This is a genomic window from Methylobacterium sp. GC_Met_3 (assembly GCF_026540775.1).
Lineage (GTDB): Bacteria > Pseudomonadota > Alphaproteobacteria > Rhizobiales > Beijerinckiaceae > Methylobacterium.
Window position 1 is genome coordinate 112,148 of the sequence record NZ_JALNUL010000007.1, and the last position, 55,925, is coordinate 168,072.

Consider the following 55,925-nt stretch of genomic DNA (forward strand, 5'->3'; position numbering starts at 1 on the left):
CCTCGGTCACCTCGGACTTGGCCTTGCGCCAGAGGGCGGTGCCCTGGTTGGCCGATTCGTCCTTGCCGTCGCGCACGATCGCGATCGGCACGGTGATGAAGTCGGCCCATTTCCGCACGAGGTGGTCGAGCCGGTAGGGCTCCAGATACTCGTCGGCATCCGCCTTGAGGTGCAGGACGATATCGGTGCCGGGCTCAGAGCGCGTGGCCGGCTCCAGCGTGTAATTGCCCTGCCCTTCCGAGGCCCAGGTCCAGGCCTCGTCGCTGCCGGCGCGGCGCGACGTGACCGTGACCCGGTCGGCCACCATGAAGGCCGAGTAGAAGCCGACGCCGAACTGGCCGATCAGGCTCGGCCGGTCCTCGGCCTTGGCTGCTTCGAGCGTCTGCGAGAAGGCTCGCGTGCCGGAGCGCGCGATGGTGCCGAGGTTGGCGGCGAGATCCTCCTTGGTCATGCCGATGCCGGCATCCGAGACCGTCAAGGTCCGCGCCTCCTTGTCGGGCGCGATCCGGACCTTTGCGTCCGGCGGCAGGGCGCTTGCCGCCGAGGTCAGGGCCTCGAACCGCCGCCGGTCCATGGCGTCGGCGGCGTTGGCCACGAGTTCGCGCAGGAAGATCTCGCGGTCGGAGTAGAGCGCGTGCACGACGAGGTCGAGGAGGCGTCCCACCTCCGCCCCGAATTCATGCCGCTCGATCGTCTCGCTCACGGGTGATGCCTCCGCTGTAGGGAAAATGCGCGGTGGCGATATGCTTGCGAACGCGGCCGTTTTCAATGTGAAAGACGGTCGGCTTCGGCCTTCGACGCGCCGCGTCCGATCAGATCTCGATCTCGGTCCCCACCTCCACGATCTGCCGGGTCGGCAATCCGAAATGGGCACCGGTGCGCTCGGCGTTGCGCTTCATGAACGCGAACAGGCCCTCCCGCCACGGCGCCATGCCGGGATGAGTCGGCGACGGGATCACCACCTCGTGGCCGACGAAGTAGGTCATGTCCTCCAGATATTCCGGCGGCAGCAAGCCACTCGCCACGGCGCAGTGCAGCCCCTCCGGGATCGAGGCGGTCTGCATGAAGCCGTAGCGCAGAACCACGCGCTCCATGCCGGGCGTGTATTTCGAGATCGCCTTGCGGATCCCCTGCGCCACCAGGGTCACCTGCGCCCGCTCGCTCGCGGGAATGACCGGCTCCTCCTCGTAGATCACGGTGATCAGCAGGATCCGCTCGTGCAGGCACCGGCTGCGCTCGATCAGCCGGCCGAGCGCCATCGGGATGCCCTCGGTGGCGGCGGTGAGGAAGGCGGCGGTCCCGGGCAGCGTCACCGGCGGGTGCGAGCCGAGGCGGGACAGGAACGTCGCCTCCGACATGCGCATGGTCTGCCGGACATCTTCGAGGACGTGGTTGCCCTTCATCCACGTCAGCATCAGGAAAGCGACCGCCCCGGCGAGCAGCAACGGAAACCAGCCACCCTCGAACAGCTTCACGCTGTTGGCCGCGAAGAAGACGAGGTCGATGGCGAGGAAGAAGCCGTTCACCGCGAAGACCAGAATGGGATTATAGCCCCAGCGCAGCGCGATCAAGGCCGCGAGCAGCGTGGTGATGCCCATCAGCGCCGAGACCGCGATGCCGTAGGCCCCGGCCAGCGCGTCCGATGAGCCGAACACCACGACCGCGGTGAGCGTCGCGATGGCGAGCAGCCAGTTCACCGCCGGCACGTAGATCTGGCCACGCTCGTCCTGATCGGTGTGGACCACCCGCATCATCGGCATGAAGCCGAGCTGGATCGATTGCTGGGTCAGCGAATAGACGCCCGAGATCACGGCCTGCGAGGCGATCACCGTCGCCATGGTGGCCAGCGCCACCAGCGGATAATGCGCCCAATCCGGCGCCAACAAGTAGAATGGGTTCTCGATCGCACCCGGGTCCGCGATGAGCAGGGCGCCCTGCCCGCAATAGTGGATCAGCAGGGCGGGTAGGACGAGCGCGAACCACGCGATGCGGATCGCCGGGGCGCCGAAATGGCCGAGATCGGCATACATCGCCTCGCCGCCCGTCACCGCGAGGAACGCCGCGCCGAGCATCAGGAAGCTGACGTGCCAGCCCGCGTGGATCAGGAAGTCGACGGCCCGCCAGGGATTGGCCGCCGCGAGGATCTGGGGTGCGTGCAGGATGCTCGGAATCGCGAGCAGCACCAGCACCACGAACCAGACCAGCATGACCGGCCCGAACACCCGGCCGATGGCGGCCACGCCCTTGTGCTGGACCATGAACAGCCCAACCAGTATCACGAGCGTGATCGGCACCACGTAGGGCCCGAGCGAGGGCGCATCGACCTTCAAGCCCTCGACGGCCGAGAGCACCGAGATCGCCGGCGTGATCGCCCCGTCACCGTAGAGCAGCGCCGCCCCGACCAGCCCGACCACGAGGAGCAACGCCTTCCACGAGCCCGGCCGCGCTTGGCGTGCGCCGAGCAGCGCCAGCATGGCGACGATGCCACCCTCGCCCCGGTTGTCGGCCCGCAGGATCAGCACCGCGTATTTCAGCGAGACGATCAGGATCAGCGACCACAGGATCAGCGACACCGCGCCGGTGGCCGCCGCCGGCACCGAGGCGCCGCCGCTTGTGGCGGCCTTCACGGCCTCCTTGAACGCGTAGAGCGGGCTCGTGCCGATATCGCCGTAGACGACGCCGAGGGCGCCGAGCATCAGCGCCGTGCCGGGGCCGTGCCGGACCGCGCCGGGCTTGCGCGGCACGCGCGCGGCCGGCAGATCGACCGCTGGGGCTGCCGCAGGGTTCAAGGCTTGGCTCACGGGCGGGTCCCGGCGATGGCGTCGCTATTGGCGAAACCATAGCGCGTCGGCTCTGCGGCGATAGACTCCGATCAACTGAGAGGCGATCGGAGCCAAAACTTGTCACCCGAACGTGATGACAGTGGCGTGTCCGCCCGACGAGGCCCAGGAGAACAGCGGCTCAGGCCGCGTCCAGGCCCAGATCGATGATCGCCGCCGAGTGGGTGATCCAGCCGCAGGAGATCAAGTCGACACCGGAGGCCGCCACCGCTCCAACGGTGTCGCGCGTGATCCGGCCCGAGGCCTCGGAGAGCGCCCGCCCGTCGATCATCGCCACCGCGCGGGCGAGCTGATCGGGGCTCATGTTGTCGAGGAGCACCGCGTCGATACCGACCGAGAGCGCTTCCGCCAGCTGCTCCAGGCTGTCGACCTCGCACTCGATCTTCACGAGGTGGCCGGCCCGGGAGCGGGCGCGCTGGATCGCCGGGACGATACCGCCCGCCACCGCCACGTGGTTGTCCTTAATGAGCACCGCGTCGTCGAGGCCGAATCGGTGGTTGGAGCCGCCGCCGGCGCGCACCGCGTGCTTCTCCAGGGCGCGCAGGCCCGGCGTGGTCTTGCGCGTGCAGACGATAGAGGCCTTGCCGTGCGGGCGCGCCGCCTCAACGAGACCGTGGGTGGCCGTGGCCACACCCGACATCCGACAGAGCAGGTTGAGGGCGACGCGTTCGGCCGTCAGGATCGCCCGGGCCGGACCTTCGAGGCGCAGCACCACGTCGCCGGGCACCACGCGAGCGCCATCGCCGCGCTCGACCGTGACGATCACGGCCGGATCCACCAGCGCGAACGCGATGGCGGCGGCGTCGGTGCCCGAAATGACGCCGTCCTGCCGGGACGCGATCACCCCGCGCATCCGCTCGCCCGGGGGCACGATGGCATCGGTGGTGATGTCGCCCGCGCGGCCCAGATCCTCGAGGAGGGCGGCGCGAACCACCGGCTCCACGAGGAGGCGCGGCAGGGGCAAGATCTCATCGGAGAGGACCGACTGAATCATGACGTCAGTGCCTCCTCGGCGGACGGGATCGTGCGGGGCGCGGCGGTCAACTCGGCCAGCGTGGTCTCGGTGTGGGCAGCCGGGGCGAGGTGGGGGAAATCGCCGCGCCAATGGGCGCCGCGGCTCTCCTGGCGCGCCAGCGCGCCGCGGGCGATGAGCAGCGCCACCAGGGCGGCGTCGCAGCCTTCCGCCGTCGGCTCGAGGATGGCGACGGCCTCGGCGAGCCCGGCGGCATCGCGCACGACCCCGACCTTGCTCTCCATCAGCCCCCGCAGTGCCGGCAGGTCGCTGACAGTCCGCAGGGTCACGGCCTCGGGCACGATGGCAGCGGGGGGTGGCGCGTCGAGCCCATCGGCGATGAAGCGTGCGTAGGCCAAGCCCTCCAGCAGGGAATTGCTGGCGAGCCGGTTGGCGCCGTGCAGCCCCGTCGAGGACACCTCGCCACAGGCATAGAGGCCCGGAACCGAGGTGGCACCATAGGCATCCACCTTCACGCCGCCCATGTGGTAGTGCGCGGCCGGGCGGACCGGAATGGGCTGCACCGCCGGGTCGATGCCGGCGGCGGCGCTGAGGCCTGCCACGGTCGGGAAGCGTGTCGGCATCGAAGCGCCGAGCGCCCCACGGGCATCGAGATAGACCGTGCGGCCCCGTTGCAGCGCCTGGAAGATGCCGCGCGCGACCACGTCACGAGGCGCGAGATCGCCACCCGCGATACCGGCCATCACGGGAGCGCCCGTCTCGTCGATCAACCGGGCGCCCTCCCCGCGCAGGGCCTCGGTGGCGAGCGGCATCGGATCGGCGCCGGCCGCGATGGCGGTGGGGTGGAACTGCACGAACTCCATGTCGCGCATCACCGCGCCGGCGCGGGCGGCGAGCGCCAGACCGCGGCCGACGGCCCCCGTCGGATTCGTCGTCGCCGCGTAGAGCGCGCCGACTCCACCGGTGGCAAGCACCACCGCGCGGGCCGGGATGCGGAACAGAGCGCCGTCGCGCTCGGCGACGATACCGGCCACGGCCCCGTTCGTATCCCGCAACAGGTCGCAGGCACGCGCCTCGATGACCTCCACGGACGGCGCGGACAGCACGGCCCGCACCAACCCTTCGAGCACGCGGGCCCCGGTGGCGTCGCCGCCGGAGCGGACGATGCGACGACGGCCATGCGCCGCCTCCAGCCCGAGGGCGAGCGCGGCATCCCCGGTCCGGTCGAACGGAACGCCGAGGCGTACCAGCCACTCGATCAGCGCCGGCCCTTCCTGCGCGACCCGGAGCGCGACCTCGGGCTCGGTGAGCCCGGCGCCTGCAGCTTCCGTGTCGGCGGCGTGGAGCGCCGCCGCGTCGTCGGCGCCGACTGCGGCGGCGATGCCGCCCTGGGCCCAGCCGGTGGCCGTGCCGAAGCCGAGCGCCAAGGCGGTGATCAGCGTCACCGGGCGGGGCGCGAGGCGTAGCGCGACGCTGAGGCCCGCGACGCCGCCGCCGACCACGATCACGCGGTCGGCATTGTTGGGGGAGATGGCGTTCATCGCGTGCGCACCTCGAGCATGCGCTCGACTGCGGCGCGGGCACGGTCGGCCAAAGCCGGATCGACCGTGACCTCGTGGGTCATCGTCTCGAGCGCGCGGCGGATGTTCGACAGGCTCATCCGCTTCATGTGCGGGCACATGTTGCAGGGCTTGATGAACTCGATATCGGGGTTCGCCGCCGCGATGTTGTCGGCCATCGAGCACTCGGTCACAAGAACCACCTGGCTCGGTCGCTTCTGCAACACGAAGTCCATCATCATCGCGGTCGAGCCGGAGAAATCGGACTCGGCCACCACATCAGGCGGGCATTCGGGGTGGGCGATGACGGTGACGCCGGGATAGCTGTCGCGAACGTCGCGGATATCGGCCGGGGTGAAGCGCTCGTGCACCTCGCAGTGACCGGCCCAGGTCAGGATCTCGACCTCCGGCACCTCGGCCTGGACGTTCTGCGCCAGGAACTCGTCCGGGATCATCAGAACCCGGGGAGCGTTCAGCGACCGCACAACTGCGACAGCGTTGCCGGAGGTGCAGCACAGGTCCGATTCGGCCTTCACGGCCGCCGACGTGTTCACGTAGGTCACGATCGGAACGCCCGGGTACTTGGCGCGCAGGCCACGCACGTCGGCGGCGGTGATCGAATCGGCCAGCGAGCAGCCCGCGCCCATGTCGGGGATCAGAACGGTCTTGCTCGGGTTCAGGAGCTTGGCGGTCTCGGCCATGAAGTGGACGCCCGCCAGGACGATCACGTCGGCATCGACGGTCACGGCCTCGCGGGCGAGCGCGAGGCTGTCGCCCACGATGTCGGCCACCGTGTGGAAGATCTCCGGCGCTTGGTAGTTGTGCGCCAGAATCACGGCGTTGCGCTCCCGCTTCAGGCGCAGGATCGCCTCGATGTCCGGGGCGAGCGCCGGCCACTCGATCGCCGGGACGTGCCGGCTGACGCGCGCGTAGAGGTCGGGCAGCGGCAGGCCCTGGATGGGCGTGCGCGAGACGGGTGCAACGGTCGCCGCCATGGCGTCCTCCATTATGCTCAGTTTGAGCATTGTGCCGCCTAACTTATGGGGGCGGAGGACGCCTGTCTAGATATGCTAGCTCTGAGCATAAATCTTTTGCGGCGCGGTGTCATGGTGCGCCGCGGAAGGCGATCGACTCAGCAGAAGGTCGCCGGATCGGGCCCGATGCGGCCGTCGGGCCGGTCGCGGGCGGCGATCTGATCCATCTCCTGGGTGGAGAGTTCGAAGTCGAACAGCGCGATGTTCTCGATGATGCGCTCGGGCCGCGCCGTCTTCGGGATCGCGACGCAGCCGATCTGCACCTGCCAGCGCAGGACCACCTGGGCGGCGGTCTTTGAGTGCGCCTTCGCGATCGCGAGAATGATCGGGTCGTTCAGCTCCTTGCCCTGGCCGAGCGGACTCCAGGATTCAGTCACGATCCCGTGACGGGCGTCCTCAGTTCGCGGCGCCTTGCGCTGGAAATGCGGGTGCAGCTCGATTTGATTCACCGCCGGGGTGACGCCAGTCTCAGCGACGAGCGTGGCGAGGTGCTCGGGCGTGAAGTTCGAGACGCCGATCGACTTCGCGCGGCCCTCCTTCTGAAGCTCGATCAGGGTCTTCCAGGTCTCGACGAACAGGCGCCGCTGCGGGCACGGCCAGTGGATCAGGTAAAGATCGACATAGGGCAGACCGAGGCGTTTCAGGCTCTCGTCGAAAGCCCGCCGCGCTTCGTCGCGGCCCTGGCGATCGTTCCAGAGCTTGGTGGTGAGGACGATCTCGTCGCGCGGAACCTGTGTGTCGCGGACAGCGCGGCCGACGCCGGCCTCGTTGCCGTAGGCCGCCGCGGTATCGATCAGGCGGTAGCCGGCCTTGAGCGCCTTGCCGACAAGGTCGGGCGCCTGCGCATCGGAGAGCTGCCAGCAGCCGTAGCCGATCTGCGGGATGCGGCGCCCGTCATTGAGGACAAGGGTCGGGACGGTCTCGGCCATGCTGGGATCTCGCGGATGAGTCTCGATCTGGCCAAATGATGGTGGCGTGAGACGTTCCGAAGCAACCTCGTCCCGGCGCGCAGTGAAGCGATGGGGGACGGCGGATCCGTGCCATCCGATCGGGTTCTGAGAAGCCGCCTGCCCGCGTTGAACGGGCGCAGTCTGGACCGGATCTAATCCGTCGAGCGCGGCGTTGGCACGCTGGATACCAGGCTGCGCCGCGCTGTGACGCGCTGCGCCCGGGCGGGATAGCAGCATGACCGACGAGACCCCGAAGGCGCCGTTCACACTGACGCGGCGCGCCCTTGTGGAGGGCTGCGCCGCGGCCGGGGCGCTCGGCGCCCTGGGCTTCCGTCCGGCAACCGCCCTCGCCGCGCCGGGCGACCCTGTGCCCCAGACCATGCCGGTGCGGCTGACCGTCAACGGCCAGCCGCACGACCTCGTCCTCGATACGCGCACCACCCTGCTCGACGCGCTGCGCGAGCATCTGGCGCTCACCGGCACGAAGAAAGGCTGCGACCACGGCCAGTGCGGCGCCTGCACGGTGCTGGTCGACGGACGACGCATCAATTCCTGCCTGACGCTCGCGGCGATGCACGAGGGCGATCAGGTCACCACGATCGAGGGGTTGGCGACAGGCGATCAGCTGCACCCGATGCAGGCCGCGTTCTTGGAGCATGACGGTTTCCAGTGTGGCTACTGCACGCCGGGCCAGATCTGCTCCTCGGTCGGCATGCTCAGCGAGGCCAAGGCCGGCTGGCCGAGCCACGTCACCGAGGACATCGCCGCGACCCCGACGCTCAGCGACGCCGAGATCCGCGAGCGGATGAGCGGCAATCTCTGCCGCTGCAGCGCCTACCCGAACATCGTCGCGGCGATCCGCGACACCGCCGCCAGCAACCTCTGAGGGGCCGGACATGAAGGCCTTCACGTACGAGCGTCCCACGACTGTGCAGGACGCCGCCAAGCTCGCGGCCGAGCGGCCGAACGCCAAGTTCATTGCGGGCGGTACCAACCTCCTCGACCTGATGAAGCTCCAGATCGAGACCCCGGCGACCCTGATCGACGTCAACCGGCTGCCTCTCGGCACGGTAGAGGCCACACAGGATGGCGGGTTGCGCATCGGCGCCCTGGTGCGCAACTCCGACCTCGCGGCCGACCCGCGGGTCCGGAAGGACTACGCGGTTCTCGCCAAGGCGCTTCTGGCCGGCGCCTCGGGGCAGCTGCGCAACAAGGCGACCACCGCCGGCAACCTGCTCCAGCGGACCCGCTGCTACTACTTCTACGACACGGCGATGCCCTGCAATAAGCGCGAGCCCGGCTCCGGGTGCTCGGCGATCGGCGGGTTCAACCGGATCATGGCGATCGTCGGCGCAAGTGAGGCCTGCATCGCCACCAACCCGTCCGACATGGCGGTCGCCATGCGGGCGCTGGACGCCACCGTCGAGACGATGAACCCTGACGGTGCGGCGCGCAGCATCCCGATCGCCGACTTCCACAAGCTCCCGGGCGACACCCCGCAGATCGAGACCGAGCTGCGCAAGGGCGAGATCATCACCGCCGTGACGCTGCCGAAGCCGGTGGCTGGCCTGCACATCTACCGGAAGGTCCGCGATCGGGCGTCCTACGCCTTCGCCACCGTCTCGGTAGCCGCCGTGATCTCAGGGGCCGAAGGCGGCAAGCCGCAGGCCGCGCGCCTCGCCTTCGGCGGGCTGGCGCACAAGCCCTGGCGGGTGGCCGAGGCCGAGACGGCTCTGGTGCAGACCGGTTCGGCGGACGCCGCCGCCGACGCGGTGCTCAAAGGCGCCCGCGGCTACGGCAGCAACGACTTCAAGATCCCGCTGACCCGTCGGACCCTGCGCGCCGTCGTGGCGCAGGCGACCCGCGCTTAAATCCCGGCAAGGACCGTTCCCATGGAGATGAATCAGCCGATCGGCCAGACGCCGCTCGACGACCGTCCCGACGGCCTCGTCGGCAAGCCGCTCAGCCGGGTCGAAGGCAAGCTCAAGGTCATGGGCCACGTGCCCTACGCGTACGAAACCCGGGCGCTTAAGAACCCCGCCTATGGCTACATCGTGCCGGCGACGATCGCGTCCGGCACGATCCGGTCGATCGACGCCGACGCCGCGCGCAAGGCGCCGGGCACGATCCTGGTCCTGACCCATGAGAACGTGCCCGAGCAGGGCGAGAAGAAAGAGCAGGTCTGGCCGCAGCTCCAGGGCACGGCGGTGAAGTTCTACGGGCAGCCGGTCGCCTTCGTGGTGGCAGAGACCTTCGAGCAGGCCCGCGCCGCGGCGATGATGGTCAAGGTGCGGTACGACGTGGCCAAACCCAAGGGGCTGCTGAAGGACAGCTTAGCTTCGGCCTACGAGCCGAAGCCGGGCAACTCGCCGCCCGATTCCAAGCTCGGCGATTTCGACGCGGCCTTCGCGGCCGCGCCCGTGAAGCTCGATGTGGAATACGTCACGCCGAACCAGATCCACGCGCAGATGGAGCCCCATGCCACCGTCGCGTCGTGGGAGGGCGATGGCGTGGTGCTCTACACCGCCAACCAGATGCCGAATCGCGGCCAAAAGGCACTGGGCTCGGTGCTGAAGCTGCCGCCCGAGAAGGTGCGGATCGTCAGCCCCTATATCGGCGGCGGATTCGGCGCGAAGCTGCAGGTCCAGCCGGAGGCGACGCTGGCGATCCTGGCCTCGAAGGTCGTGCAGCGCCCTGTGAAGGTTGCACTGACCCGCCAGCAGGAATTTCACGTCGCCACCCACCGAACCGACACGATCCAACGCATTCGGCTGGGTGCCGATAAGGATGGGCGCCTCTCGGCGATCGGCCACGAATCGTGGTCCGACACCGCTGAAGGCGACGGCTTCTTCGAGACCTCGGCCAACGTCACCCGGTCGCTCTACGCGGCGCAGAACCGGGTCACGCGCCACCGGCTTGTGAACCTCAACATGCCGATCGCCTCCTCGATGCGCGCGCCTGGCGAGGCCGTCGGCCAGCTTGCCTTCGAATGCGCCATGGATGAGCTGGCCGAGCAGCTGAAGATCGATCCGGTCGAGCTGCGGGTGCGCAACGAGCCGGCCGAGGATCCCGAGAAGAAGGTGCCGTTCTCGACCCGGCAGCTCGTGCCCTGCATGCGCGAGGGTGCCCGCCTGTTCGGTTGGGACAAGCGGCAAGCGACAGGCAGCCGGCGCGAGGGCAACTGGCTCGTCGGCATGGGCATGTCGGCCGCCGCCCGTCTCAACCCGCTGATGCCGTCCGCCGCCAAGGTCCGGCTCGGGTCGGACGGCGTGCTGGTCGTGCAGATGGCGATGACCGATCCCGGCACCGGCACCTACACGATCCTCACCCAGATCGCCGGCGAAATGCTGGGCCTGCCGCCCGAGCGCGTGCGAGTCGAGATCGGCGACACGAATTTCCCGATGGCTTCTGGGTCAGGCGGTTCGTTCGGCGCAGCCTCGGCGGGCTCCGCGCTCTACGTCGCCTGCGACAACCTCCGCCAGGCTCTGCTCAAGGCCGGCGACCTCAATGCCGACGGGGCGACGTTCCGGGACGGGGCCGTCACGTCGGGCAACCGCACCGAGGCGCTGACCGACCTCGCCGGATCGGGGCTCGAAGCGTCCGGCGAGATCAAGCCGGGCGAGATGAAGGAGAAATTCTCGCAGTATTCCTACGGCGCGCATTTCGCCGAGGTGGGTGTCGACGTCGATACCGGTGAGATCCGGCTGCGACGGATGCTCGGCGTGTTCACCGGCGGACGCATCCTCAACGCCAAGACGGCCCGCAGCCAGGCGATCGGCGGCATGACCTTCGGGGTCGGCGCAGCCTTGATGGAAGATGCGGTGGTCGATCCACGCTACAGCTACTTCGTCAACCACGACCTCGCCGAGTACCATGTGCCGGTCCACGCCGACATTCCGGAGATCGACGCGGTGTTCCTGCCGGAGCTCGACGACAAGACCAACCCGCTGAAGAGCAAAGGTCTCGGCGAGCTCGGCATCTGCGGTGCCGGGGCCTCGCTCGCGAATGCGATCTACAATGCGACCGGGATCCGCGTGCGCGAGTACCCGCTGACGCTCGACAAGATGCTCAAGGGCTTCGAGGAGCAGGAGGGCCAGGCCCAGCGGCGGACGTGAGGCGCTTTACTGCGGGACCACAGGGTAGTGGTCCCGTGGGCTGTATAGCGGTGGACAATGGGGATGATCGTCTCCGAGACTTGACATGTTCCAGTTTTGTTCCAGCATGGACGCCCGCCACTCATGCGAGTCGGCGGGCGTCCGCTTTTCCGTGCCTCGGCCCGGGAGAAGCGGCCGTCGGCTAAGCTTCGGTAACCATACCGTGGCCAAGGTCGTGCGGTGTGATCCTGGTGCGCCCGCCGCGGCGCTTGATACGGAGTCGTCCACCGATGGCCCTGCCCAATGCGCTCACGGCCAAGCTCGAAACGGTCCAGGCCGAGTACCGCGTCGCCCCGCACAACATCGATGCGGAGCAGGCGCTGCTGGGCGCGATCCTGGTGAACAACGACGCCTATTATCGGGTGTCGGACTTCCTGCTGCCTGAGCATTTCATGGAGGATGCCCACCAGCAGATCTACACGGTGGCGGCCTCGCTGATTCGGGCCGGCAAGCTCGCCACGCCCATCACCATGAAGACCTACCTGGGCGATGCCGATTTCGGCGGCCAGACGGTGATGCAATACCTCGCCCGGCTCGCCGCCGACGCCACCACGGTGATCAACGCGGGCGATTACGGCCGCGCGATCTACGATCTCGCGATCCGCCGGCGCCTGATCACGATCGGCGAGGATCTGGTCAACGGCGCCTACGAGGCCCCGGTCGAGCAGGCGCCGCGGGAGCAGATCGAGGAGACCGAGCGGCGGCTCTACGAACTCGCTGAGGCCGGACGCTACGATGGCGGCTTCCAGAAATTCTCGGACGCGCTGACCGCCGCGGTCGACATGGCCGCCAAAGCCTATCAGCGCGACGGCAAGCTCTCGGGCATCGCCACGGGCCTGTCCGACCTCGACGCCAAGATGGGCGGCCTGCAGCCGTCCGATCTGATCATCCTCGCGGGCCGTCCGGCGATGGGCAAGACCTCGCTGGTGACCAACATCGCCTTCAACATCGCCAAGGCCTATCGCGGCGAGAAGCAGCCGGACGGCACGACCAAGACCGTGAACGGCGGCATCGTGGGCTTCTTCTCGCTCGAAATGTCGGCTGAGCAGCTGGCGACCCGTATCATCGCCGAGCAATCGGGCGTGCCTTCCTACAAGATCCGCCGCGGCGACATCCGGCCCGAGGACTTCTACAAGATCACCGATGCCGCCCGGGACATGCAGACGATCCCGTTCTACATCGACCAGAGCGGCGGCATCTCGATCGCCCAGCTTTCCGCGCGCGCCCGGCGCCTGAAGCGGCAGAAGGGCCTCGACTTGCTGATCGTGGATTATCTGCAGCTGCTCTCGGGCTCCGGCAAGCGCAGCGACAACCGCGTGCAGGAGATGACCGAGATCACCACCGGCATGAAGGCGCTGGCCAAGGAGCTGGCGGTGCCGGTGATCGGCCTGTCGCAGCTCTCCCGTCAGGTCGAGAACCGCGACGACAAGCGTCCCCAGCTCTCGGACCTGCGTGAATCGGGCTCGATCGAGCAGGACGCCGACGTGGTGATGTTCGTGTTCCGCGAGGAATATTACGTCGGCAACAAGAAGCCCCGCGAAGGCACGGAGGAGTTCTTCGCCTGGGAAGCAGAGATGCAGCGCGTCCACGGCAAGGCCGAGGTGATCCTCGGCAAGCAGCGTCACGGCCCGACCGGTACGGTGGAATTGCAGTTCGACGCCAACATTACCCGGTTCTCGAACCTTGCGCAGACGGATCGGATCCCCGAACAGATGTAAGCGCCCCCAAGGCGGCACCGAACGCCCCAACGCGAACCATCGCCGAATCCGCTCGTTGAGCGAGGACGATTGTCCCGCCGCGGCAGGAGCGACGATGAGCGAGCCGACCCCTCCGAAGATGCCCTACTGGCACGTCTACACCGACGCGGAAGGGGTGAGCCGCCAGGAGCTGTTCCACCTCGAACGGTTCAAGTTCGAGGGCATCAACCCCGAAACCGCGCCGCAGTGGAACGACAAGATGGATCCGGCCCCCTCGGTCGTGACCTTCACGGTCCTGCCGGTGGGCTGGGTCGGTGAATGGCATGAGAACCCGCGCCCGCAATGGATCGCGATCCTCTCCGGCCGCTGGTTCGTGGAGACCATGGATGGCCACCGGGTCGAGATGGGCCCGGGCGAGCTGATGATGGGCGAGGATCAGAACACGAAGGCGCGCGATGGCCGGAAGGGTCACCTGTCCGGCACGGTCGGCGACGAACCCTGCACGATGATCGTAACCGGCCTTCAGGTCGAGCCGACGGTAAATCAACCGGGTCGCTTCAAGTAGGGCCGCGCCATGGATGGGTTCGAGTTCACGCAGCCACGCTTCAAAGCCTACGTTCTGCCCAATGCGCCCCTGGAGAAACTCGCCGACGGTTTTCGCTGGACCGAGGGGCCGGTCTTCTTCGGCGACCGGGACGAATTGCTCTTCTCCGATCTGCCCAACAACCGGGTGATGCGTTGGGCCGACTCGGCGGGCCTCAGCGTCTACCGCGAGGCCGGCGACTTCGAGAACGGCCATGCCCGCGACCGGCAGGGCCGACTGTTGTCCTGCTCGCATCGCGGCCGGCGCATCCATCGGACCGAGCTCGACGGCAGCGTCACCGGCCTTGTCGAGCGCTACCAGGGGCGGCGCCTGAACTCGCCCAACGACATCGTCTGCAAGTCGGACGGGACGATCTGGTTCTCCGATCCGCCCTACGGCATCCAGACCGACTACGAGGGCGGCAAGCAGGAATCCGAGCTGCCTGCCGCACTCTATCGGTTCGACCCGCGGGACGGCTCGCTGCGGGTGGCGGCGGATGATTTCCAGGGGCCGAACGGTCTGTGTTTCTCCCCCGACGAGCGCCGGCTCTACATCGTGGAGACGGGGCTGCAATTCGCGCCCGACCCGGTGCAGCACGTGCGCGCCTTCGACGTGGATGACGATGGCGGCTTGTCCGGGGGCGACGAGCTCTTCAAGATCGCGCCGGGCAATGCCGACGGGATCCGCTGCGACGAGCACGGCAATATTTGGTCGAGCGCCGGTGACGGGGTCCATTGCATCGATCCCGGCGGCGCGCTGGTCGGCAAGATCCTGGTTCCCTCGACGGTGGCCAATCTCGCCTTCGGCGGCCGCAACAACAGCCGGCTGTTCCTATGCGCCTCGCAAGCGCTCTACGCGATCTACGTCAATGTCCGCGGAGCATCGCTTCTGTGACCGGCGTGGGCGCGATCGTCGGATTCGGCCGTACCGTCGCGGACCTTGCGGCCACGGAGGCGTTCTATCGGGACGCGCTCGGATTCGCGCGGGTCGCCCCGCCGGAGCCTGTGCCGGTCGCCCAGGCGGAAGCGATGGGTCTCACAGATCACGGGCCGACGCAGCTGCGCATGCGGCTCGGGGCGCAGAGCGTGACCTTCCTCACGGTCGATCCGCCCGGCGCGCCCTACCCGGCCGATGCCGCGGCGACCGACCCGTTCTTCCAGCACTTCGCGATCCCCGTCCGCAACATGGATGCCGCGATGGCACAGCTCGCCCAGGTCGGCCCAACGCCGATCAGCCGCGACGGCGCTCAGCGCCTGCCGGCCTCCTCGGGGGACGTGGCCGCCTACAAGTTCCGAGACCCGGACGGGCATCCGCTGGAGCTGATTGAGTTCCCGGACGGGCCGCCGGCCGCGCGCTGGCGGGACGCGCCTGGCCTGTTCCTGGGCATCGACCATTCGGCGATTACCATCACCGACCTCGACGCCGCCCTCGCCTTTCTGACCGGGCCGCTGGGCCTCACGGTAGCGCAGCGCGGGCTGAACCAGGGCCCGGAGCAGGCGCGCCTCGACGGCGTGGACGATCCGAAGGTCGACGTGATTGCGCTGGAGCCGCCGGAACCGGCGCCGCACGTGGAGCTGCTGCATTACCGCGCGCCAGCCACGCAGCGGCAGAACTTGTACGGCCCCGCCGACCGCGCCGCGACCCATACCGTTTTCTCGACGGCCGACCAGAAAGGCCTCGTGCGACGCCTGGGCGAGGCCGGACTGTCGCCACGGGCTTCCGCGGACGGCGCAGCAATCTATTGCGCCGGACCGGACGGACACGGCTTCCTGTTCTTGCCGGCCTGATGCCTCGCCTCCGGCAAAGCTTCATGTGGGCTTGACGCGCCGCCCCTCCGGCGTCCAATCCGGCCGCCCCGGAGGTGAGACCGATGCCGTTCCTCGCCCTGCCCTTTCCGGCCATCGATCCGGTGGCGCTCGCGATCGGGCCGATCACAATCAAATGGTACGCCCTCGCCTACATCGCCGGCTTGATCGGCGGCTGGTATTACGCGCGCCGCCTCGTCATGGGGGACAGCCTCTGGGGCGTGGTGAAACGCCCGCAGGTGGTCGATATCGACGATCTCGTCGTCTGGGTGGCGCTCGGCGTCGTGCTGGGCGGGCGGATCGGCTACGTGCTGTTCTACAACCTGCCGATGTACATCGCCGATCCGTGGGAGATCCTGGCGATCCGCAACGGCGGCATGTCGTTCCACGGCGGGTTCATCGGGGCAATCCTTGCCTTCCTGCTGTTCGCCCGATCCAAGGGTCTGAACGGCTACACGCTGCTGGATATCGGCGCCGTGGTCGTCCCGATCGGCCTGTTCTTCGGCCGGATCGCCAATTTCGTGAACGGCGAGCTCTGGGGCCGCGTCGCGCCCGACTTCCCCTACGCAATCGTGTTTCCAAGCGGCGGGCCGCTCCCGCGCCATCCGAGCCAGCTCTACGAGGCGGCCACCGAGGGCCTGCTGCTGTTCATCGTGATGGCGATCAGCGTCCGCCGGTTCGGCTTTCGCAAGCCCGGGCTGCTCGGCGGCATCTTCGTCCTGGGCTACGCCCTGGCCCGGACGATCTGCGAATTCTTCCGCGAGCCGGACCGGCAGCTCGGCTTCCTGTTCGGTGACCATCTCGGGCCCATGGGGGGCGGCGTGACCATGGGCATGCTGCTCTGCGTGCCGATGATGATCGTCGGCCTCACCTACATCGTGCTGGCGGCAACCGGCCGGACGCGCCCGCGTCACCCGGTCGAGGCGCCGGTCGCCGAGGAGGCGCGCAAGGCGCCCGTCGGGGCGTGACGCCGCTGGCGGCGGAGATCGCAGCGCTGATCCGCCAGAACGGTCCGATCGGCATCGACCGCTACATGGCGCTCTGCCTGGGCCACCCGGTCCATGGCTATTACCGCACCCGCGATCCCCTGGGCGCGCGGGGCGACTTCACGACGGCGCCCGAGATCAGCCAGATGTTCGGCGAGTTGATCGGGGCCTGGACCGCCTACGTCCACGGATTGATGGGTCGGCCGGATCCCCTGGCTCTGATCGAACTCGGCCCCGGCCGCGGCACGCTGATGGCGGATGCCCTACGCACGCTCCGGGCCGCCGCGCCGGGCTTGCGCGTCGCGTCCCACCTCGTCGAGACCAGCCCGGTGCTGCGGGCGGTGCAGGAACGAACCCTCGCCAGCACGGGCGCGCATTGGCACGACGGCCTCGAGTCCCTCCCTGCAGGACCCGCGATCATCCTGGCCAACGAGTTCTTCGACTGCCTGCCGGTCCTCCAGTTCGTGCGGGGGCCAGCGGGGTGGCACGCGCGTCAGGTCGGCCTCGACGCGCAGGGCGGCTTCACCTTCGGGCTCGCGCCGGAGCCAACTCCGGGCCTCGACGCCGATGGGCCGGAGGGCGCGCTGCTCAGCGTGCCGAGCGCGGGCCTCGCCGTCATCCGCGCGCTGGCGCAGCGGTTTCGCACGGCGGGCGGCGCGTTGCTGATGCTCGATTACGGCCATGTCCGCCCCGGCTTCGGCGACACGCTCCAGGCGATGACCCGACACGGCTTTACCGATCCGTTGGCGGCGCCCGGCGAGGCCGATCTGACGCACCATGTCGATTTCGCCGCCCTGTCCAAAGCGGCCGTAAGTGCCGGCGCCCGGGCCCATGGACCGGTCGATCAGGGCGAGTTCCTGCTGAGCCTCGGCCTGCGTCAACGCGCGGAGCGGCTCAAGGCCCGCGCCACGGCAAGCCAGGCCGCGCAGATCGACGCGGCGGTCGCGCGGCTGACGGATCCCGGACGGACCGGGATGGGCAGCCTGTTCAAGGTTCTGGCGGTGAGCGGCCCGGATCTGGGGCCGCTCCCGGGTTTTCCGGATCCGTGACGTCGGAGGCGTTCAACCGAACGAACCGAAACCGGAATCGGTCTGGTTTGCCGGCCGCGGGCTCGGCGGAGCCGGCGGGTTCGGATCGTTCGGGTCGAAAGCGGCAGGCTCGCGCGTGACGGAATGCGCGGGCGGGTTCGGGCTGCGGGGCGCTTCGGCCACCGGCTTGGACGTGTCCTTCAGGGCTTCGGACTCGATCCCGTGCGTCATTGCGATCCTTCTCAGCATGAGGCCGGTGCCGGCCTCATATTGCATTGCAGCAAGAATCTGACGTCTGAGCGACATCGTCAAGGGGCCGCCCGTGCGCTATCGGAGCGCCACCCCGGAGCCGGTCCGGACGCTCGTCCGGACTCATGGAGGATCGACCGTGACCGCAGGCCTGTTGATCGAAGCGCCGGAACTCTCCGCGTGCGCAGGCATCCGCCATGCCTTCTTCACCCGCCGCGGCGGCGTATCGGAGGGCAACTATACCTCCTTGAACGGAGGTCTCGGCTCTCAGGACGCGCCGGAGCACGTGATCGAGAACCGGGCGCGGATGTGCGCGCAGCTCGGGCTGCCGGCCGACCGGCTCGTGAGTCTGTACCAAGTTCACTCGGCCGAGGCCGTCACCGTCGAGGCGCCCTTCGCGCCGACCGAACGGCCCCGGGCGGACGCCATGGTGACGCGTATGGAGGGGCTGGCGCTCGGCATCGCCACCGCCGATTGTGGCCCGATCCTGTTCGCTGATCCCGCAGAGGGGGTGGTCGGAGCTGCCCATGCCGGCTGGAAGGGCGCGCTGACCGGGGTGATCGAAGCGACGGTGACCGCCATGGAGGCCCTGGGCGCCCGGCGGCATCGGATCGTCGCGGTGCTCGGACCGACGATCAGCCAGCGCTCCTATGAGGTTGGCCCGGATTTCATCGCACGCTTCCGGAACGAGGCCCCGGGAATGGACCGCTTCCTCGGCACCGGCGCCCGCGCGGATCATGCCCAGTTCGACCTGCCGGGCTTCATCCTGGCCCGGCTCGCCGAGGCCGAGGTGGCCGAGGCCGCAGCCCTGAACCTCTGCACCTACGCGGACGCCGAACGCTTCTACAGCTATCGCCGGGCGACGCATCGGGGCGAGCCGGATTACGGACGCCTGATCTCCGCCATCACGCTCGCACCCTAAAATACGCCGGTTCGGGAGCTTGGCCGGAACCGGAAAGGGGGTGCGACAATTTGTCGATCGACCGGCTCAAGAAAAAGCGTAGCCGTAACTGAACCTTGGCAATTCAAGTGCGTTGTGGGGTCAAGGTGCCGGGGAAAAACGGCGGGTTGCCATAAGGGGCCGCGTGAGCGGTCGGCGACACCGCAGAGCGCAAAGCAACCCTGGAACCGCTGGAACGCAACCCGATCCATGTCTTGCGTCCGTCCGCTCTCGGCCGGTGCGGGACGACCAGTGAGGACCAGATGATCAAGAAGCTTCTTCTCGCGAGCGCCGCCACGGCTCTCCTGACCGGCGCCGCCTCGGCCGCCGACTTGCCGCGCCGCGCCGCGCCGCCGCCCGTGTTCACCCCCGTGCCGGTGTTCACCTGGACCGGCGCTTACTTCGGTATCAACGCCGGCTACGCCTTCGACGCCTCCAGCCGCTCCACCGGCAACAGCTTCGGCGTGCCCTTCCCCTACGCCACCCCCGGCACCGTTGCGACCTTCCGCAACAACAGCCAGGACGGCTTCTCCGGCGGCGCCCAGGTCGGCTACAACTACCAGTTCACCCCGGGCAACGGCGTGGTCGTCGGCATCGAGGCCGACGCCCAGTACCTCGACTTCGGCCGCAGCCGGAACAGCTCGTTCATCTCCGGCGGCGCCCTGGCCCCCGGCTACTACGTCACCGACCCGCGCGGCCTGTCGAGCCTCGACTACTTCGGCACCGTGCGCGGCCGCCTCGGCTACGCCTTCGACCGCACCCTCGTGTATGGCACCGGCGGCTTCGCCTACGGCTCGGGCAGCGCTGACCGTTCGTTCGGCGGCTACGCCGGCAACGACAGCTTCCGCACCGGCTACGCGGTCGGCGGCGGCATCGAGTACGCGCTCCCCACCGACTCGTTCCTGAACTTCTTCCGCTCCTCGGCCGTGACGCTCAAGGTCGAAGGCCTGTACGTCAACCTCGACCGCAACACCCGCAACCAGGGCGCGTTCGTCATCAACGCCGCCAACAACTTCCCGGTCGTTACAAGCGGCGTCGGCCGCCGCTCCGACGAGTTCGCCGTCGTCCGCGCCGGCCTGAACTACAAGTTCGGCTCGTACTAAGACCGAGCATCGGCGCGGTCTCGACCGCGCCGGTCCTTCGGGGCACTCGTGATCTGATACGTCGAAGAAGCCCGGCCACGAGCCGGGCTTCTCGCGTTTCGGCGGGATCATCGGCAAGATCAGATGAAGTTTTCGCAAGGACCCCTGACAAAGCGTCGCCGCACTCCCATGTCGTGTCAGCCATGCGGCGCGTTCGGGCCCGCGGGTTACGATTCGAGGAGGACGACTCCATGAACAGCGAAGAACGCGACGTCATCTCGGGAATCTTCCAGCGCCTGGAGAAGGCGCAGTCGCAGTCCCGCGACGCGGAGGCCGAGCGCTTCATCGCCGACAAGATCCGCGCTCAGCCCTACGCGCCATACGCGATGGCGCAGCTGGTCTATGTGCAGGAAGAGGCGATCAAGAGCCTGAACCAGCAGCTTGAGCAGGCGCGCAGCCAGGGCGCGCAGGCGCAGTCCTCCGGCGGCGGCGGCTTCCTGTCGAGCATCTTCGGTGGCGGCGGCAGCCAGCGCCAGGAGCCGCAGCCGGGCTACGCGCAGCAGCGGCCGTCCGGCCAGCCCTGGGGCAACGCGGCCCCGCCTCAGCAAGGTTACCCCCAGCAGGGATACCCGCAGCAGGGTTATCCGCAGCAGCAGGGCGGTCCGTGGGGCGGCCAGCCGCAGGCTCCGGCGCGCGGCGGCGGCTTCCTCGCCTCGGCGCTCCCGATGGCAGCCGGCGCGGCCGGCGGCATGCTGCTCGGTAGCGCCCTCTCGAACGCTTTCGCGGGTGGCCATTCCAGCCTTGGCAGCGCCGCGGCGGCCGGCCTCGGCGGGGGCGGCGAGACGGTCGTCAACAATTACTACGGTGACGGCGGCAACCAGGATCTCGGCTCGGCCCTCGACAACAGCGGCGGGGGCGGCGACTTCCAGGATGCAAGCTTCAGCGATCCGAGCAGTGATTTCGGCGGCGACATGGGCGGTGGCGACGACAGCGACTGGACCTGATCGTCGACAAACGAAACGTCCAAAGGCCCGGTCGTGCTCAGGCACGGCCGGGCCTCTTCTTTTGCGCGCAGCATCGATGCGCGTCAGGCCTCAGAGAACCTCGACGCGCGTTCCGACGGGGACGCGCTCGTACAGATCGATGACGTCGTCGTTCATCATCCGGATGCAGCCCGACGAGACCGACTGCCCGATCGTGGTCGGCTCGTTGGTCCCGTGGATCCGGTAGAGCGACGAGCCGAGATAGAGCGCCCGGGCGCCGAGCGGATTCGCCGGCCCGCCCGCCATGTGGCGCGGCAGGTCCGGGCGGCGGGCCAACATCTCGGACGGGGGTGTCCAATCCGGCCATTCGGCCTTGCGGCTGACGGTCTTCAGACCGCTCCAGGCGAAGCCCGGCCGGCCGACTCCGATGCCGTAGCGCAGGGCGCGCTGCCCGGACTGCACGAGGTAGAGGTGCTTTCCGGTTGTGTCGATCACGATCGTCCCGGGCCTCTGCCGACCGGTGAACGCCACCTCCTGGCGCTGATACTCCGCCGACACCGCGCGAGCGATCCGGCTGGGATCAGCCTGGGATGCGCCGTAGGCGGCCGCTTGCGCTGCCCCGTAAGCCTGGGCCGGCGTCGCATAAGCCTGGACCGGCGCCGCGTAGGCCTGTGCCGCTTCGGGCTCCGCGGGCAGCAGCTCGCCGGTATAGGGCTCGACCCGCTGCGCACCCATGACCCGTCGCGGTTGCGCGGCACGCTGCGGCCAAGCTCGGCCGGCGTTGCCTGCACCGCCGCCGGTGACGAGATACTCGATCAGGCCGCCACCGTAGCCACCTTCGCTGTAGCGCGCCTGCTGCGCCTGAACGGGTGCGCTCCAGAGCGAGACGGCCGTCGCCGCCCAGAGACACAGTCGGACACCGCGCATCGTACCCTGCTCCCGAAACCCGGCTCTCAATCCCGGCACCTAGACGATTGGACTCGCTTTCCCCGAATCAGGTGAACGAACGTGGTGAATCCAGACGCGACACCGGTCCATCCCGTCCCGGCGCTAAGCAGCGTGAATCCGTGGTAAAGTGGCCGCGCTGCCGCTCCCGCACGAAACCTGACGGCAAAGAGGTCCGCGTTGCGGCTTGAGGCAAGCTTGGCAGTCACAGTCCGTCAACCGATATGTTAGACACTGGCGAACAGGCACCCTGAACGTCGACGTCCCGGATGATGACCCAGAAGCGCTACCGCATCGAAGACAGCCTCGGGCTTGCCGCAGCGCCGCCGCCATCGGCTCCTCCCGCGTCGAACGAGCGCCTGGAGGAAATCTTCTCCGCCATCCAAGATCTGCGCCGCATCACGCAGATGAGTGCCAGCGAGACCATCGAAGCCTGCCGGCGCGACCTGCATGAGGCGCTGGCGATGCGCTCCGAGCTGGACGTGATGAAGGAGGCCATCACCCGCACCAAGTCGGAGTTGGCCACGCTCCATCGGACCGAGTACAGCGGCAAGGGCATGCGCCGGGCGGCCGACGAGCTCGACGCGGTGGTCGATTCGACCGAGCGCGCCACGACGCAGCTCCTCGGTGCGATCGAGGAAATCGAGAGCCATGCCGGCATGCTCAACGCGGCGACGCTGCCGCCGGGCATGAAGCAGCACGTCGACGTGATCCTAGAGCGGGTAATCTCGGCCTACGAGGCCTGCAACTTCCAGGATCTGACCGGGCAGCGGATCAACAAGATCGTCGGCGTGATGAAGTTCATCGAGGAGCACCTCGATCGGCTCATCGACACGTGGTCGGAGCTGGACAGCTTCAAGGAACTCATTGCCGTGATGCCGGTCTCGACCGCCCTGGACGATGAGAGCAGCCTGCTCAACGGGCCGAAGCTCGATCACGATATCGGCCACGTCGACCAGAGCGACATCGACTCGCTGTTCGACTGAATCGGCGTCCGCCGGGCGGCACGCCAAATTTATTCGCCGCCCCCGTCCCGCTCGGGGGCGGGAAGGCTTAAATCGGAGGGATGAGCCGCAGAGCCCTCTCAGACCTGCCCCCCGACACGTTCGACGACGGCCGCGACGCCGAGCGGGACGAAACCGCCGACGCGCCCGAGGCCGGGACGCCGGACGACACGGCGGCGGAGATCGATTTCGATTTCGAGCCGGGTGCCGTCGAAGCGGGCACCGAGGTGATCCGCCGCTTTTGGTCGACGCTACCGGGCTCGCCGGGCGTCTACCGGATGTTCGATCATCGCGGCGACGTCCTCTACGTCGGCAAGGCCAAGAACCTGAAGGCCCGCGTCGGCTCCTACGCCCGCGGTCAGGCGCATTCGAACCGCATCGCCCGGATGATCTCGCAGACGGCGGCGATGGAGTTCGTCACCACCGCGACCGAGACCGAGGCGCTGCTGCTGGAAGCCAACCTGATCAAGCAATTGAAGCCCCGCTTCAACGTGCTGATGCGGGACGACAAGTCGTTCCCCTACATCCTGGTCACCGATGACGGCCCGGCCCCGCAGATCGTGAAGCATCGCGGCGCCCGGCGGCGGAAGGGCAATTATTACGGGCCCTTCGCCAGCGTCTGGGCGGTGAACCGGACGGTGAACGCCCTGCAGCGCGCCTTCCTGCTGCGCACCTGCACCGACAGCTACTACGAGAACCGCAGCCGGCCCTGCCTGCTCTACCAGATCAAGCGCTGCTCCGGCCCCTGCACGGGCGAGATCGCGACGGAGGATTACGCCGCCATGGCGGATTCGGCGCGCGCCTTCCTGGCCGGCAAGTCGAACGCGGTGAAGGATCGGATGCGTACCGAGATGCAGACGGCTTCCGAGGCCATGGAGTTCGAGCGGGCCGCCCGCTTTCGTGACCGGATCGCCGCACTCTCGGCGATCCAGGGGGTGCAGGGCGTCAACACCCAGGGTGTGGAGGAGGCGGACGTGTTCGCCCTCGACGATCAGGCCGGGCAGTTCTGCATCGAGGTGTTCTTCTTCCGGAACTTCCAGAACTGGGGCAACCGGGCCTATTTCCCGAAGGCCGACCGGACCATGACGGCCGACGAGGTGCTGGGCTCGTTCATCAGCCAGTTCTACGACGACAAGCCGGCGCCGCGCACGGTCCTGACCAGCCACGCGATCGAGGATGCCGAGCTCGTGGCCGCCGCCCTGTCGAGTCGCGTGGAGTATCGGGTCGAGCTTCACCGGCCGCTCCGCGGCGAGCGCAAGAACCTCGTGGACTACGCCCAGCGCAACGCCAAGGAGGCACTGGCCCGCCGCCTCGCCGACACCGCCTCGCAGGGCAAGCTGCTCACGGCGTTGGGCCAGGCCTTCGGGATGGACAAGGCGCCGCGCCGGATCGAGGTCTACGACAACTCGCACATCATGGGCACGAACGCGGTCGGCGGCATGATCGTCGCCGGCCCCACGGGCTTCATGAAGACGCATTACCGCACGTTCAACATCAAGTCCGAGGAGCTCACTCCGGGGGACGATTACGGCATGATGCGCGAGGTGCTGCAGCGCCGCTTCAAGCGGCTGGTCAAGGAGGCGCCGCGCACCGCCCAGGAGGCGGAGGTCGCCGCCGCCGAGGGCGGCGCGCCGGAGCCCGTCCCGGCCCCGGCCGAGGAGAGCGAAGCCTTCCCGGCCTGGCCGGACCTCGTGCTCATCGACGGCGGCAAGGGCCAGCTCGACGCCGCACGGGCGGCCCTCGACGCGGTCGGCGTGACGGACGTGCCGCTGATCGGCGTCGCCAAGGGTCGCGACCGGGATGCCGGACGGGAGACGTTTTTCGTCCCCGGCCGGCCGCCGTTCAAGCTTCCGCCGCGCGATCCGACGCTCTACTTCGTGCAGCGACTCCGCGACGAGGCCCACCGCTTCGCCATCGGAACCCACCGGGCCAAGCGCAAACGTGAGATGGTGAGGAATCCCTTGGACGAGATTGCCGGCATCGGCCCGAGCCGCAAGCGTGCGCTGCTGCACCATTTCGGAACCGTGAAGGCGATCGAGCGCGCCGCCTTCGAGGATCTGGCCAAGACCCCCGGCGTGAACGCCGCTACGGCGCGGGCCGTCTACGACTTCTTCCATGCCGGCACCTGAGAACCCCGGCGCCATGGCCGAGCCGAACACAGAAGCGTTGACGCCCGGGCCGGGCTCTGATTTCACCCCGACCATGAACGCCGTCCTTCCCCGACGACGGTCGCCGGCCTGGACGCTCGCGAACTGCCTGACCTACGGGCGCCTCGTCGCGGTACCGGTGATGGTCGCGCTGCTGTTCTGGCCCGAATCCCACACCGCCCGGTGGACGGCGCTGGGGGTGTTCGTGGTGGCCGCGATCACGGACTACCTGGACGGGTATGTCGCGCGGACCTACCACCAGAGTTCGGCGCTTGGCCGGATGCTCGATCCGATCGCCGACAAGCTGCTGGTCTCGGCATGCCTGCTGATGCTGGCGGCCGATCACACGATCATCGGCTCCAGCGTCTGGGCGGCGATCGTGATCCTGTGCCGCGAGGTGCTGGTCTCCGGCCTGCGGGAATATCTGGCTGAGCTGAAGGTCGGCGTGCCGGTGAGCAAGATCGCCAAGTGGAAGACGACCGTGCAGCTCGTGGCGCTCGGCTTCCTCGTCGCCGGCCCAGCCGGCGAGACGGTGCTGCCGGGGACGGAGCAGATCGGCATCGCGCTCTTGTGGCTCGCCGCGGTGCTCACGATCTGGACCGGCTGGGACTATATGCGGGCCGGGATCAAGCACGTCATCGACGATCCGCGCTGACGGGCCGGACTGCGCTTCCCGTCCCCTGACGCGTTACGGTGTGATCCGATGAAGCTCGTCTATTTCGCCTGGGTCCGTGAGCGGATCGGCCGGCCCGAGGAAGAGCTGACGCCCCCGCCGGCGGTCGGCACCGTGGCCGATCTCGTCACATGGCTTCGGGGGCGCGGCGAGGAATACGCCTATGCGTTCGAGGATCCGGGCGTGGTGCGTGCCGCGATCGACCGGGTCCACGCCAAGCCGGATGCGGTGATCACGGGCGCGCGCGAGATCGCCTTCTTCCCGCCGATGACGGGCGGCTGACGGCCAGCTACGGTCTCGGCGCCGGTAGTCTTCGCGGATTTGCGCCGGCCCGGGCCCCGGCCTCTATGGAGCCGTCGCTCCGGCTGTCCCCCATGCCGAACGGCGCGCGGACCGAGCCAAGTTGTTTACGGGTTCGGTCCGTTTCACGGGTCTCTCGATCGGCGGAACGCTTAAGCTGCGATTGCCGTTATTCGGTGCCGAATTCCGGTACTGGAGCCCCCGAATGCGCACTGCACTGCTCGCCACCGCCGCTCTGTTGAGTGTCTGCGCCTCCGCGCAGGCTCAGACCACCGTGATCGAACGCGACAGCCCCGCCGTCGTCGTCGAGCGCCCGGCCACCGAGTCGAAGTCCGTCACCGTCCACGACCACGGCGACGGCTGCGTCAGCAAGACGGTGCGCAAGGAGAACGACATGGGTGATTCCAAGACGGTGAAGAAGGAGTCGTGCGACTGAGGCACGGTTCGGCGCCGGTGCGGTTTCTTCCGCCCGGCGCCCCAGATTGAGCTCATCGCAAAGGACCGCCACGCCACGACGGGCGGTCGACGGCAATTTCTTCGATCACGTTCGAGCGCAAGAAACGCGTTGCGGCGCCGATCAGCCAAGCCTCAAGCTTACTCCGAATTGATCGGAGATTCGCCATGTGGGCCACCGGCACGCATAGGATGACGGCGACCGAATGGGCGTTGCTCGTCGGCCTCTCGATCCTCTGGGGCGGCTCGTTCTTCTTCACCCTTGTGGCGCTCGCCGCTCTCCCGCGGTTCACATTGGTCGCCCTGCGGGTCGGACTCGCTGCCCTCGCGCTCAACCCCGTCCTCGCACTGAGTGGAACGTCCCTCCCGCGCGAACGGGCGATCTGGGTGGCCTTCCTGGGTATAGGCCTCCTCAACAACGCCGTGCCGTTCAGCCTCATCGTCTGGGGACAGACGCAGATCGCCTCCGGGCTCGCCGCGATTCTCAACGCCACGACACCGCTCTTCACTGTCGCGATGGCGCATTGGACGACGGCTGACGAGCGGATGACCGGCCATCGGCTTGCGGGCGTCGTCATCGGTTTCATCGGCGTGGCCGTGATGGTCGGGCCCGATGCGCTGGCCGGCCTCGGCAGCACGGTCCTGGCGCAACTGGCGGTGCTCGGCGCCGCCCTGTCGTACGGGGCCGCGAGCATATTCGGCCGGCGCTTCAGGCGGATGGCGGTTACACCGCTGACCGTGGCGACCGGACAGGTCACCGCATCGACGCTGTTGATTCTGCCCATCGCGCTGGTGATCGATCGACCCTGGACCCTGACGATGCCCGGCCCGACCGTCTGGTGTGCAGTGCTCGGCGCGGCGCTGCTGTCCACGGCCCTGGCCTACATCGTGTTCTTCCGGGTCCTGGCGACGGCCGGAGCGACCAACATTTCCCTCGTCACCTTCCTGATCCCGGTTTCCGCGATCCTGCTCGACGCCCTGGTCCTGGGTGAGCGCCTCGACCCCCGGCATGGCGTCGGCATGGCTCTGATCGCCGCGGGGCTCGCGGCGATCGACGGGCGTATTCTCGATCGCCGGATCTGGTTCACCGGTCCGCGCGCGGCGACCGGGCACGGACCCGATCGGGATCGTAACGGTGCCTAGGCGGCACGCGATCAGCGCCAGCCGGCATCCACGAAATAGCCGTGCCCCGTGCACATCCGCGCGTCGTCCGAGGCCAGGAACAGGACCAGAGCGGCGACGTCGGCGGGCTGGATCCGTCCATCGAGGCATTGCGCCGCGACGATCTCGGCCTCACCCTCCGGCGTGTACCACTTCTCCTGGCGTGGGGTCTGGACGTTGCCGGGCACGATGGTCGCCACCCGGATGCCGTCGCGGCCGAGATCGCGCGCGAGCGCCCGCGTCATCCCCTCGATCGCCGCCTTGGCGGTCTGATAGACCGGCATGTTCCTCGAGCCCAGGTGCCAGCTGATCGAGCCGAAGTTCAGGATCACCCCGCCGCCGGCTCGTTGCATGCCCGGCACGGCCGCCTGAGCGGCGAAGAACAGGTGGCGCAGGTTCACGGCCATCCGGTCGTCCCAATAGGCCGGCGTCACCTCATCGAGACTGTGACGGTCGTCGTTGCCGGCGTTGTTCACCAGAACATCCAGGCCGCCCAGAGCCGCTTCGGCCTCGGCCACGAGGCGGCGGACCGCCTCGACGTCGGTCAAATCGCAACGCCGATAGAGCGGTGCGTGCGCCGGCGCCGGGGCGAGACGCGCGACCAGCGCGGCGGCGGCATCGTCCGCGATGTCGCAGAAAACCACGCGGGCGCCCTGCCCTACGAAAGCCTCCACGAGCCCGGCCCCGATCCCGGACGCGCCACCGGTCACCAGCACGCGCTTGTCCCTCAGGCTCGGATAGAGGGCGCGGCCCTCGGACGATGCCGACATCAGACGATCCCTCCCAACACGTCCGCGACCGGACCGGGACTTGTCTGAGTTTTAGCATGCTGGCGGCGCCTCGCAATGCGGACGTTCTTTCGGCGGGTTCGTGAAACGTTAACGACTGACAAATCAGAACAGCATGTCGTCCCGAGCTGATCCCGATCGCAGCGCGATCAAGGGCGGCGCCGGGCCGTTGCTTCGACACGCTCTAACCGCCGGACCTTCAGCGACGGCGGTCAGCGCTCCAGAAAGGACCGCGCGATGCCCCTGCGTCTGGAACTCAAGCCGTTCGAGCGGCTGATCATCAACGGCGCTTTGCTGCGCAACGGCGACCGGCGCTCCACCTTCCTGATCGAGACGCAGTGCAAATTCCTGCGCGAGAGCGAGATCATCACGGAGAGCGAGGCCGATACGGCCTGCAAGCAGCTCCACCTGACGCTGACCGTGATCTACCTCGCCGACGATCCGGCGCAGGGGACGGACCTGTTCTTCCGCCAAGCGACCGACCTGATCCGGCAATCCCCGGCGGCCGCACCGCAGATCGCGGCGATCGTCGAACAGCTCGAGGCCGGCGAATATTACCGCGCGCTCAAGCTAAGCCGCCGATTGGTCGAATGGGAGAGTGCGGGCCGGACGCCCGCGACGGAGCATCCGGCACCAGCAGCGGCCCCGTAGGAGCCGTCCAGGCTCAGCCAGGATTGCCCTGAAGGCCGGCAGCGACCTGATTGTTGATCGAGACGAGCGTGGCGATCTTATCCGGCGTCGGCGCGATCATCGTGTCGAGGCAGCTTTGCAGCACGAACGCCCCGAGGCGCCCGACACCCTGCTTCACATCGACGGGAAGCGGATTTCGGTCCGCAGTGGCCTCCGAACTGAGGAGGGTCCAGACGCGCTGGTTGTACGACAACGCCTCGTTGACGCGGGCGTGTTCTCCGGTGGCAAGGGCTTGGCTGGCTCCGATCAGGCGCTGCGCGGCCTTCAGCAGAAGCTGGGATTCAGCTTCGCGGGGCGTCAGCGCGCTGTGGGCGGTACGGGCGTAAGCATTGGCGGCTGTGTTCATCGGCGGTGTGGACCCCGGATCAATCCTGCCAGCAAGGCAGGCTTGGCCACAGCTGTCGCAGATCAGGAGTTAAGACGGCGTGAGCGGCAGGTCGGCCATGATAACGCCGGGTTGGACAACGAACACACAGTGTGGCCTGAGAAGCCGGCCCCGGATCACCGCGACGATGTTGAATTTCTTTTTCGGAACCGTGGCCGGTGGTCTCATCGTCGGCGTCTTGACGATCGCGGCCGCCCGGCAACCGGAGGTTCAGGTGCGCCTAGGCCTGAGGCCGATCTTACCGCCCATGGCCCTTGCGGCGGCCCCAAAGGCACCTGAGCCGGATTGTGGGCGACGCCAGGAGGCGGCTCCGAACGGGGCGGCTCAGGAAATCCTGTTCAACCGCCAGCGCTTCTGGTCGGTCTCGCCGTGATCAAAGCGCGCCGATCAGAACCAAGAGCATCGTCGTTGCGACGGTGGTGCTGACGAAGCCGCACAAGGCGGCGGCGAAGGACGGACCGGTCCGGACGGCGGACGGCTCGAGTGCGGCGGTCGACAGGGGGGCGGGGGTCATCGGCGCAAAACCTTAGGGGCGACATGCGTCGCGCATGACGGGACGTTGCTGCGAACGCGGGCAGCTCGAAGTGCGCGAGCGCACCCGATCAGTCGCAGCGATTGATTTTCTTGGCGATCCGCAGGCCGCGCAGCTCGCTCCGCAGATCGATCGCTACGACGCCCTCGCCGCATTGCTCGAATGCGTCCCGGGCATCGTCGTAGCGGTCGCCAACTTCATCGAGCGTGTCGCAGACACGATCGTGGTTGCCGAGCTGCGCTTCCTGGCGTGCCTGGAAGCGCAGGGCATTCGCCTCGTCGACCTTGCGCTGGGCCTCCAGGCAGGCTGGCAGGGCCAGCGCCGCGGAGGTCAGGGCGAGGCCGGCCAGGAGGCCGGCCAAGGGGCCGGCGAGGCGGCGAAGAAGAGTAGCCGAACTGGCACGCACGGTTACACTCACGCACGCGTTGCAGGGCAGACCGAACGGGCGCTGCTGGGTTTCCGAGGCAGCGCATGACCACCCCGTCTCTATGGGCAAAAACGATGAAGCTGCGGTGAAGGTTCCGGCCGAAATCAGCGCTTGCCCCGCAAGCGTGACGTGAGGATTGCGGGGAGCGTCACGGGCGCCGGGCCCATCGGATCGACGCCGACATCGTACTGCTTGGGCAATGGCTTAAGCTTGCCGTGGCTGTGACCGTGGAGATTGAGCGCGCCCTTGCTCATCCCGTTCCACGTGCGGAACGCGTAGTGGCAGAGCACCACCATCCGGCCCTCGACGGCGAATTCCACGTAGTGGCGCACTGAGGCCCAGCCGGACGCCGTGAGGGTGTCTGGTCCGTCGTTGTTGCCGACGATCAGATGTTTCTCGCCGTTGAGGCTGTCGAGGATTTCGTGGATCCGCGTGCCGCTCGGGCCGAGGGCGAAATCGCCGAGGTGCCAGACGATGTCGCCGGGCGCCACCGCGGCGTTCCAGGCCGCGATTAGGCCGGCATCGTGTGCGTCGAGGTCCGGATAAGGCCTGTGATCGAAGCGCAGGGCGCGGGAATCACCGAAATGCGTGTCGCCCGTGAAGAAGATGGTCACCGTTCGGCTCCGCTGCGGCCATGACGCGATCCGCGACCGGATGGCAGCCGAAGCGCGCTGCCCACAGCCGGGTTCCCAACACGCTATGACACGCGGCCGTGATGCTTGGGCGCGTTGACGCTAGATCCGGCGCCGGCGAAGCCTGCCGGCAACGAACATCAACTCGGGAGGACACGCTCGATGCTGGGAACGGTGGCTTTTGCGTTCCTGGCCGGGCTGCTGTCGGTGCTGTCGCCCTGCGTGCTGCCGCTCGTGCCGATCGTCCTGGGCACCGCGGCGGCGGAGCACCGGCTCGGACCGCTGGCCCTGGCGGCGGGGCTCGCGATCGCCTTCACGATCATCGGCCTGTTCGTGGCGACCGTCGGCTTCGCCATCGGCCTGGATGGCGACGTATTCCGCTCCGCCGGCGCGATCCTGATGGTGGGAATGGGGATCGTGCTGATGCTGCCGCGGCTCCAGGCCCGGGTCGCGACCGCGGCCGGTCCGGTCGGTGCCTGGGCCGAGGCACGCTTCGGCGGCGTCGGCCCGGGTGGCCTGTCCGGCCAGTTCGCCGTGGGCCTCCTCCTCGGCGCCGCCTGGAGCCCCTGCATCGGCCCGACCCTCGGCGCCGCTTCGCTGATGGCGGCCCGGGGCGAGCATCTCGGGAACGTCGCGCTGACGATGCTCGCCTTTGGAATCGGCGCCGCCCTGCCGCTGATGCTGCTCGGCTTCGCCTCCCGCGAAGCCCTGATGCGCTGGCGCGGCGGGCTCGCGGCGGCTGGCCGGACCGCAAAGGCGGGCCTGGGCGTTCTGCTCGTCGTGCTCGGGCTGCTCGTGCTGACCGGGCTCGACAAGCGCGCGGAGTCGGTCATCGTGGCGGCCTCGCCGGACTGGCTCACCGCGGCCACGACGCGCTACTGACGGGAGCCCGCGCCACCCGGACCGGAGACCCGCCATGACCGATGCCCCCCGTTTATCGAGCCTCGCCCATGGCGGCGGCTGCGGGTGCAAGCTCGATCCGGCGGTCCTGCGCCAGTTGCTGGCCTGACAGCCGGCCGCCGAACCGTTCGAGCGGCTGCTCGTCGGCAACGAGACCTCGGATGATGCCGCGGTTTGGGAACTCGACGACGGAACCTGCGTGATCGCCACAACGGACTTCTTCACCCCGATGGTGGACGATCCGGTGGATTTCAACCGGATCGCCGCGACGAACGCCATCTCGGACGTCTACGCCATGGGCGGCAGGCCGATCCTGGCGCTGGCGATTCCCGGCATGCCGCTCGGCAAGATCGAGCCTGAGGTCGTCGCCCGGATCCTCCGCGGCGGCGCCGAGATCTGCACCGAGGCCGGTATCCCGGTCGCGGGCGGCCACTCGATCGACACGCCCGAGCTGATCTACGGGCTTGCGGTGATCGGCACCTGCCGCCGGGAGGCCGTGCGCCGCAACGCCGACGCGCTGGCCGGCGACGCGGTCATCCTGACGAAGGCACTGGGGGTCGGCGTCTATTCGGCGGCGATCAAGCGCGAGAAGCTGGACGCGGCCGGCTATCGCGACTTCGTCGCCACCACCACCCTGCTGAAACGGATCGGCCCGGATCTCGCTGCCGAGCCCGCCGTGCACGCGCTCACCGACGTGACCGGCTTCGGCATCCTCGGCCACGGCCTCGAACTCGCCCGGGGCGCTGGCCTGACCTTCCGGCTCGAAGCCGATGCGCTGCCGCTCCTGCCGCAGGCGGCGGCGCTGGCGCAGGACGGCTTCGTCACCGGCGCCTCGCACCGCAACTGGGCCGCGTTCGGCGCCGAAATCGACCTGCCTGCCGATCTTCCGGAGTGGCGCCGCCACCTGCTCACCGATCCGCAGACCTCCGGCGGCCTGCTGGTGACCTGTGCGGCCGACCGGGCGGACGCGATCCTGGCCCGCATCCGCGAGGGCGGGTATCCGGCCGCCGCCCGGATCGGCCGGATGGAGGTGGGCCCAGCCCGGATCCGCGTGGACGCCTGACAGCGGAACGCCTTCTTCCGAGAAGGACCGCGAGAAGCAATCTTCAACATTCGCGTTCAGAGTGCGGCCGGACACGATACCCGCGCCGCCCGAGCCGCCTTGCCCGACGCCTCTTCCCCATCGCCGCCCGCCCACGGCATCGCCGGCTGGCCGTTCGGCCCGGCCGTCACAGGCCCGGCCCGACCCGCCTCGCTGCCCGACGGGCTGCCCTGGCCCCGGATCCGCGTCGTCACCGTGGTTCGGGCCGGAGCGGCCCTTGGTGAGACCGTCGCCTCGGTTCTGCGCCAGGATTATCCCGAGGTTCGGCACGACTTGGTCGCACCCGGAGACGCCGGCCCGACCGTCGCGCGAATCCTGGCCGATCCGACCGTCGAGTACCTGCTCTGGCTCGATGCCGACGATCTCCTCGCCCCCGGCGCGTTGACCGCCCTGGCGCTGGAAGCAGCGCTGACGGGGGCCGACGCAGTGGCGGGCCTGCGCGTCCTGTTCGACACGGCGGTCCAGGGCCTCGACGGCCCGGCTTTCGCGGCGGGGCCGGGGGGGATCGCCTCCATGAGCGGCTCCGTGCTCTGGGCACGCGGATGCCTCGACCCGGCCGCCCTGATCGACGCCGATGGGCTGTTCGACGACGCCGCGATATGGTTCGCGATCCCGGAGGAGGCCCGCCGCTCCATCGGTCGCCCGGTTCTGCTCCACAGGCTGGTGGCGGCGCCGATACCACCGGGCGGCCTGTCCATCGTCTCGCTAACGGGTACCGGGACGCAGGGCGGGGCCGGTGTGGCGCAGCGGCGCGTCGCCGAGGCGCTCGCCCTCGCGGGCCACCGCCTCACCCCGATCGCGCTGAGCGACCGACCCGAAGCGGCCGAGTGGACCGACACCTTCCCGCAGGCCGAGGCGGAGATCGCGGCGGCGGCGCCCGATCTTGTCCTGGCCGGTAACCTGCACGGGGCGACCCGCAGCCTCGACGTGATCGCCCGCCTCAGCCAGCGCGGTCCGGTCGCCCTCGTGCTGCACGACCTGTTTCCGCTGACCGGCCGATGCTGCCACCCCCGCGAGTGCGGCCGTGCCGCGCTGGGCTGCGATGCCGCCTGCCCGGGTCCGGACGAGTACCCGCAACTCGCCCCCGGCCGGATCGCCGACATGCATGCCCGCAAGCGCGCCGTCCTGGCCGCCCCGTCAGGTCCGTGGCTGCTCGCGAATTCCGACTGGACGCTGGCGCGCGCTCGGGAACTCGCGCCCCCGGGCACCGTGGCGGAGCCGATCCGGCTCGCCTTCCCGACCGCCGTATTCCGCCCGGGCAATCGCGCGGCGTTGCGCCGCCGGCTCGGCCTGCCGCCCGACGACGTGCTGATCCTGATCTCCGCCGTGATCGTCGATGGCCCCGATAAGGGTTTCGACGACCTGCGTGCCGCCCTTCAAACCGTAGCGCGGCCGGGCGTCGGTGTGGTGGCGATCGGCCGGCTGGACGATCCAGCGCGGCTCGGGCTCGCCAACTTGTTTGCGCCGGGGCTGATCGCCGACGAAGAAACATTGGCCGCCTGGTACGGTGCCTGCGATCTCCACGTCACTGCCAGCCGTCACGAGACCCTCGGGCAGACGCCGATCGAGGCCGGCCTGTGCGGGGTGCCAACCCTGGCTTACCGCACCTCCGGGTTGACCTCCTCGGTGATCGACGGCGTGTCGGGTCGCCTTGTCCCCGTCAGACCCGGCGCTTTCGCCGAGGCCCTGGGGGCGCTGGTGGACGATCCAGCGACGCGCGCCCGGCTCGGCGCCTTCGCGCGCATCGCCCTGGAGAGCCGCTACAGCCCGGCCTCCGCCGCCCTGTCGCTGGAGGCGGTCTTCCGACGGCACGGGCTCCGGGATGCGGCGGCAGGACCGCATTTCGCGCCCGCGATGCTCGGTCACTTCCCCTTCGCGGCCACACGGCAGGCGGGCGCCGCCGGGACCGTGCCGACGGCCTCGCGGCCGCTCGTGCGCCGCCTGCGGCGTGCCAAGCAGATGGTCCTCGGGCGCCGGATGCCACTCCTCGTGCGCCGCTGCCTCTACCTCGCGGGCCGCCTGCGCCGGAGCCTGCCATGACGGCGCAGCCAGACGACGCGACCGCCGACCGGATCCGGCGGATCTATCTCGACCAGACGCATCTGCGTGGCCACGTCACCGGCATCGAGCGGGTTACCCTCGACCTGTTCGCCCCGGACACGCTCGCGCCGCATGAGGTCCGGGCGATCACCAGCCGATCGCTGCCGGGCATGATTACCGCGCAGCATCTTGCGATGCCCCTGCACGCGCTGCGGGACCGGGACGCGTTGTTCCTGTTCCCGGGTTTTCCGCCGGGCCCGCTCTGCGCCTTGGCGGCCGAACGCTGCCTGCTCTACGTGCATGACACCTTCCTACTCACCCGGCCGGAGGATCTGAGCCTGCGCAGCCGACTCTACATGAGCCCGAGCTTCGCCCTGGCCCTGCGCTGGTGCCCGAACCTGTTCGTCAACAGCCGGACCACAGGCGTGGCCGTGCGCGCCGTCTGCGCGCCGCGTGCCCGCGTCGCGCTGCTTCGCCCGCCGGTGCGCGACACGTTCGACCTCGGCGACCTGCCGGGGCCGGCTCCCTACGAGCCGGGTGACACGCTGCGCCTCCTCGCCATTGGGACGATCGAGCCGCGGAAGAACTACCCAGCCGCCCTGGCCCTCACGTCGGCGCTGATCCGCGCTGGAATTCCCGCGGAACTGTATCTGGTCGGCCGAATCGGCTGGGGCCGTCACGCCTTCCTGGACGATCCACCACCGTTCCTGCACCGGCACGGCTATCTGTCGGACACCGAACTGCGCGGCCTCGCGGCGTCGTGCCATGTTCTGCTGTCGACCTCGAAGGCGGAGGGGCTCGGCCTGCCGCTGCTGGAGGTGCAGCATGGCGGCCTACCCGTTGTGGCGCCGGACGACGCCGTGTTCCGCGAAGTTCTGGATCGCTCCGGCCTGCTGATCCGGCCGGAGGCGCCGGATGCGGCGGCCCGAGCGCTAACGGATTGGATCACCGGGGGCGGTCTGATCCACGCGGCCGAACTCAGCCGGACCAATGTGGCACGCTGGAACGCGGCGGCGGCCGAGGACGGAGTGCGCTTCCGCCGGTTCCTCGCGGGCGACGCCGCGGCCTATGCTGCCCCGAATTCGATCGTCGCCGATCACGGCGACGTGTGAGGTTCGTACGTAGTCCGCGGCGGGCTGGCGGCTTTGATCGCCGTAAAGGTGCGGCAGTTTACGTCATCTCTCACCCCGTCATCTACAGGCTTTCAGTCGCCGAGGACGGCTCAAGGTGAGATTACCTTAGCGGTACACGGATTGCTGCCGTACCATCGAAGACACTGCCCACGGCGGGGTCCTGTCCCGAATTGGTACGAAGCTGATCGGAACGGGGACAGACGACCGGGACGGTGGACAACCGATCCGTCTCAGAGGGTCAGGGAGCGAGGCGTATGTTCGACTTCTCGACACGAATAAGTGGTGAGCAACCCATCCGGATTGTGCTTCCGGAGGTCGCGCCCCGCAACGACCCGAAGGTGATGCTGCGGCGCCTGTGGCGCGGCCGCAGCTTCATCGTGCTGAGCACCCTGTTCATGGTCGCGGTCGCGATCGCGGTGCTCGGCCTGCTCCCGCCGCGCTACACGTCCAGCATCCAGATCCTCGTCGATCCGAGCGATCTACGGGTCGTCGAAAACGACGTGAACGCCCGCCAGCCGCAGGCTGACAGCGGCGTCTCGATCGCCGAGAGCCAGGTGCGGGTGATCCAGTCCGACAACGTGCTTCGCCGGGTTATCGCGCGGCTGCATCTCGATCAGGACGAGGAGTTCGTGCTGCCGGACGGCGACAACCCGACGGTGAACTGGATCAAGGGCGCGCTCGGCATGCTGCCGCCGCCCGGAAGCCGGAACCCGGTCAACATCGCCCTCGACACGCTCCAGAACCGCCTCAGCGTCCAGCGCGCCGAGCGGACCTTCGTGATCGACGTTTCCGTCCAGTCTCGCGATCCCGAGAAGGCCGCGCAGATCGCCAACGCGATCGGCGACGCCTACTTTGCCGAGGAGGCCTCGGCCCGGACCGACACCGCCCGCCGCGCCTCGGATGCCCTCGCGGGCCGCCTCGCCAGCCTCAAGCGGGACGTCGAGCAGGCCGAGGGCGCGGTCGTGCGCTATCGCGAGGATCACAAGCTCGTGGCGTCGAGCGGGCGGCTGCTCACGGATCAGCAGCTCGGCGACCTGAACCAGCAGCTCGTCACGGCCGCGATCAAGACCGCGGAGGCGAAGGAGCGGCTCGACCAGGCGCGCAGGATGCGCTCGTCGGATCCGAGCACCGCCCTGCCCGAGATGCTGCAATCGCTGGAAATGCAGGCGCTGCGTCAGCAATACGCCACGCTCTCCCGCAACACCGCCGAGCTGGCGACCCGGCTCGGCGAGCGCCACCCGGCCATGGCCGAGCAATACGCCCAGCAGCGTGACCTTCAGCGCCTGATCCAGCGCGAGAAGGAGCGGATCATCGATACCACCCAGAAGGACTACGACCGGGCCGCCGCCAGCGAGACCGCGATCCGGGGGAGCCTCGACCGGGTCAAGACCGAGACGGTGTCGAGCGACCGGGCCTATGTCGGCCTGCGCGAGCTGGAGCGGACGCTCGAAGCCCGCCGGGGCGTCTACGAGGCCTATCTGAAGCGCGCTCGCGAGGCGAGCGAGCAGGAGCGGCTCAACACCACCAACGTGCGCATCATCTCGGTGGCGACGCCCGCTCGCCAGCGGACCTTCCCGCCGTCGCCGAAGATCGTGCTGCCGCTGGCCCTGGTGCTCGGTCTGCTCATGGGCGGCGGCATCGCCCTGATGCTCGGCGCCGACAGCGACCGACGCCGGTCGCAGCGTGCCGCGCCCCGTCCCGCCGCGAGCTTCCGAGCCGCCGATGCGTAATTTTGGGCGGCTCCGACTCGATCTGGAAGCGGCGGACCCGCTTCCACGGGAGGTGCGCAGCGCACGGTTGCCCACCGCCCTGCTCCCCGGCTCGGCCCTGCCGGGTGCCACCGTCGAGCTGTTCGGCCTGCGCTTCCAGACCGGCAGCGCCGAATCGATCGTGGCCGCGGTGGCGGCCCGGCGGGACGACAGTCCTCGGATGATCGTGACCGCCAATGTCGATCACATCGTTCAGCTCAGCACGGATCCAGCCTTTCGGGGTGCCTACAGCCGGGCGGCCGCCCGGACCCTCGACGGGATGCCACTGGTCTGGCTGGCGCGGGCGGCCTGCCGCCGGCCGGTCCACCGGGTGACCGGTCACGACCTGATGGGCTGCGTGATGGCCGATCCGCCCGCCTTCGCCCGGCGGATCTTCCTGGTCTCGGCCCGCCAGGACGCGGCGGACGCGCTCGCGACCCGGCTGCGGGACAGGGGCCTTCCGGATGGGGCGGTGGCGAGCGCGGTTCCGCCCTTCGGCTTCGAGGCCGATCCGGACTACAGCGCGGACCTCGCGGTGCGGATCCGGGCCCACGGGACGACATTGCTGGTGATGGGCGTCGGGGCACCGAAGTCCGAGATCTGGATCGACCGGCACCGGGCCACGCTCGGCGACCCCGTGGTGTTCTGCATCGGCGACGCGCTGAACGTGGCGGCGGGGTATCTGTCGCGCGCGCCGGGGCTGATGCAGCGCCTGGGCCTCGAATGGATCTTCCGCTTCATTCAGGCACCGCGACGGCTGTTCCGGCGCTACTTTGTCAAGTCCTGGCGCTTCATCGGCATCGTTGCCCGGGGCCGGCTCGTGGATCGCGGGGGTTGAGGGGATTCCCCAAGGGCATCTTTCGGAAACTCAGGCTTCGGGAAACAACGCGTTCCTCCTCCCTCGATATCCACAATCGTAGTTCGGCTGTGACACGCGCCCTCCCTCCCCCCTTCGCGGGGGAGGGAGAGAAGCAGTTACTGCTGCTTCTGTGAGCCCGGCAGGCGCCGCCGCCCCGAACCTCAGAACAGGTCGGGCCGCCGCAATTGAAGCGCGTACAGCAGCACCAGCGACTTCATGTCGGTAAGCCGACCATCGCGGCCCATGGCGGCCAGTTCGCGGAGCGGGATCTCGTGGACTGTGACCGCCTCGCCCTCCGAGGCCAGACCGCCGCCGGTCCCGGCCTGGTCGGCGGCCCCATAGGCGGCCAGGAACAGGTCCATACGCTCGGTTGAGATGCCCGGCATCGACCACGCGCTCGCGATGGGGTCGAGTTGGCTCAGGCGCAGGCCCGTCTCCTCCATGGCCTCGCGCCGGGCTTCATCCTCGGCCGCGCCCTCGTCGAGCAGGCCCGCCGGCACCTCCATGTGGGTCGGTGGACCGTCGGAATAGAGAACCGGCGCCCGGAACTGCGAGACCAGCGTGGCGACCCGCCGATCTGGATCGTACGGCAGGACCGCGACCGCCCGGCCGTGATCCTCGATCTCCCGCGTCATGCGGGTCCCATCCTCTTGGATGACTTCGGCCACGAGGAAACGGGCCCAGCCGTCGTGCACGAGGCGCACGCCCCCGATCCGTGGTGCCATGCCGGTTTCATCCCGTCCCTGGAAAGTCTGACGGATCGTTCAGGAATGCGGCGGCATCGCGGAACGCGCGATACGGAAGCACAGGCGATCACCGTGTCGCTCCGCCGCGTCGAGCCGTGCGCCCTCCTCGCGAACGAGATTCGGGATATCGATCATCGCCATGGGATCGGTGCAGGTGACGACCAGAATCCTCCCTGCGGCCAGCCGGCGCAGCGCCTTCCGGGTTCGCAGGACCGGGAGCGGGCATTTCAGGCCGCTGAGATCGAGGGCGACGCTATCCGTCTCATCCTGCATGCGGCGCGCTCGCGATCCCGACCGGGAGCGTCTTAGAGCTGGGCCCGATCGCGTTGCAATCGGGCGCGGCGCTAAGCTTTCGTTTCAACGCGCTCTCTTGCGCCGAACCGGTATCCACACCTCGGCGCAGAGCGCTCCAGGCCTTACCGTTTCGGCGAACCGGTTCCGCTCACCATTCGGGATGGCTGAAGGCGGGCCCGTCATGCCAATCCGGGTCGGACCAGGCGTAGCGGGGGCCGTAATAACCGTACTCGAAACCGTGGGAGCGCGTCGGCGCGTAGGCGTAGCCGTACCCGAACGGCACCGGGTACTGGTACTCGCCGTAATAGCTGTAGAACGGCGGCCGGGTCGGCCCCGGCGGCGGGCCGGCGAGGCGACGGCCCATAGTTGGTCCAGCGCGATACTGCGGCGGATCGGCGGCGAAGCCGGGACCGGCACTGACCGACAGGGACGCCATCCCAGCCAGCAGGGCGGCGGCGTAGCGAATCATGGAACACTCTCCTGCGCATGACAGCATGCTTCGGAACGTTCCATTATTGCGCTTCGGGCTTGCGTCGCGCTGGCGCGTTCGCGCCGTCAACGCAGGCCTAGAACACGCATTCCAAGAAGGTCGCGCGCACGCAGGCGCCCCAGCGGCCCTCATAATCGGCGAGCAGATCGTCGGCTCGGGTCCGGCCGGCCGCCACGATGGCTTCGAGCGGCTGAAGATAGATCGTCTCGTCGCGACCCTCGGCGTCGCGGCAGCCGCGCGCGCGCAGGCCCGACCGTGCAATCGCCAAGGCCTCGGCGGCGACCGCGCCCAGCGTGGTGTTGGCCACGGGGGTGGCTAGGCCGAGCCGCGGCGCCGTGGCCCGTGCGGCCTCGCGGTTGCCGGCGTTCCAGCCCTTCACGAGATCCAGGGCGGCGTCGAGGGCCGATTCGTCATAGAGCAGCCCGGCCCAGAAGGCCGCCTGCGCGGCGATCATCCCGGGATCGCCGACATCGGCCCCGCGCATCTCGAGGAAGCGCTTGAGCCGCACCTCGGGGAAGGCGGTCGAGGCATGGTTGGCCCAATCCGCAACCGTGGCGTACTCGCCCGGGAGTTGCGGCAGCTTGCCGGCCATCAGGTCGCGGAACGAGGCGCCCGACACGTCGTGGTAGGTGTCGCCGCGCTTCACGAAGTACATCGGCATGTCGAGCAGCCAGTCGGCGTAGGCCTCGTAGCCGAACCCGGCCTCGAACGCGAAGGGCAGCATGCCGGTGCGGTCGGGATCGGTGTCGCGCCAGATCTCGGAGCGGCGGGACAGGAACCCGTTCGGCCGCCCGTCGGTGAAGGGTGAGTTGGCGAAGAGCGCGGTGGCGACCGGCTGCAGCGCCAGGGAGGCGCGCATCTTGCGCACCATGTCGGCTTCGGAAGCAAAATCGAGATTCACCTGCACGGTGGCGGTGCGCAGCATCATGTCGAGGCCGAGCGATCCGACCTTCGGCATGTAGGACGCCATGATCTTGTAGCGGCTCTTCGGCATCACCGGGGTCTCGTCCCGGCGCCACTTCGGGCTCATGCCGAGGGTCAGGAATTCGATGCCCAGGGGATCGGCCACCCGCTTGGTGGCCGCGAGGTGTGTCGCGAGTTCCGCCGCGGTGCCGTGGACGTCCGGCAGGGCCGCGCCCGAAAGCTCGAACTGCCCGCCGGGCTCGATCGAGATCGCCCCGCCCTCCTCGGCCGCGAGGCCGATGATATGGCCCACGTCGAGGATCGGCTCCCAGCCCGTCTCGCGGGCGAGACCCTCAAGAAGGGCTTTGATGCCGCGGTCCCCGTCGTACGGCACAGGCGCCCGGTTCTCCCGGTAGAACGGGATCTTCTCGTGCTCGGTCCCGATCGCGAATCGCGCGCGCGGCTTCTCGCCGGCCGCGAACCATTCGATCAGTTCGGCACGCGAGGTAATCGGCGTGCTGTCGTTGCTGTCGCGCGCCATGCGCCACCCGTCCGTGCGTCTGACCTGAGCCTGGGATGAGCGCGCCGGGTTGCTCCGGCGGGTCCGTCCGGTTCCCCCACTCGCGAACGGGTCCCGGGCGGACGCCCGCCCCCGACCCCGACAAGCGCGCGGCGCAGGCGGCGTCCGTTCACGCACATAGTCGAGGCGCCGAAAACCCACAACGCGGCGCCGTCGACCGACATGCGCGAACACGTCCGTACCGCGGAAACAATCAGACGCCTTCACGCCCTGATGTGCGCGGGCACACATGAAATCGGGCCGACCCGTCCATCACCGCGCGTCGCCGAGCACGGCCTGGACCAGCGTCAGGACCGCGACCGCTGCGGTGTCGGCCCGCAGGATCCGTGGGCCGAGCGACAGGGCGACCGTGTTGGGCCGGGCCCGGATCAAGGCCCGCTCCTCTTCTGAGAAGCCGCCCTCCGGCCCCACCAGCACGGCGAGCGGAGGCGGTGCCTGGGGATCGGCTGCGGCCGCGAGCGCCCGCACCGGATCGCGCACCGGCGCGTCCTCGTCGCAGAACACGACAAGCCGCTCGGGATCCAGGCCGGCCAGCACGTCGGGAAGCCGCTCGGGATCCGGACAGTCCGGGATCGCAAGGATGCCACATTGCTCGGCGGCCTCGACGGCGTTGGCGCGCAGCCGGTCCATGTTGACCCGGTCACCCTGCGTGTAGCGGGTGATCACCGGCCGGATCGTGCCGGCCCCCATCTCGACCGCCTTCTGCGCGAGGTAATCCAGGCGGGCGCTCTTTAGCGGGGCGAACAGGTAATGGAGATCGGCGGGCGCAGGCTGCGGGCGGGTCTGCGCAGCGACGCGCAGGTCGGCGCCCTTCCGTCCGGTCTGGACGAGGTGGGCCCGCCACTCGCCGTCGCGGCCGTTGAAGACCAGAACGGGGTCGTCCGGCCCCCGGCGCAGGACGTTCAGCAGATAGTTCGCCTGCGCCCGTTCGAGCGGCAGGCTCACACCCTCGGCGAGGCCGGCGGCGACGTAGAGGCGCGGAGCTGTGAAATCGTAGGCCGGCATGCCGGCGTGGTCGCAAGACGCCTCGAACCTGTCAACGCGCAAGGCGCCGGCGAAAGTGTTGCCAAAGGGTTACGGCCGCGGCTTTTCGGCCTTCGATGCACAGACGCCAGGGAGAGCCGGTTTGTCGCTCGATTGACGCCACATTCCTATGGCGAACCCATCAATACGGAATTGGGCCGGCCGCACGCGGATTCGGCAGGGGCGTCGAGGGAGTTGCGGGATGGTGAAGGGGCGCTTGAGTCTGGGAGCGGCGGTGCTGGTCGGCACCGTGATGTTCGGCACGGCAGCCTCCGCGCAGGGCGCTGCGCCGGAATGCGGCACGATCCAGAAGACCCTGGCCGAGCGCAAGGCGCTGGTCAGCAAGGCAAACGCGGCCTCGCAGACGAAGAAGAAGATGACCCCGCAGGAGGCCTGCGCCCTGTTCGGGCGGCTCCAGTCCAACGGCGCCGAGGGTATGAAGTGGATCACCGCCAACAAGGAGTGGTGCTCGATCCCCGATTCCTTCGCGGAGGGCTTCAAGGCCGACCACATGAAGGTTAGCGGCATCCGCACCAAGATCTGCAGCGTGGCGGCCCAGGCAACCAAGATGGAGGCCCAGGCCCGCGCGCAGGCTTCGGCTCAGGCCAGCGGCCAGGGCGGCGGCCTGCTCGGCGGTCCGGGCCTGACCGGCAGCTTCAAGCTGCCGCAGGGCGCGCTGTAAGGACGTCGCCCGCGCTCGCCGCCGAATCGGTGCGAGAGAGCGACTTAATGCAAACTGCGAGAGCCGCGCCCGATTGCATCACGATCCGGCACGGCTCTAAGGGATTGCGGATCCGACGCGAATCCTTCCTCCGCGACGGCGGAAGGATCGATATGCGGGACGACCGGAGACCCGACCGATGAGCGGGCAGCCGACGGGCGGTGTCGTGATCGAGGATCGACGTCCGGCCGATGCGGTCGCCGGTCATTGGGTCGAGCGGGTCGCGCCGCGATCCTGGCGCCCCTATCTCCGCCTCGCGCGGATCGACAGGCCGGTGGGCTGGTGGCTGCTTCTGCTGCCGTGCTGGTGGTCGGCCGCGCTGGCCGCGATCGCGGCGGACCAAGCCTTCCCCGATCCCTGGCACTGCCTGCTGTTCCTGATCGGCGCGGTGGCGATGCGCGGAGCGGGCTCGACCTACAACGACATCGCCGACCGCGACCTCGACGCGCAGGTCGAGCGCACGCGGATGCGCCCCCTCCCCTCCGGTCAGATCCAGCCGCGCCACGCGGCCCTGTTCCTCGTGGTCCAGGCCCTGGTGGGGCTCGCGGTGCTGCTGCAGTTCAACGAGCAGGCGATCCTGATCGGGCTGTGCTCGCTGCTGCCGGTCGCGATCTACCCGTTCATGAAGCGCATCATGCCGCTGCCCCAGGGCGTGCTGGGGCTGGCCTTCGCCTGGGGTGCGCTGATGGGTTGGGCGGCGGTGTTCGCGCGCCTCGATGCGTCGCCGCTGCTGCTCTACGCCGGCGCATGGTTCTGGATTGTCGGCTACGACACGATCTACGCAGTCCAGGACATCGAGGACGACGAGATGGCCGGGATCCGCTCGTCCGCCCGGCTGTTCGGCCGGCATGTCCGCGGCGCGGTCGGCCTCTGCTACGCGCTCGCAGCCGCGCTGGTGGCGCTGGCGGCGTGGCGGGCCGGGGCGGGCCCCGTGGGTTTCGTGGGTGTGGCGGCCTTCGCCGGGCATCTCGCCTGGCAGGTCCTGTCCCTGCGGGAGCGTGACGGGCGCGGAGCGCTGACCCTGTTCCGCTCGAACCGCGATGCGGGCCTGATCCTGTTCGCGGGCCTCACGGCCGACGCACTGCTGCGCACCCTCTCGTGATGCGCCGTGCGGATCAGGTCCGGGCGATGATCTCGTTCTCGCCGCGATAGATCTGCGGCCGTGCCGGCAACCGGCCGGTCTTGCGGCGGGCGAGGAAGCGGGGGCGGCGACCGCCGAGCCCGGCATGGCGCCGACGGATCCGGACCCGGCCGAGGATCAGCCGACCGATCTGCTCGGTGACAGGCTGGAGCACGCCATCCTCGCGGACGATCATCCGCACCAGTCCGGCGCGCGCCGCGATGTCGCGCCAGATAGCGACGACGTCATCCTCGTCGAAGCAGCCGAGGCGGTGCAGTTCCTCACCCGCAGCGTCGACCAGGATCAGGCTGAAGCGATCGGCCCCGGCGATCTCGGCCTCCTCGACGGCGTAGGCGAGCGCGATCCCGGCGGCGCGACGGGCGCCCGGGATGCGGCCGATCACCGGCAGCGGCGAGGCCGTGAGATGAAGCGTGCCCTCGGCACCCGGCATGCAATGTCCTGCGCGACGTTCGTCCGTGTACGGGGAAGTGTTCATCGGTCCGAGTCCCTGGGGCAAGTGGCGGCCCCTGTCAGGCCGTCCGTTATGCCAAGCAAAATCGCATCCGAACTCCTCCGCACCGCTTAAGAGCCGTCGTTAAGCGATTCTGGACAGGGCTGTCATTTGTGGAATGCTCAATGCTTCCTTGAATGCTCAACATTTCCTTGCGCGGATTGGTCGTTATCGATTGATCAACCAGCATCCTTGTGGCGGTGCGGGCGGCGCCTTACAACGGAATGGTCGGGCGTGCGATCCTCCGTGCCCTGCCCTCTCAGCCCGAACGCAAGGCCATCCGCGCGACCGGGTGGACGGCGCGACAGGCCCTTCGGCCCCCACGATTCTTACGCGGAGCACGATGCCCGAGCCCCTCACCGACGACGCCGTATCCGCCTTGATGCCGGAGCTGCGCGCCGTCATGCGCGAGGCCGCCGACATCGCGCGGCCGTTCTTTCGGCTCGGCGGCAACACCACCGCGCGGATCTGGTCGAAGGCCGGTGGCTCACCGGTGACCGAGGCCGACGTCGCGGTGGACGCCTTCCTGAAGGTCCGCCTGAGCGCGCTCGTCCCGCGGGCGGCGTGGCTGTCGGAGGAGACAGCCGACGACCCGGCGCGCCTCGGCCACGACCTCGTTTGGATCGTGGATCCGATCGACGGCACCCGGGCGTTCCTGTCGGGCCACCCGGATTGGTCGATCGCGGTCGCGCTGCTGGCGGACGGCGAGCCGCTGATCGGCTTCGTGCACGCGCCCGCGCTCGAAGTCGATTACGAGGCCGTGCGCGGTCGCGGCGCGACCCGGAACAAGATACCGATCCGGGTGGATGTGCGACAAGACTTGCCAGGAGCACGCGTCACCGGCCCGAAGCCGATGCTCGACCGCTTGGCGCGGGGTGCCGGGCCGAACCCGGACTTCACCGTGATCGCGCGGATCCCGTCGCTTGCCCTGCGGCTCGCGCGGGTAGCGGAGGGGAGTGTCGATGTGGGCATGATCTCGGGCCATGCCCGGGATTGGGATCTCGCGGCCGCTGATCTGATCCTGCGCGAGGCCGGGGGGATCGTCTGCGACCTGCATGGCGTAGCGACCCCTTACAACCGGGCCGATCCGGTCCACAACGAACTGCTCGCGGTCCCGGCGGCCCTGCGCGATCCCGTCCTCGCGGCCTGGGGCCGCTGAGTCGGGATCGCTGAGCGCGCCTCAGTTCGCCCGCGTCTCGCGGAGCGTCACCGCAGTCGGGGCGAGCCCGAGGCGGTCGGCGAGATGCCAATGCAGCTCGCGCGGGGAATGGTAGTTGTAGGAGCGATCAATCAGGTGGCTGATGTCAGCCCCGGTCTGGTCCGCATTCTGGGCCTCGGCCAGCTTGCCGACCCGGAAGGTCGGGGCATCGGTCACGGGGGAACGAAGACCGCGGCGGCGTGTGTACTCGAATAACATAAACGTCTTTTCTTTTCTGATCTTTTCTGAACCGGATGCTTGCTTGATCCGGCATCGTTTCTGGGATGTTGCCTCCGGCGCGACCTGCTCAAGGACAATTTTGCCAGGATCGGTAGCGTCGGAAGGGGGAGCCGCATCTTGCGGCCGGCTCGCGATCCTTGCCTGAAACCCCGTCGCGTCATGCGCAACACGAGGGCAGGGTCGGATCCACCGAGGGATCAGGCCGCCTGAAGGTTGCCCGCGGCGTCCTTGCCGCTGCGCTTGTCGGTCAGGATCTCGTAGGTGACCCGCTGACCTTCGATCAGGTTGCGCATTCCGGCGCGCTCGACAGCCGACACGTGGACGAACACGTCCTTGCCGCCATCGTCAGGCTGGATGAAGCCGTAGCCCTTGGTTTCGTTGTACCACTTTACAGTACCGGTATTCACGTAGTGTACCTCATTGGTCCATAGGCGACCGGCACGGCGCGAGGGCCGCGTGGTGCACCACGGTCTTTCTGGATTTGGCCAGTGTGGCGGGGCGCGAGTCGCTGAACCTAAAACGGCGTCAGCCTCGGTGGGTAAGCCCCCCACACACCTATTTAGGCGAGCGCTGCGGCGGCAACAAGGCGCCGGCTGCGTATCTTCTGCGTCGCAGGCCTAAGCGGAACGTACATCCGGGATGCACGGCCCCCTGTGATTTCGGGGCTCCGCGATGCATATACGGTGTGCGTGCAAACAGTTACGGCGCGCGGCTCTGGACGATACATGGCAGGCATATCGGTCTCGCTGGACGGTGCGAACATCCAGCTGTCCTTCCAGAAGGACGATCAGGCGACGGCGGTGGTGATGGATGCCCGGGCCGCCCGCGCCCTCGTGCGCGCCGTCGGTCAGCTCCTCACGGCGATCGACGACACCGACGAGCCCGATTTGGGGGACGAGATGGGCGACGAGGAGATCGCGATGCTCGACGTCACGTCATCGGCGATCGAGGTCGGCACCGATGAGGAGGGACAGGCCGTGGTCGCGCTCCAGGCCGGCGCGCTGCCGCCGTTCCAGCTGCGCCTCACCGACGAAGAGGCCCGCCACGTCGTGACGAGCCTCTCCGAGATCCTCAGCGCGCCACGCGACGTTCGCACCTCGCACGGCGGCCACTGACCGCCCGCGTCACATGCGCGTGCCGGGATCGGTCGGCGCACCCGGGAAGATGTCGGGCTCGGAGCCTGGGCCACCCGGCTCACCGATGCCGGGGTCGTTCACCGGATACGGCGTGCGCGGTCCGGTCGGGCCGATATCGGGCTCCTCATCAGGGATGGGCGGGGGCGGCGGCAGATCGCCGGGCGTAGGCTCGGGTAGGCCGGGATTGGCCATGACGCGGCTCCTGATGCACATGGAATGGTGACCAACAGTGCGGGCCAGCATGGGTTCCGTGATCGGCCCGTGTGATCGCTGACCGCTGTTTGGCCATGGGAACGCGGGATTCGACCCCCTTTTGGTCGGGCATATCCCCGCAAGCAGGGAAGCCCGCCATGCCAGACATCAAGCACGGCAAGAACCCGATCCTCGCCACAGACGGTTTCGCGAGAGCCGAGTTGACGTTGCCGTACGCGAAGCTGTCCGAAGTCGGCGCGACGGTCACGGTTGCGGCCCCACAATCGCGCCAGGGCAAGGGTCGATCCGCGGCTGAGACAAGACCGATCAGAGCCTCGTCACGAGCCGCAATCCTGGAGATCTCGATGTTTGCTGCGCCGAAATCCTCAAGGAAATCCAGGAAAGCCGCCACGGCGCGCGGCAACTCGCGGCCTGAAGGACGCGGCGCCGACGATGCGTCTCTCTGCTGAGCGGGGTTCTCGCGTTACCGGTCCGCTCCAGGGACACGCTCTCCTCCCCCTTCGTGGGGAGGAGTTGGAGGTGGCGGTGGTGCAGGATCGAGCGGCGCGGTGCCTCCTGCATAAACCCCACCCCCGGGCTATTCCCACAAGACGGAGGGAATGTGCACGTCGCCTTTCGAAGATCTCAGCACCGTCATCCGTCACAAGGTGCTCGCGAACGCCTCTACCCGCGGCCGTGCTCGCCGAGGATTTCCAGCACGGTGCAGCTGCGAATCGGGCGCCCGTACTCGTCGGTTCCCTCCACGGTGACGCGATGGGCGCCAGGCGCGAGGTCGTCGGGCAGCCGGGCCGTCCAGATATGGGTGGACGGTATGGCCTGCACCCAGCTCTTCTTGGTCTCGGGATAGCGGGCGAAGAGTTCCGACACGAAGGGATCGGGCCGGCGGGTACGGGTCATTGCGAGCGGCGACCGCTCGCCGATCCGGAAGCTGAGGTTCGTGCGCGGGCCGCCGTCGAACACGTTTACCACCAGATTCGTGTCGGGCAACGCGTCCTGCGGGACCGGCGGACGGAGACCTTGGACCGGCCGGGTGTGGCGGATCACCTCCACGGCGCCGACCCGCGCCTCGCTCTCGAATAGGATGCGCATCGTTTCGTCCGGCTGGCCCTGCGCCGGGACGTAGCGGGTCGTGTAATCGGTCCCGCGCACGGACAGGACGTGGAAGCCGTTCGGCGTACCGTCGCGGCTGTCGGCCGAGGGGATGCCGGTGCGCGTTTCGGGCCCGCTCCACCATGAGCCTGAGACCGCCGTCAGCACGTGATGATGGTGCGCGTCGGCCGGGTAATGGTGCTCGGTGGTATGGGTGTGGCCGGCGAGGCTCAGGACCCTGCGCCCTGCCAGCAGGTCGAGGAGCGCCGCGCGGTCGATGGTGATGCCATGCGGATCGTCCGGCGTCGTGTCGGTGACGAGCGGGATGTGCATGGCGAGCACGATCAGGTCGTCCTGCGGGATCTCGGCGAGCAGGTTGCGCAGGAAGGTCAGGCTGCGCTCGCCGATCCGACCCCGGTAGGTGTTGGCCCCGACCGGGACCGGCGGCCCCAGCCATTCGACATTGTCGAGCATCACGAACCATGCCCGCCCGTGGCGGAACGCGTAGGTCGGCGCGCCGAACACCCGCTTCCAGGTCTCGCGGCTGTAGCGGGCATCGGGCGCCTGCATGTTGAGGTCGTGGTTGCCCGGCAAGCTGTACCAGGGCAGCCCGATCCGCCCGACGATTCGGTTCGAGCGGCCGTAGAGTGAGAGATCGTCGAACAGGACATCGCCCATGGTCATGCCGAAGCCGGCCGGGATCGCCATGGCGCGGGCGATTGCGGTGTCGCGCACGTGATCGAGCTTGAACCGGCTCTCGGGCTGCGGGTCGGTGAACAGGACGACGTCGAAATCCGTAGGCTCATCGACGCGGATCAGGGTGAAGTCGATCGAAGCCGGCAGGGGGCCGGTCGGCGCGACGCCAGGGTAGCGCAGGCCCACGCTTGCGGGGGTGCCGTCCGGCTGATGGATGTAGGAATGGCGCGGCACGTTGTCGGCGTCCCGCGGCAGGGCGTAGCCCGGGGGCTTGATCACGAAGACCGCGCCGTCGCCGACCATCGGCAGCCGGTAGCGGCCCTGGTCGTCGGTGCGCGCGATCTCGCGGCCGTTGGAGACCAGGACCCCAGGCATTGGGCTGCGGTCTGCGCCAGCTCCATTCCCTGCCTAGACGATCCCGGTCGCCTCCGCGGCACCCTGCGCGTCGGCACGTCCGGCCAAGAGTCCCAGGCCTGCGAGACCGACCACGGTCTCGCGGCGGGTCAGGCGTCCGTCTCCGGGTATGGGTTCGCGCGACATCAGGGCTCCTGAACAGAATCGTGCTCCGCCGCCGGCCAAAGCCGGCAGGGCGGTTCCCGCGATGCGGTTTCGAGCGGCCAAGCAGACGCAGTTGACCGGGGGATGACAAACACCCTCGGAAACGCGCGAGGCCCGCATCTCGGTGGAGATGCGGGCCTCGAAAGATCCGAACCGAGCGTATCGGCCGGTTGCTTACTCTTCGTCGCCGGGCTCGAAGCTCTGCGGCATCGGCTCGGCGCTGGCGACCGGGGTCGGCGCGCCGATGGTCGAGGGCACGTTGACGCCGTCGCGCTTGTAGATGTCGTCGCGGAACTGGACGATGCCGTCCGGGGTCGACCACGCGGTGATGTAGGTCCAGTAGACCGGCACCGGCTGGGCGATGTTGGCGTCGACGCGCTTGCCGCTCTCGATCGCCTCCTCAACCTTCTGGCGGTCCCAGCCGGGCGTGTCCTTCAACAGCCACGTGATGTACTCGCGCACGTTCTGCACGCGCACGCATCCCGAGGAGATGAAGCGGAAATCGTCGCCGAACACACCCTTGGTGTTCGTGTCGTGCATGAACACGCCGTAGGGGTTCGGGATGTTGATGCGCACGATGCCCATCGAGTTGAAGTCGGCACCCGAATCCTGCCGGTAGGTGAAGCGGGTGCCCTCGTCGGAGAACCAGTTCACGGATTTCGGCGAGACCTCCTGACCGTTGGCCAGGATGCGGATCTTGTTGTCCGTGAGGTAGTTCGGATCCTTCTGCATCTTCGGGATCAGGTCCTTCTTCACGATGGAAGCCGGGACCGTCCAGGTCGGGTTGAAATTGATCTGCGTCGCCTTGGTGTTCATGATCGGCGACTGGCGATCGATCTTGCCCACGCCCGCGGCGTGAAGCGTGACGACCTGGCCGTTCTCCACGGTCTCGACGAGTGCGGCCGGGATGTTGGTGATCACGAAGCGGCGGCCGAGATCGCCCGAGTAGGAGCGCAGGCGCACCACGTTGGTCTCGAGTTGGCGCAGGCGCACGTCGGCGGGCACGTTCATCGCCTGCTGGGTGGCGAGGCTCATCGTGCCGGTCTGGCTGAGGCCGTGGCGGGCCTGGAAGCGCTTCACGCCGGCGGCGACGTAGGAATCGTAGACACCCGAGCCGCCGGCTGCCGCGTCGAGGTCGCCAGTGACGATCAGGCGCTGGCGCACGGCGGCCACGGCCGGGCCGCGGGAGCCGATCCGCAGATGCTCGGCGCCAGCCACGGGCCGCCAGCCGCCGCGGGTGACGATGTCCTTGTAGCGCTCGACCATCTGCTCGGTCGCCGCCACGGTCTGGGGCGAGAGGATCGGCACGGTCTCGCGCTGAACCTGCATGCCGGCCGGGGAGGCATAGTCCTGCGCCCATTCGGCCTGGGCATAGTTGCCGTGGTCACGGGCTTGAGCGGTGCCGATTCCCAGGGCGCCGAGGGCGGCCACGCTCAGGAATGTGGTGAACCGGTTGTGTGCCGTCATGCGCATCGGTCGCTGGCTCTGGTCCGGAGTTCGTTCGGATCGTGGCGGGAGGGGATAGTCTCGGCCGTCACGGTGTTGGGTTGTGGCTTAAGACTCCCTATCGAAGGGGCCGGAATATGGCGTCGCGGTGCGCCAGCGCACGCGGCCTGCGGATGCGGCAGCCTGGCAACAGCCACGAGCTCTCGGGTGTGGCAGGGATGCCATAGCGGTCCGGAGCGGTCCGCGAACGGGCGCAGCATGGACCAAGCTTCGGCCAGAAGGAGACGACGCGACGGCGTGCCCGTGGCGCCCCTGCGCGCCGCGATCGCCGTGCTCGCGCTCTACGCCTTCGTGTTGCAGGCCTTCCTGGGCGGGATGATGCCGCTCCCGGCCGCGGCCGACGGGCTCTGCGCGCAGCATGCGGCCTCCGATACGATACCGGACAAGCTGCCTGCGCACGGCCACAGCGATTGCTGCACGGCGGCGCAGATCCCGGTCTCCGCACTCCCGTCCCGCGTCGCACCCACCATCGTGGCCTGGACGTCCGAGGCCCGTGGTGGGGCCGCCTATCGGACCGTCAGCCAGATCGGCGCCCGTGCCCCGCCCGACCACAGCGTCTCCCCCCGTGGCCCCCCATCCGCCTGAGCGATCGTTTTCCGACGAAACCCTCAGAACGGATGCATCCCATGAAGATTCTCATTCCGGCCGTGCTCGGCCTCGTCGCCTCTGCGGCGCAGGCCCACGCGGTGCTGGAGCGCAAGCAGGCCAGCCCCGGCGCGTCCTATCGCGGCGTTGTCCAGATCATGCACGGCTGCGACGGCAAGCCAACCACCCAGGTCAGCGTCAGCATCCCCGAGGGGCTGATCGGCGCCAAGCCGATGCCGAAGCCCGGCTGGACGGTGGCGACCACCCGCGGCGCCTACGCGAAGACCTACACGACCCATCACGGCACCGCCGCGGAGGGCGTGAAGGCGATCACGTGGAGCGGCGGCAGCCTCCCGGACGACGACGTCGACGAGTTCACCTTCCTGGCGCAGGTGGCCGATACGTTCGAGCCCGGCGCGACGGTCTACGTGCCGGTGCAGCAGGATTGCTCCGAGGGCGGCTATTCCTGGTCCGAGATCCCGAAGCCCGGCCAGGACGTCCATGACCTGAAGGCGGCGGCGCCGGCTTTCCGGATCGTTCAGGCGGCCCAGGCTGCACCCGCGAAAGCCACGTCCGTCAAGGCCGGCGACCTGACCATCGAGACGCCGTGGCTGCGTGCCACGCCGAACGGCGCCAAGGTGGCGGGCGGCTACGTGCGCATCACCAACACCGGCAGCACGCCGGACGTGCTGACCGGGGCCGCGGTGCCCTTCGCCAAGTCGGGCGACATCCACTCCATGTCGATGGAGGGTGGTGTCATGAAGATGGCACCGGTCTCCGTGGGCCTGACCATCAAGCCCGGCGAGACCGTCGAGTTGAAGCCCGGTGGCTATCACCTGATGTTCGAAGGCCTCACCGGCGCACCGAAGGTCGGCGAGACCGTTGCCGGGACGCTCACCTTCCAGCGAGCCGGCACCGTGCCGGTGACCTTCTCGGTGGCGCCGATCGGGGCGGCCGCGCCCGGCGGCCAGCATCAGCACCAGCACTAGCAACTCGGCGGGAGCAGCGTTCCGCGAACGGCCCGTCACGAGCGCCCTCAGGTGTGCGCCCGATCCTACGGCAGCGAGACCGGAACACCGGGGCGCCGGCCCCGGCTGACTCCGGCTGCGCGGCGCGTGCTGGCGATCCTCGTCCTGTACGCGCTCGCGCTCCAGGGCGTCCTCGGCGGCCTCGCGATGGCCGCTGCATCGGGGCCGGAACACGCCTTGTGCTTGACCGGCGGCACGTTCGACAGGACGGGGCCGGACGATCCGCACCTCCCTGCCCACGAGCCGATGGCCTGCTGCGTCGCGTGCCATGCCGCCGCCACGGTCGCCCTCCCCGCCCCTACGCTGGCTGAGGCCATCCCGGTTCCCGGCCCAGTCGTGCTCATCCAGAGACGGCCAGCGCGCATCGCCCTGCCGCGGGCACCCCCTCGAACCGGTCACCACGCCCGAGCCCCGCCCACCGTCGTCTGATCCGATCGCCCCTCCCCGATCCTCAGACACGGATATGAGTCCATGCCCACCCCCAGCCGTGCCGGCCGCCGTGCCGCCTTGTCGCTCCTCGCCTGCGCGATGCCCTCGTCAGCCTTCGCCCAGGACGCCGCCGTGGCGCTCCCCGAACTCAGCGTCGTCGGCAGCGCCACGCCGACCGGGCCGCTCCCGGGGGAGGCGCGCGGCTCGCTCTCGGTGCCGAGCGTCGATCGCCAGCGTGCGACCCTCTACCAGACGGTCGGATCGGTCGCCTTCGTGGACGCCGCGACGCTCCAGGACCGCTACATCAACACGATCCGCGACGTGCTCAAGGACGTGCCGGGCGTCTACGTGCAGGAGCGCTATGGCCAGGAGATCCGCCTGTCGGTGCGCGGCTCGGGCGTCGCCCGGAACTTCCACCTGCGCGGGCTCGAGATCCTGCAGGACGGCATCCCGTTCAACCTCGCGGACGGGAGCGGTGACTTCTATCAGATCGATCCGCTCGCCGTGCGGTCCGTTGAGATTTACAAAGGCGGCAACGCCCTGACCTTCGGGGCGACGACGCTCGGCGGCGCGATCAACTTCGTCACGCCGACCGCCTACACGGCGCTCGCACCCAACCTCCTGCGCATCGACGGCGGCAGCTTCGGCACGATCCGCGAGCAGGCGCAGATGTCCCGCATCGACGGGCCGCTCGACGTGCTGGTCAACGCGACGCTGACCAACTCCGACGGGTTCCGCGCCCACGAGGCGCAGGCGACCAAGAATTTCAACGCCAATATCGGCTACCGGATCGCGCCCGATATCGAGACGCGCTTTTATCTCGGCACCTACCTGACCGATCAGAAGCTGCCCGGCAGCCTGACCCTCGGCCAGAGCCTCACCACGCCGACGCTTGCCAATCCCACCGCCATCACCGGCAACCAGTCGCGCAAGGTCGAGACCGAGCGGATCGCCAATCGCACCTCGTTCCTGCTCGATGTCGGCAAGCTCGACGTGGATACCTGGGCGATCCACAAGAGCCTGTATCATCCGATCTTCCAGGCGCTCGATCAGGATGGCTGGACCTACGGGATCAACCCGCACTGGGCCGGCAGCTTCGATCTCGGCGGTTTTCGCGACGACGTGGTGCTGGGTCTGCGCGCCTTCGCGGGCCAGAATTCGGCCCTGCAGTTCGTCAACATCCGCGGCCAGCGGGGCGCCCAGACGCTGAATGCCCTCCAGAGCGCGTCGAACTACGAGGCCTATGGCGAGAACCGGTTCTGGTTCCTGCCGGACGTGGCGCTGATGACCGGCGCCAAGGCGTTCTCGTCGAACCGCACCTACAGCGACAAGGGCGGGTTGCCCGGAAACCTGCGGCCGCGCTTCGCCGAGCAGACCTATGCGGGGATCAACCCGAAGATCGGCCTGATCTGGCAGCCCATCGCCGACATCCAGGTCTTCGGCGACATCACACGGTCCCGCGACGTGCCGGATTTCTCCGATCTCGTGCAGCAGAACCTCCTGAACACCACCTTCGTGCCGCTGCGGGCGCAGCGCGCCTGGACCTACGAGGCGGGTGCGCGCGGCCGGATCGACCGCCTCGCCTTCGACCTGACGCTCTACCGATCGGACCTGCGCGACGAGCTCATCAACTTCTCGACCAATCCCGGACTCAACATTCCGGCCGCAACCTTCAACACGCCGCGCTCGGTTCACCAGGGCGTCGAGGCGGCCGTGACCCTCGATCTCGCCCGCAATCTCATAGCTCCCGCCGACGGCCTGAGCGTGACACAGATCTGGACCCACAACGACTTCCGGTTCGTGCGCGATCCGGTGTTCGGCAACGGTCGCATCGCCGGCATTCCCACGGACGTGCTCCGTACCGTCCTAAATTACCGCCATCCGAGCGGCTTCCACATCGCTCCAGCGGTCGATTGGGTACCGGAGGGTGCCTTCGCCGACCACGCAAACACCCTGCGGGTGCCAGGCTACGCGCTGCTCGGCATCGAGGCCGGGATCGACTTCGCGAACGGCGTCGCCCTGTTCGTGGATGCGCGCAACCTCACCGACGCGCGCTACGTGTCGGACATCGCTGTGG

At 68.8% G+C, this 55,925-nt stretch carries 56 protein-coding genes and 3 pseudogenes (2 of these 59 running past the window's edge); 35 read left to right on the plus strand and 24 right to left on the minus strand.

Going from position 1 to position 55,925, the window contains the following annotated elements; all coding sequences use genetic code 11:
* The 6 genes from htpG to OXS27_RS12135 all read right to left on the minus strand — a co-directional run.
* Positions 1-703, minus strand: the beginning of a protein-coding gene (gene htpG / locus OXS27_RS12110; RefSeq protein ID WP_267356414.1) for a molecular chaperone HtpG. Its footprint begins 1,130 nt before the window's first position; only the first 703 of its 1,833 coding nucleotides appear in the window; it begins with the start codon at positions 701-703; its stop codon lies beyond the left edge, outside the window.
* Positions 704-812: 109 nt separating this feature from the next.
* The gene (locus OXS27_RS12115; RefSeq protein ID WP_267356490.1) at positions 813-2,696 is read right to left on the minus strand and encodes a KUP/HAK/KT family potassium transporter; all 1,884 of its coding nucleotides are present in this window, start codon (positions 2,694-2,696) and stop codon (positions 813-815) included.
* Positions 2,697-2,961: 265 nt separating this feature from the next.
* A complete protein-coding gene (nadC, locus tag OXS27_RS12120) occupies positions 2,962-3,834 on the minus strand; it encodes a carboxylating nicotinate-nucleotide diphosphorylase (protein WP_243925486.1) in 873 nt (290 codons plus the stop codon).
* Positions 3,831-5,354, minus strand: a complete 1,524-nt coding sequence (locus OXS27_RS12125; protein WP_267356415.1) for an L-aspartate oxidase — start codon at positions 5,352-5,354, stop codon at positions 3,831-3,833. Before OXS27_RS12125 ends, nadC begins: the two co-directional genes overlap by 4 nt.
* Complete coding sequence (gene nadA / locus OXS27_RS12130) at positions 5,351-6,367, minus strand: quinolinate synthase NadA (protein ID WP_243925483.1); 1,017 nt, start codon at positions 6,365-6,367, stop codon at positions 5,351-5,353. The genes OXS27_RS12125 and nadA overlap by 4 nt, the downstream gene beginning before the upstream one ends.
* Before the next feature lie 137 nt (positions 6,368-6,504).
* Positions 6,505-7,335, minus strand: a complete 831-nt coding sequence (locus OXS27_RS12135; RefSeq protein WP_267356416.1) for an aldo/keto reductase — start codon at positions 7,333-7,335, stop codon at positions 6,505-6,507.
* A 256-nt stretch (positions 7,336-7,591) separates the two neighbouring features.
* On the opposite strand from OXS27_RS12135, the gene paoA reads away from it, so the two are divergent.
* The 9 genes from paoA to OXS27_RS12180 all read left to right on the plus strand — a co-directional run bounded on the left by paoA (position 7,592) and on the right by OXS27_RS12180 (position 17,630).
* Entirely contained in the window at positions 7,592-8,242 is a 651-nt protein-coding gene (gene paoA, locus OXS27_RS12140; RefSeq protein ID WP_267356417.1) for an aldehyde dehydrogenase iron-sulfur subunit PaoA, read from the plus strand.
* Between the two features lie 10 nt (positions 8,243-8,252).
* On the plus strand, positions 8,253-9,227 hold the full coding sequence (locus OXS27_RS12145) for a xanthine dehydrogenase family protein subunit M (RefSeq protein WP_267356418.1): 975 nt from the start codon (positions 8,253-8,255) through the stop codon (positions 9,225-9,227).
* Between the two features lie 21 nt (positions 9,228-9,248).
* Entirely contained in the window at positions 9,249-11,471 is a 2,223-nt protein-coding gene (locus OXS27_RS12150; RefSeq protein WP_267356419.1) for a xanthine dehydrogenase family protein molybdopterin-binding subunit, read from the plus strand.
* A gap of 269 nt (positions 11,472-11,740) precedes the next feature.
* Positions 11,741-13,228, plus strand: coding sequence for a replicative DNA helicase (locus OXS27_RS12155; RefSeq protein ID WP_243925472.1), 1,488 nt, complete (start codon positions 11,741-11,743; stop codon positions 13,226-13,228).
* Between the two features lie 94 nt (positions 13,229-13,322).
* Positions 13,323-13,772, plus strand: coding sequence for a cupin domain-containing protein (locus OXS27_RS12160; RefSeq protein ID WP_243925471.1), 450 nt, complete (start codon positions 13,323-13,325; stop codon positions 13,770-13,772).
* Between the two features lie 9 nt (positions 13,773-13,781).
* A complete protein-coding gene (locus OXS27_RS12165; RefSeq protein ID WP_267356420.1) occupies positions 13,782-14,684 on the plus strand; it encodes an SMP-30/gluconolactonase/LRE family protein in 903 nt (300 codons plus the stop codon).
* Positions 14,681-15,577: a VOC family protein gene (locus OXS27_RS12170; protein WP_267356421.1), complete on the plus strand. Its 897-nt coding sequence runs from the start codon at positions 14,681-14,683 to the stop codon at positions 15,575-15,577. Before OXS27_RS12165 ends, OXS27_RS12170 begins: the two co-directional genes overlap by 4 nt.
* 83 nt (positions 15,578-15,660) lie before the next feature.
* Positions 15,661-16,563: a prolipoprotein diacylglyceryl transferase gene (gene lgt, locus OXS27_RS12175; RefSeq protein ID WP_267356422.1), complete on the plus strand. Its 903-nt coding sequence runs from the start codon at positions 15,661-15,663 to the stop codon at positions 16,561-16,563.
* Positions 16,560-17,630, plus strand: a complete 1,071-nt coding sequence (locus tag OXS27_RS12180) for an SAM-dependent methyltransferase (RefSeq protein WP_267356423.1) — start codon at positions 16,560-16,562, stop codon at positions 17,628-17,630. The genes lgt and OXS27_RS12180 overlap by 4 nt, the downstream gene beginning before the upstream one ends.
* 12 nt (positions 17,631-17,642) lie before the next feature.
* Here the strand turns inward: OXS27_RS12180 and OXS27_RS12185 are convergent, their stop codons facing one another.
* Positions 17,643-17,921, minus strand: a complete 279-nt coding sequence (locus OXS27_RS12185) for a fibronectin-attachment protein (FAP) (protein WP_243925461.1) — start codon at positions 17,919-17,921, stop codon at positions 17,643-17,645.
* Between the two features lie 88 nt (positions 17,922-18,009).
* Between OXS27_RS12185 and pgeF the strand changes: the two genes are divergently transcribed.
* The 3 genes from pgeF to OXS27_RS12200 all read left to right on the plus strand — a co-directional run bounded on the left by pgeF (position 18,010) and on the right by OXS27_RS12200 (position 20,884).
* Complete coding sequence (pgeF, locus tag OXS27_RS12190; RefSeq protein ID WP_243925682.1) at positions 18,010-18,780, plus strand: peptidoglycan editing factor PgeF; 771 nt, start codon at positions 18,010-18,012, stop codon at positions 18,778-18,780.
* A 281-nt stretch (positions 18,781-19,061) separates the two neighbouring features.
* A complete protein-coding gene (locus OXS27_RS12195; protein ID WP_267356424.1) occupies positions 19,062-19,901 on the plus strand; it encodes a porin family protein in 840 nt (279 codons plus the stop codon).
* Positions 19,902-20,131: 230 nt separating this feature from the next.
* Positions 20,132-20,884, plus strand: coding sequence for a DUF2076 domain-containing protein (locus OXS27_RS12200; RefSeq protein WP_267356425.1), 753 nt, complete (start codon positions 20,132-20,134; stop codon positions 20,882-20,884).
* A gap of 90 nt (positions 20,885-20,974) precedes the next feature.
* Here OXS27_RS12200 and OXS27_RS12205 read toward each other — a convergent pair whose 3' ends face one another.
* Positions 20,975-21,790, minus strand: coding sequence for a L,D-transpeptidase (locus tag OXS27_RS12205; protein WP_267356426.1), 816 nt, complete (start codon positions 21,788-21,790; stop codon positions 20,975-20,977).
* Between the two features lie 290 nt (positions 21,791-22,080).
* Here OXS27_RS12205 and OXS27_RS12210 point away from each other — a divergent pair, with 290 nt between their 5' ends.
* The 6 genes from OXS27_RS12210 to OXS27_RS12235 all read left to right on the plus strand — a co-directional run bounded on the left by OXS27_RS12210 (position 22,081) and on the right by OXS27_RS12235 (position 27,528).
* Entirely contained in the window at positions 22,081-22,794 is a 714-nt protein-coding gene (locus OXS27_RS12210; RefSeq protein ID WP_267356491.1) for a protein phosphatase CheZ, read from the plus strand.
* An 80-nt stretch (positions 22,795-22,874) separates the two neighbouring features.
* Entirely contained in the window at positions 22,875-24,941 is a 2,067-nt protein-coding gene (gene uvrC, locus OXS27_RS12215; RefSeq protein ID WP_267356427.1) for an excinuclease ABC subunit UvrC, read from the plus strand.
* A 73-nt stretch (positions 24,942-25,014) separates the two neighbouring features.
* The gene (gene pgsA / locus OXS27_RS12220) at positions 25,015-25,614 is read left to right on the plus strand and encodes a CDP-diacylglycerol--glycerol-3-phosphate 3-phosphatidyltransferase (RefSeq protein WP_243916229.1); all 600 of its coding nucleotides are present in this window, start codon (positions 25,015-25,017) and stop codon (positions 25,612-25,614) included.
* A 48-nt stretch (positions 25,615-25,662) separates the two neighbouring features.
* On the plus strand, positions 25,663-25,914 hold the full coding sequence (gene moaD, locus OXS27_RS12225; protein ID WP_243916139.1) for a molybdopterin converting factor subunit 1: 252 nt from the start codon (positions 25,663-25,665) through the stop codon (positions 25,912-25,914).
* A gap of 223 nt (positions 25,915-26,137) precedes the next feature.
* Positions 26,138-26,368, plus strand: coding sequence for a hypothetical protein (locus OXS27_RS12230; RefSeq protein WP_243916140.1), 231 nt, complete (start codon positions 26,138-26,140; stop codon positions 26,366-26,368).
* A 185-nt stretch (positions 26,369-26,553) separates the two neighbouring features.
* Entirely contained in the window at positions 26,554-27,528 is a 975-nt protein-coding gene (locus OXS27_RS12235) for a DMT family transporter (protein WP_267356428.1), read from the plus strand.
* An 11-nt stretch (positions 27,529-27,539) separates the two neighbouring features.
* On the opposite strand, the gene OXS27_RS12240 is transcribed toward OXS27_RS12235, so the two are convergent.
* The gene (locus tag OXS27_RS12240) at positions 27,540-28,316 is read right to left on the minus strand and encodes an SDR family oxidoreductase (RefSeq protein WP_267356429.1); all 777 of its coding nucleotides are present in this window, start codon (positions 28,314-28,316) and stop codon (positions 27,540-27,542) included.
* Positions 28,317-28,571: 255 nt separating this feature from the next.
* Between OXS27_RS12240 and OXS27_RS12245 the strand changes: the two genes are divergently transcribed.
* The gene (locus OXS27_RS12245) at positions 28,572-28,985 is read left to right on the plus strand and encodes a flagellar biosynthesis repressor FlbT (RefSeq protein ID WP_243916143.1); all 414 of its coding nucleotides are present in this window, start codon (positions 28,572-28,574) and stop codon (positions 28,983-28,985) included.
* Positions 28,986-28,998: 13 nt separating this feature from the next.
* Here OXS27_RS12245 and flaF read toward each other — a convergent pair whose 3' ends face one another.
* Complete coding sequence (flaF, locus tag OXS27_RS12250; RefSeq protein WP_267356430.1) at positions 28,999-29,370, minus strand: flagellar biosynthesis regulator FlaF; 372 nt, start codon at positions 29,368-29,370, stop codon at positions 28,999-29,001.
* A gap of 166 nt (positions 29,371-29,536) precedes the next feature.
* Between flaF and OXS27_RS12255 the strand changes: the two genes are divergently transcribed.
* Positions 29,537-29,782, plus strand: a complete 246-nt coding sequence (locus OXS27_RS12255; protein ID WP_267356431.1) for a hypothetical protein — start codon at positions 29,537-29,539, stop codon at positions 29,780-29,782.
* Here OXS27_RS12255 and OXS27_RS12260 read toward each other — a convergent pair whose 3' ends face one another.
* From OXS27_RS12260 to OXS27_RS12270, 3 genes are all read right to left on the minus strand, one after another.
* Positions 29,783-29,923 carry a hypothetical protein gene (locus tag OXS27_RS12260; RefSeq protein WP_267356432.1) on the minus strand — a complete coding sequence of 47 codons (141 nt, stop codon included), beginning with the start codon at positions 29,921-29,923 and terminating at the stop codon, positions 29,783-29,785.
* A gap of 88 nt (positions 29,924-30,011) precedes the next feature.
* Positions 30,012-30,347: a hypothetical protein gene (locus OXS27_RS12265; RefSeq protein ID WP_267356433.1), complete on the minus strand. Its 336-nt coding sequence runs from the start codon at positions 30,345-30,347 to the stop codon at positions 30,012-30,014.
* 125 nt (positions 30,348-30,472) lie between these two features.
* On the minus strand, positions 30,473-30,982 hold the full coding sequence (locus OXS27_RS12270) for a metallophosphoesterase (protein ID WP_267356434.1): 510 nt from the start codon (positions 30,980-30,982) through the stop codon (positions 30,473-30,475).
* 180 nt (positions 30,983-31,162) lie between these two features.
* Here OXS27_RS12270 and OXS27_RS12275 point away from each other — a divergent pair, with 180 nt between their 5' ends.
* From OXS27_RS12275 to OXS27_RS12300, 6 genes and pseudogenes are all read left to right on the plus strand, one after another.
* Positions 31,163-31,882 (plus strand): cytochrome c biogenesis CcdA family protein, encoded by a 720-nt coding sequence (locus tag OXS27_RS12275; RefSeq protein WP_267356435.1) that lies wholly within the window; start codon positions 31,163-31,165, stop codon positions 31,880-31,882.
* A 34-nt stretch (positions 31,883-31,916) separates the two neighbouring features.
* Positions 31,917-32,963: pseudogene (gene selD, locus OXS27_RS12280) on the plus strand (selenide, water dikinase SelD).
* Positions 32,964-33,062: 99 nt separating this feature from the next.
* Positions 33,063-35,042: a glycosyltransferase gene (locus tag OXS27_RS12285; RefSeq protein WP_267356436.1), complete on the plus strand. Its 1,980-nt coding sequence runs from the start codon at positions 33,063-33,065 to the stop codon at positions 35,040-35,042.
* Positions 35,039-36,154: a glycosyltransferase gene (locus OXS27_RS12290; RefSeq protein ID WP_267356437.1), complete on the plus strand. Its 1,116-nt coding sequence runs from the start codon at positions 35,039-35,041 to the stop codon at positions 36,152-36,154. The genes OXS27_RS12285 and OXS27_RS12290 overlap by 4 nt, the downstream gene beginning before the upstream one ends.
* Before the next feature lie 275 nt (positions 36,155-36,429).
* Complete coding sequence (locus OXS27_RS12295) at positions 36,430-37,905, plus strand: GumC family protein (protein WP_267356438.1); 1,476 nt, start codon at positions 36,430-36,432, stop codon at positions 37,903-37,905.
* On the plus strand, positions 37,898-38,761 hold the full coding sequence (locus OXS27_RS12300; protein WP_267356439.1) for a WecB/TagA/CpsF family glycosyltransferase: 864 nt from the start codon (positions 37,898-37,900) through the stop codon (positions 38,759-38,761). The genes OXS27_RS12295 and OXS27_RS12300 overlap by 8 nt, the downstream gene beginning before the upstream one ends.
* A gap of 182 nt (positions 38,762-38,943) precedes the next feature.
* Here OXS27_RS12300 and OXS27_RS12305 read toward each other — a convergent pair whose 3' ends face one another.
* The 5 genes from OXS27_RS12305 to OXS27_RS12325 form a co-directional block, all read right to left on the minus strand.
* Complete coding sequence (locus OXS27_RS12305; RefSeq protein ID WP_243916153.1) at positions 38,944-39,507, minus strand: NUDIX hydrolase; 564 nt, start codon at positions 39,505-39,507, stop codon at positions 38,944-38,946.
* A gap of 39 nt (positions 39,508-39,546) precedes the next feature.
* Positions 39,547-39,801 (minus strand): sulfurtransferase TusA family protein, encoded by a 255-nt coding sequence (locus tag OXS27_RS12310; RefSeq protein ID WP_243916154.1) that lies wholly within the window; start codon positions 39,799-39,801, stop codon positions 39,547-39,549.
* A 169-nt stretch (positions 39,802-39,970) separates the two neighbouring features.
* On the minus strand, positions 39,971-40,291 hold the full coding sequence (locus OXS27_RS12315) for a hypothetical protein (RefSeq protein ID WP_267356440.1): 321 nt from the start codon (positions 40,289-40,291) through the stop codon (positions 39,971-39,973).
* A gap of 97 nt (positions 40,292-40,388) precedes the next feature.
* On the minus strand, positions 40,389-41,756 hold the full coding sequence (locus OXS27_RS12320; protein ID WP_267356441.1) for a glutamate--cysteine ligase: 1,368 nt from the start codon (positions 41,754-41,756) through the stop codon (positions 40,389-40,391).
* A gap of 291 nt (positions 41,757-42,047) precedes the next feature.
* Positions 42,048-42,800, minus strand: a complete 753-nt coding sequence (locus OXS27_RS12325; RefSeq protein WP_267356442.1) for a 16S rRNA (uracil(1498)-N(3))-methyltransferase — start codon at positions 42,798-42,800, stop codon at positions 42,048-42,050.
* A gap of 220 nt (positions 42,801-43,020) precedes the next feature.
* On the opposite strand from OXS27_RS12325, the gene OXS27_RS12330 reads away from it, so the two are divergent.
* Positions 43,021-43,500, plus strand: a complete 480-nt coding sequence (locus tag OXS27_RS12330; RefSeq protein ID WP_243916158.1) for a hypothetical protein — start codon at positions 43,021-43,023, stop codon at positions 43,498-43,500.
* A gap of 178 nt (positions 43,501-43,678) precedes the next feature.
* The gene (ubiA, locus tag OXS27_RS12335) at positions 43,679-44,641 is read left to right on the plus strand and encodes a 4-hydroxybenzoate octaprenyltransferase (protein ID WP_267356443.1); all 963 of its coding nucleotides are present in this window, start codon (positions 43,679-43,681) and stop codon (positions 44,639-44,641) included.
* A 13-nt stretch (positions 44,642-44,654) separates the two neighbouring features.
* Here ubiA and OXS27_RS12340 read toward each other — a convergent pair whose 3' ends face one another.
* Positions 44,655-45,110 (minus strand): DUF6101 family protein, encoded by a 456-nt coding sequence (locus OXS27_RS12340; protein ID WP_243916160.1) that lies wholly within the window; start codon positions 45,108-45,110, stop codon positions 44,655-44,657.
* 403 nt (positions 45,111-45,513) lie between these two features.
* On the opposite strand from OXS27_RS12340, the gene OXS27_RS12345 reads away from it, so the two are divergent.
* Entirely contained in the window at positions 45,514-46,329 is an 816-nt protein-coding gene (locus OXS27_RS12345; protein WP_267356444.1) for a 3'(2'),5'-bisphosphate nucleotidase CysQ, read from the plus strand.
* 21 nt (positions 46,330-46,350) lie between these two features.
* Here the strand turns inward: OXS27_RS12345 and OXS27_RS12350 are convergent, their stop codons facing one another.
* Both OXS27_RS12350 and OXS27_RS12355 read right to left on the minus strand, forming a co-directional pair.
* On the minus strand, positions 46,351-46,587 hold the full coding sequence (locus OXS27_RS12350; protein WP_267356445.1) for an AsnC family transcriptional regulator: 237 nt from the start codon (positions 46,585-46,587) through the stop codon (positions 46,351-46,353).
* Positions 46,588-46,805: 218 nt separating this feature from the next.
* Complete coding sequence (locus OXS27_RS12355) at positions 46,806-47,015, minus strand: cold-shock protein (protein WP_243916163.1); 210 nt, start codon at positions 47,013-47,015, stop codon at positions 46,806-46,808.
* Between the two features lie 318 nt (positions 47,016-47,333).
* Here OXS27_RS12355 and OXS27_RS12360 point away from each other — a divergent pair, with 318 nt between their 5' ends.
* Positions 47,334-47,723, plus strand: a complete 390-nt coding sequence (locus OXS27_RS12360) for a hypothetical protein (RefSeq protein WP_243916164.1) — start codon at positions 47,334-47,336, stop codon at positions 47,721-47,723.
* Between the two features lie 9 nt (positions 47,724-47,732).
* Here the strand turns inward: OXS27_RS12360 and OXS27_RS12365 are convergent, their stop codons facing one another.
* Complete coding sequence (locus tag OXS27_RS12365; protein WP_243916165.1) at positions 47,733-47,936, minus strand: hypothetical protein; 204 nt, start codon at positions 47,934-47,936, stop codon at positions 47,733-47,735.
* A 158-nt stretch (positions 47,937-48,094) separates the two neighbouring features.
* On the opposite strand from OXS27_RS12365, the pseudogene OXS27_RS12370 reads away from it, so the two are divergent.
* Positions 48,095-48,372, plus strand: a pseudogene (locus tag OXS27_RS12370) (hypothetical protein).
* A 248-nt stretch (positions 48,373-48,620) separates the two neighbouring features.
* On the opposite strand, the pseudogene OXS27_RS12375 reads toward OXS27_RS12370, so the two are convergent.
* Positions 48,621-50,282, minus strand: a pseudogene (locus OXS27_RS12375) (calcineurin-like phosphoesterase family protein).
* A gap of 192 nt (positions 50,283-50,474) precedes the next feature.
* On the minus strand, positions 50,475-51,773 hold the full coding sequence (locus OXS27_RS12380; RefSeq protein WP_267356446.1) for a L,D-transpeptidase family protein: 1,299 nt from the start codon (positions 51,771-51,773) through the stop codon (positions 50,475-50,477).
* A 270-nt stretch (positions 51,774-52,043) separates the two neighbouring features.
* Here OXS27_RS12380 and OXS27_RS12385 point away from each other — a divergent pair, with 270 nt between their 5' ends.
* The 4 genes in view from OXS27_RS12385 to OXS27_RS12400 are tightly spaced (at most 51 nt apart) and all read left to right on the plus strand, a layout consistent with a single transcriptional unit that may run on beyond the window.
* Positions 52,044-52,391 carry a hypothetical protein gene (locus OXS27_RS12385; protein WP_267356447.1) on the plus strand — a complete coding sequence of 116 codons (348 nt, stop codon included), beginning with the start codon at positions 52,044-52,046 and terminating at the stop codon, positions 52,389-52,391.
* 41 nt (positions 52,392-52,432) lie between these two features.
* Entirely contained in the window at positions 52,433-53,380 is a 948-nt protein-coding gene (locus tag OXS27_RS12390; RefSeq protein WP_267356448.1) for a DUF1775 domain-containing protein, read from the plus strand.
* A 51-nt stretch (positions 53,381-53,431) separates the two neighbouring features.
* Positions 53,432-53,848, plus strand: a complete 417-nt coding sequence (locus tag OXS27_RS12395; protein WP_267356449.1) for a hypothetical protein — start codon at positions 53,432-53,434, stop codon at positions 53,846-53,848.
* Positions 53,849-53,890: 42 nt separating this feature from the next.
* On the plus strand, positions 53,891-55,925 hold the 5' portion of the coding sequence (locus OXS27_RS12400; RefSeq protein WP_267356450.1) for a TonB-dependent receptor. It continues 98 nt past the right edge of the window; only the first 2,035 of its 2,133 coding nucleotides appear in the window; it begins with the start codon at positions 53,891-53,893; its stop codon lies off the right edge, out of view.

Coding starts and splice junctions, on each gene's coding strand:
- OXS27_RS12310 (WP_243916154.1), bottom strand. CDS start 39,801: ATGCAGGATGAGACGGATAGCGTCGCCCTCGATCTCAGCGGCCTGAAA.
- OXS27_RS12155 (WP_243925472.1), top strand. CDS start 11,741: ATGGCCCTGCCCAATGCGCTCACGGCCAAGCTCGAAACGGTCCAGGCC.
- OXS27_RS12290 (WP_267356437.1), top strand. CDS start 35,039: ATGACGGCGCAGCCAGACGACGCGACCGCCGACCGGATCCGGCGGATC.
- pgsA (WP_243916229.1), top strand. CDS start 25,015: ATGAACGCCGTCCTTCCCCGACGACGGTCGCCGGCCTGGACGCTCGCG.
- OXS27_RS12330 (WP_243916158.1), top strand. CDS start 43,021: ATGGTGAAGGGGCGCTTGAGTCTGGGAGCGGCGGTGCTGGTCGGCACC.
- OXS27_RS12245 (WP_243916143.1), top strand. CDS start 28,572: ATGCCCCTGCGTCTGGAACTCAAGCCGTTCGAGCGGCTGATCATCAAC.
- OXS27_RS12165 (WP_267356420.1), top strand. CDS start 13,782: ATGGATGGGTTCGAGTTCACGCAGCCACGCTTCAAAGCCTACGTTCTG.
- paoA (WP_267356417.1), top strand. CDS start 7,592: ATGACCGACGAGACCCCGAAGGCGCCGTTCACACTGACGCGGCGCGCC.
- OXS27_RS12315 (WP_267356440.1), bottom strand. CDS start 40,291: ATGATTCGCTACGCCGCCGCCCTGCTGGCTGGGATGGCGTCCCTGTCG.
- OXS27_RS12360 (WP_243916164.1), top strand. CDS start 47,334: ATGGCAGGCATATCGGTCTCGCTGGACGGTGCGAACATCCAGCTGTCC.
- OXS27_RS12115 (WP_267356490.1), bottom strand. CDS start 2,696: ATGCTCGGCGCCCTCGGCGTCGTCTACGGCGATATCGGCACGAGCCCG.
- OXS27_RS12275 (WP_267356435.1), top strand. CDS start 31,163: ATGCTGGGAACGGTGGCTTTTGCGTTCCTGGCCGGGCTGCTGTCGGTG.
- ubiA (WP_267356443.1), top strand. CDS start 43,679: ATGAGCGGGCAGCCGACGGGCGGTGTCGTGATCGAGGATCGACGTCCG.
- OXS27_RS12350 (WP_267356445.1), bottom strand. CDS start 46,587: ATGTTATTCGAGTACACACGCCGCCGCGGTCTTCGTTCCCCCGTGACC.
- OXS27_RS12150 (WP_267356419.1), top strand. CDS start 9,249: ATGGAGATGAATCAGCCGATCGGCCAGACGCCGCTCGACGACCGTCCC.
- OXS27_RS12365 (WP_243916165.1), bottom strand. CDS start 47,936: ATGGCCAATCCCGGCCTACCCGAGCCTACGCCCGGCGATCTGCCGCCG.
- OXS27_RS12135 (WP_267356416.1), bottom strand. CDS start 7,335: ATGGCCGAGACCGTCCCGACCCTTGTCCTCAATGACGGGCGCCGCATC.
- OXS27_RS12235 (WP_267356428.1), top strand. CDS start 26,554: ATGTGGGCCACCGGCACGCATAGGATGACGGCGACCGAATGGGCGTTG.
- nadA (WP_243925483.1), bottom strand. CDS start 6,367: ATGGCGGCGACCGTTGCACCCGTCTCGCGCACGCCCATCCAGGGCCTG.
- OXS27_RS12240 (WP_267356429.1), bottom strand. CDS start 28,316: ATGTCGGCATCGTCCGAGGGCCGCGCCCTCTATCCGAGCCTGAGGGAC.
- uvrC (WP_267356427.1), top strand. CDS start 22,875: ATGAGCCGCAGAGCCCTCTCAGACCTGCCCCCCGACACGTTCGACGAC.
- OXS27_RS12300 (WP_267356439.1), top strand. CDS start 37,898: ATGCGTAATTTTGGGCGGCTCCGACTCGATCTGGAAGCGGCGGACCCG.
- OXS27_RS12295 (WP_267356438.1), top strand. CDS start 36,430: ATGTTCGACTTCTCGACACGAATAAGTGGTGAGCAACCCATCCGGATT.
- OXS27_RS12320 (WP_267356441.1), bottom strand. CDS start 41,756: ATGGCGCGCGACAGCAACGACAGCACGCCGATTACCTCGCGTGCCGAA.
- OXS27_RS12390 (WP_267356448.1), top strand. CDS start 52,433: ATGAAGATTCTCATTCCGGCCGTGCTCGGCCTCGTCGCCTCTGCGGCG.
- OXS27_RS12160 (WP_243925471.1), top strand. CDS start 13,323: ATGAGCGAGCCGACCCCTCCGAAGATGCCCTACTGGCACGTCTACACC.
- nadC (WP_243925486.1), bottom strand. CDS start 3,834: ATGATTCAGTCGGTCCTCTCCGATGAGATCTTGCCCCTGCCGCGCCTC.
- OXS27_RS12210 (WP_267356491.1), top strand. CDS start 22,081: ATGACCCAGAAGCGCTACCGCATCGAAGACAGCCTCGGGCTTGCCGCA.
- OXS27_RS12255 (WP_267356431.1), top strand. CDS start 29,537: ATGTTGAATTTCTTTTTCGGAACCGTGGCCGGTGGTCTCATCGTCGGC.
- lgt (WP_267356422.1), top strand. CDS start 15,661: ATGCCGTTCCTCGCCCTGCCCTTTCCGGCCATCGATCCGGTGGCGCTC.
- OXS27_RS12325 (WP_267356442.1), bottom strand. CDS start 42,800: ATGCCGGCCTACGATTTCACAGCTCCGCGCCTCTACGTCGCCGCCGGC.
- OXS27_RS12145 (WP_267356418.1), top strand. CDS start 8,253: ATGAAGGCCTTCACGTACGAGCGTCCCACGACTGTGCAGGACGCCGCC.
- moaD (WP_243916139.1), top strand. CDS start 25,663: ATGAAGCTCGTCTATTTCGCCTGGGTCCGTGAGCGGATCGGCCGGCCC.
- OXS27_RS12200 (WP_267356425.1), top strand. CDS start 20,132: ATGAACAGCGAAGAACGCGACGTCATCTCGGGAATCTTCCAGCGCCTG.
- OXS27_RS12380 (WP_267356446.1), bottom strand. CDS start 51,773: ATGCGCATGACGGCACACAACCGGTTCACCACATTCCTGAGCGTGGCC.
- OXS27_RS12230 (WP_243916140.1), top strand. CDS start 26,138: ATGCGCACTGCACTGCTCGCCACCGCCGCTCTGTTGAGTGTCTGCGCC.
- OXS27_RS12205 (WP_267356426.1), bottom strand. CDS start 21,790: ATGCGCGGTGTCCGACTGTGTCTCTGGGCGGCGACGGCCGTCTCGCTC.
- flaF (WP_267356430.1), bottom strand. CDS start 29,370: ATGAACACAGCCGCCAATGCTTACGCCCGTACCGCCCACAGCGCGCTG.
- OXS27_RS12345 (WP_267356444.1), top strand. CDS start 45,514: ATGCCCGAGCCCCTCACCGACGACGCCGTATCCGCCTTGATGCCGGAG.
- OXS27_RS12195 (WP_267356424.1), top strand. CDS start 19,062: ATGATCAAGAAGCTTCTTCTCGCGAGCGCCGCCACGGCTCTCCTGACC.
- OXS27_RS12340 (WP_243916160.1), bottom strand. CDS start 45,110: ATGCCGGGTGCCGAGGGCACGCTTCATCTCACGGCCTCGCCGCTGCCG.
- OXS27_RS12125 (WP_267356415.1), bottom strand. CDS start 5,354: ATGAACGCCATCTCCCCCAACAATGCCGACCGCGTGATCGTGGTCGGC.
- OXS27_RS12260 (WP_267356432.1), bottom strand. CDS start 29,923: ATGACCCCCGCCCCCCTGTCGACCGCCGCACTCGAGCCGTCCGCCGTC.
- OXS27_RS12305 (WP_243916153.1), bottom strand. CDS start 39,507: ATGGCACCACGGATCGGGGGCGTGCGCCTCGTGCACGACGGCTGGGCC.